49 protein-coding genes and 1 pseudogene (1 of these 50 running past the window's edge) are annotated in these 57,671 nt (G+C 73.0%); 8 read left to right on the forward strand and 42 right to left on the reverse strand.

The annotated features are described in order from the left end of the window. Positions 1-425: 425 nt before the first annotated feature. The 9 genes from AB0N76_RS12125 to AB0N76_RS12165 all read right to left on the reverse strand — a co-directional run bounded on the left by AB0N76_RS12125 (position 426) and on the right by AB0N76_RS12165 (position 10,889). Entirely contained in the window at positions 426-1,949 is a 1,524-nt protein-coding gene (locus AB0N76_RS12125) for a CoA-acylating methylmalonate-semialdehyde dehydrogenase (protein ID WP_363555949.1), read from the reverse strand. Positions 1,950-2,202: 253 nt separating this feature from the next. After that, positions 2,203-2,991, reverse strand: coding sequence for a hypothetical protein (locus AB0N76_RS12130; protein ID WP_363555951.1), 789 nt, complete (start codon positions 2,989-2,991; stop codon positions 2,203-2,205). A 137-nt stretch (positions 2,992-3,128) separates the two neighbouring features. Then, positions 3,129-3,560 (reverse strand): hypothetical protein, encoded by a 432-nt coding sequence (locus AB0N76_RS12135; protein WP_363555953.1) that lies wholly within the window; start codon positions 3,558-3,560, stop codon positions 3,129-3,131. Positions 3,561-3,708: 148 nt separating this feature from the next. Beyond that, positions 3,709-5,109 carry an FAD-binding oxidoreductase gene (locus tag AB0N76_RS12140; RefSeq protein WP_363555955.1) on the reverse strand — a complete coding sequence of 467 codons (1,401 nt, stop codon included), beginning with the start codon at positions 5,107-5,109 and terminating at the stop codon, positions 3,709-3,711. A 48-nt stretch (positions 5,110-5,157) separates the two neighbouring features. Continuing rightward, complete coding sequence (locus AB0N76_RS12145) at positions 5,158-5,961, reverse strand: ABC transporter permease (protein ID WP_363555957.1); 804 nt, start codon at positions 5,959-5,961, stop codon at positions 5,158-5,160. Beyond that, positions 5,961-6,890 carry an ABC transporter permease gene (locus AB0N76_RS12150; protein WP_363555959.1) on the reverse strand — a complete coding sequence of 310 codons (930 nt, stop codon included), beginning with the start codon at positions 6,888-6,890 and terminating at the stop codon, positions 5,961-5,963. Before AB0N76_RS12150 ends, AB0N76_RS12145 begins: the two co-directional genes overlap by 1 nt. Continuing rightward, positions 6,887-8,026, reverse strand: coding sequence for an ABC transporter ATP-binding protein (locus AB0N76_RS12155; protein WP_363555961.1), 1,140 nt, complete (start codon positions 8,024-8,026; stop codon positions 6,887-6,889). Before AB0N76_RS12155 ends, AB0N76_RS12150 begins: the two co-directional genes overlap by 4 nt. 43 nt (positions 8,027-8,069) lie before the next feature. Then, positions 8,070-9,323, reverse strand: a complete 1,254-nt coding sequence (locus tag AB0N76_RS12160) for a spermidine/putrescine ABC transporter substrate-binding protein (RefSeq protein ID WP_363555963.1) — start codon at positions 9,321-9,323, stop codon at positions 8,070-8,072. Between the two features lie 51 nt (positions 9,324-9,374). Beyond that, positions 9,375-10,889, reverse strand: coding sequence for a gamma-aminobutyraldehyde dehydrogenase (locus tag AB0N76_RS12165; RefSeq protein WP_363555965.1), 1,515 nt, complete (start codon positions 10,887-10,889; stop codon positions 9,375-9,377). Positions 10,890-11,133: 244 nt separating this feature from the next. On the opposite strand from AB0N76_RS12165, the gene AB0N76_RS12170 reads away from it, so the two are divergent. After that, complete coding sequence (locus tag AB0N76_RS12170) at positions 11,134-12,783, forward strand: PucR family transcriptional regulator (RefSeq protein ID WP_363555967.1); 1,650 nt, start codon at positions 11,134-11,136, stop codon at positions 12,781-12,783. Between the two features lie 72 nt (positions 12,784-12,855). Here the strand turns inward: AB0N76_RS12170 and AB0N76_RS12175 are convergent, their stop codons facing one another. After that, positions 12,856-14,214 carry an aspartate aminotransferase family protein gene (locus AB0N76_RS12175; RefSeq protein WP_363555969.1) on the reverse strand — a complete coding sequence of 453 codons (1,359 nt, stop codon included), beginning with the start codon at positions 14,212-14,214 and terminating at the stop codon, positions 12,856-12,858. Between the two features lie 251 nt (positions 14,215-14,465). Beyond that, a complete protein-coding gene (locus tag AB0N76_RS12180) occupies positions 14,466-15,941 on the reverse strand; it encodes a gamma-aminobutyraldehyde dehydrogenase (RefSeq protein ID WP_363555971.1) in 1,476 nt (491 codons plus the stop codon). A gap of 270 nt (positions 15,942-16,211) precedes the next feature. On the opposite strand from AB0N76_RS12180, the gene AB0N76_RS12185 reads away from it, so the two are divergent. The 4 genes from AB0N76_RS12185 (at position 16,212) to AB0N76_RS12200 (ending at position 20,289) form a co-directional block, all read left to right on the forward strand. Beyond that, a complete protein-coding gene (locus AB0N76_RS12185; protein ID WP_030306695.1) occupies positions 16,212-16,685 on the forward strand; it encodes an Lrp/AsnC family transcriptional regulator in 474 nt (157 codons plus the stop codon). Further along, on the forward strand, positions 16,682-18,076 hold the full coding sequence (locus AB0N76_RS12190; protein WP_363555973.1) for an aspartate aminotransferase family protein: 1,395 nt from the start codon (positions 16,682-16,684) through the stop codon (positions 18,074-18,076). Before AB0N76_RS12185 ends, AB0N76_RS12190 begins: the two co-directional genes overlap by 4 nt. 295 nt (positions 18,077-18,371) lie before the next feature. Next, complete coding sequence (locus tag AB0N76_RS12195) at positions 18,372-19,127, forward strand: ATP-binding cassette domain-containing protein (protein ID WP_363555975.1); 756 nt, start codon at positions 18,372-18,374, stop codon at positions 19,125-19,127. 10 nt (positions 19,128-19,137) lie between these two features. After that, the gene (locus AB0N76_RS12200; protein WP_363555977.1) at positions 19,138-20,289 is read left to right on the forward strand and encodes a hypothetical protein; all 1,152 of its coding nucleotides are present in this window, start codon (positions 19,138-19,140) and stop codon (positions 20,287-20,289) included. A 25-nt stretch (positions 20,290-20,314) separates the two neighbouring features. Here AB0N76_RS12200 and rlmN read toward each other — a convergent pair whose 3' ends face one another. The 6 genes from rlmN to rpsB form a co-directional block, all read right to left on the reverse strand. Beyond that, a complete protein-coding gene (gene rlmN / locus AB0N76_RS12205) occupies positions 20,315-21,415 on the reverse strand; it encodes a 23S rRNA (adenine(2503)-C(2))-methyltransferase RlmN (RefSeq protein WP_363555979.1) in 1,101 nt (366 codons plus the stop codon). A 77-nt stretch (positions 21,416-21,492) separates the two neighbouring features. After that, a complete protein-coding gene (locus AB0N76_RS12210) occupies positions 21,493-22,776 on the reverse strand; it encodes a phosphatidate cytidylyltransferase (protein ID WP_363555981.1) in 1,284 nt (427 codons plus the stop codon). A gap of 251 nt (positions 22,777-23,027) precedes the next feature. Next, positions 23,028-23,585 (reverse strand): ribosome recycling factor, encoded by a 558-nt coding sequence (gene frr, locus AB0N76_RS12215; RefSeq protein ID WP_363555983.1) that lies wholly within the window; start codon positions 23,583-23,585, stop codon positions 23,028-23,030. 118 nt (positions 23,586-23,703) lie between these two features. Further along, a complete protein-coding gene (gene pyrH / locus AB0N76_RS12220; protein ID WP_363555986.1) occupies positions 23,704-24,468 on the reverse strand; it encodes a UMP kinase in 765 nt (254 codons plus the stop codon). 259 nt (positions 24,469-24,727) lie between these two features. Beyond that, positions 24,728-25,567 carry a translation elongation factor Ts gene (gene tsf / locus AB0N76_RS12225; protein ID WP_363555988.1) on the reverse strand — a complete coding sequence of 280 codons (840 nt, stop codon included), beginning with the start codon at positions 25,565-25,567 and terminating at the stop codon, positions 24,728-24,730. Positions 25,568-25,696: 129 nt separating this feature from the next. Next, positions 25,697-26,566: a 30S ribosomal protein S2 gene (rpsB, locus tag AB0N76_RS12230; RefSeq protein WP_363555991.1), complete on the reverse strand. Its 870-nt coding sequence runs from the start codon at positions 26,564-26,566 to the stop codon at positions 25,697-25,699. Between the two features lie 516 nt (positions 26,567-27,082). Here rpsB and AB0N76_RS12235 point away from each other — a divergent pair. Then, entirely contained in the window at positions 27,083-27,781 is a 699-nt protein-coding gene (locus AB0N76_RS12235) for a M23 family metallopeptidase (protein ID WP_363555994.1), read from the forward strand. Positions 27,782-27,872: 91 nt separating this feature from the next. Here AB0N76_RS12235 and AB0N76_RS12240 read toward each other — a convergent pair whose 3' ends face one another. From AB0N76_RS12240 to proS, 18 genes and pseudogenes are all read right to left on the reverse strand, one after another. Then, the gene (locus AB0N76_RS12240; RefSeq protein WP_363556102.1) at positions 27,873-28,445 is read right to left on the reverse strand and encodes a helix-turn-helix domain-containing protein; all 573 of its coding nucleotides are present in this window, start codon (positions 28,443-28,445) and stop codon (positions 27,873-27,875) included. A gap of 170 nt (positions 28,446-28,615) precedes the next feature. Beyond that, positions 28,616-29,554, reverse strand: a complete 939-nt coding sequence (whiG, locus tag AB0N76_RS12245; protein WP_363555996.1) for an RNA polymerase sigma factor WhiG — start codon at positions 29,552-29,554, stop codon at positions 28,616-28,618. Between the two features lie 278 nt (positions 29,555-29,832). Further along, positions 29,833-30,954: a DNA-processing protein DprA gene (dprA, locus tag AB0N76_RS12250; RefSeq protein ID WP_363556104.1), complete on the reverse strand. Its 1,122-nt coding sequence runs from the start codon at positions 30,952-30,954 to the stop codon at positions 29,833-29,835. Positions 30,955-31,169: 215 nt separating this feature from the next. Then, positions 31,170-32,897, reverse strand: coding sequence for a YifB family Mg chelatase-like AAA ATPase (locus AB0N76_RS12255; protein ID WP_363555998.1), 1,728 nt, complete (start codon positions 32,895-32,897; stop codon positions 31,170-31,172). A gap of 1 nt (position 32,898) precedes the next feature. After that, positions 32,899-33,306: pseudogene (locus tag AB0N76_RS12260) on the reverse strand (YraN family protein); the annotation flags it as partial. 357 nt (positions 33,307-33,663) lie between these two features. After that, positions 33,664-33,990, reverse strand: coding sequence for a DUF2469 domain-containing protein (locus AB0N76_RS12265; protein ID WP_030306725.1), 327 nt, complete (start codon positions 33,988-33,990; stop codon positions 33,664-33,666). A gap of 55 nt (positions 33,991-34,045) precedes the next feature. Further along, entirely contained in the window at positions 34,046-34,519 is a 474-nt protein-coding gene (locus AB0N76_RS12270) for an NUDIX domain-containing protein (protein ID WP_363556000.1), read from the reverse strand. Between the two features lie 118 nt (positions 34,520-34,637). Continuing rightward, complete coding sequence (gene lepB, locus AB0N76_RS12275) at positions 34,638-35,390, reverse strand: signal peptidase I (protein WP_363556002.1); 753 nt, start codon at positions 35,388-35,390, stop codon at positions 34,638-34,640. A 150-nt stretch (positions 35,391-35,540) separates the two neighbouring features. Further along, entirely contained in the window at positions 35,541-36,554 is a 1,014-nt protein-coding gene (lepB, locus tag AB0N76_RS12280) for a signal peptidase I (RefSeq protein WP_363556004.1), read from the reverse strand. A gap of 248 nt (positions 36,555-36,802) precedes the next feature. Next, positions 36,803-37,822, reverse strand: coding sequence for a signal peptidase I (gene lepB, locus AB0N76_RS12285; protein WP_363556006.1), 1,020 nt, complete (start codon positions 37,820-37,822; stop codon positions 36,803-36,805). Continuing rightward, complete coding sequence (gene lepB / locus AB0N76_RS12290) at positions 37,806-38,744, reverse strand: signal peptidase I (protein WP_363556008.1); 939 nt, start codon at positions 38,742-38,744, stop codon at positions 37,806-37,808. The genes lepB (AB0N76_RS12285) and lepB (AB0N76_RS12290) overlap by 17 nt, the downstream gene beginning before the upstream one ends. A gap of 77 nt (positions 38,745-38,821) precedes the next feature. Then, positions 38,822-39,172 (reverse strand): 50S ribosomal protein L19, encoded by a 351-nt coding sequence (rplS, locus tag AB0N76_RS12295; RefSeq protein ID WP_030306736.1) that lies wholly within the window; start codon positions 39,170-39,172, stop codon positions 38,822-38,824. A 154-nt stretch (positions 39,173-39,326) separates the two neighbouring features. Further along, on the reverse strand, positions 39,327-40,145 hold the full coding sequence (gene trmD / locus AB0N76_RS12300; protein WP_363556106.1) for a tRNA (guanosine(37)-N1)-methyltransferase TrmD: 819 nt from the start codon (positions 40,143-40,145) through the stop codon (positions 39,327-39,329). A gap of 152 nt (positions 40,146-40,297) precedes the next feature. Further along, positions 40,298-40,867 carry a ribosome maturation factor RimM gene (rimM, locus tag AB0N76_RS12305; protein ID WP_363556010.1) on the reverse strand — a complete coding sequence of 190 codons (570 nt, stop codon included), beginning with the start codon at positions 40,865-40,867 and terminating at the stop codon, positions 40,298-40,300. Between the two features lie 150 nt (positions 40,868-41,017). After that, positions 41,018-41,257: an RNA-binding protein gene (locus tag AB0N76_RS12310; protein WP_030306741.1), complete on the reverse strand. Its 240-nt coding sequence runs from the start codon at positions 41,255-41,257 to the stop codon at positions 41,018-41,020. A 2-nt stretch (positions 41,258-41,259) separates the two neighbouring features. Further along, entirely contained in the window at positions 41,260-41,688 is a 429-nt protein-coding gene (gene rpsP, locus AB0N76_RS12315) for a 30S ribosomal protein S16 (RefSeq protein WP_363556012.1), read from the reverse strand. A gap of 444 nt (positions 41,689-42,132) precedes the next feature. Then, entirely contained in the window at positions 42,133-42,711 is a 579-nt protein-coding gene (locus AB0N76_RS12320; RefSeq protein ID WP_363556014.1) for a hypothetical protein, read from the reverse strand. A gap of 449 nt (positions 42,712-43,160) precedes the next feature. After that, the gene (proS, locus tag AB0N76_RS12325; RefSeq protein ID WP_363556016.1) at positions 43,161-44,573 is read right to left on the reverse strand and encodes a proline--tRNA ligase; all 1,413 of its coding nucleotides are present in this window, start codon (positions 44,571-44,573) and stop codon (positions 43,161-43,163) included. 265 nt (positions 44,574-44,838) lie between these two features. Between proS and AB0N76_RS12330 the strand changes: the two genes are divergently transcribed. Further along, a complete protein-coding gene (locus AB0N76_RS12330) occupies positions 44,839-45,693 on the forward strand; it encodes a methyltransferase domain-containing protein (protein ID WP_363556018.1) in 855 nt (284 codons plus the stop codon). Positions 45,694-45,884: 191 nt separating this feature from the next. Here the strand turns inward: AB0N76_RS12330 and ftsH are convergent, their stop codons facing one another. The 7 genes from ftsH to AB0N76_RS12365 form a co-directional block, all read right to left on the reverse strand. Further along, the gene (gene ftsH / locus AB0N76_RS12335) at positions 45,885-47,804 is read right to left on the reverse strand and encodes an ATP-dependent zinc metalloprotease FtsH (protein WP_363556020.1); all 1,920 of its coding nucleotides are present in this window, start codon (positions 47,802-47,804) and stop codon (positions 45,885-45,887) included. Between the two features lie 107 nt (positions 47,805-47,911). Then, positions 47,912-48,451 (reverse strand): GNAT family protein, encoded by a 540-nt coding sequence (locus AB0N76_RS12340; protein WP_363556022.1) that lies wholly within the window; start codon positions 48,449-48,451, stop codon positions 47,912-47,914. Between the two features lie 146 nt (positions 48,452-48,597). Beyond that, positions 48,598-50,163 (reverse strand): signal recognition particle protein, encoded by a 1,566-nt coding sequence (gene ffh, locus AB0N76_RS12345; protein WP_363556024.1) that lies wholly within the window; start codon positions 50,161-50,163, stop codon positions 48,598-48,600. Positions 50,164-50,318: 155 nt separating this feature from the next. Continuing rightward, positions 50,319-52,787 carry a [protein-PII] uridylyltransferase gene (locus tag AB0N76_RS12350; RefSeq protein ID WP_363556026.1) on the reverse strand — a complete coding sequence of 823 codons (2,469 nt, stop codon included), beginning with the start codon at positions 52,785-52,787 and terminating at the stop codon, positions 50,319-50,321. Between the two features lie 164 nt (positions 52,788-52,951). After that, positions 52,952-53,290, reverse strand: a complete 339-nt coding sequence (locus AB0N76_RS12355) for a P-II family nitrogen regulator (RefSeq protein WP_363556028.1) — start codon at positions 53,288-53,290, stop codon at positions 52,952-52,954. Next, positions 53,287-54,705, reverse strand: a complete 1,419-nt coding sequence (locus AB0N76_RS12360) for an ammonium transporter (RefSeq protein ID WP_363556030.1) — start codon at positions 54,703-54,705, stop codon at positions 53,287-53,289. Before AB0N76_RS12360 ends, AB0N76_RS12355 begins: the two co-directional genes overlap by 4 nt. Positions 54,706-55,009: 304 nt before the next feature. Next, complete coding sequence (locus tag AB0N76_RS12365) at positions 55,010-56,464, reverse strand: hypothetical protein (RefSeq protein WP_363556032.1); 1,455 nt, start codon at positions 56,462-56,464, stop codon at positions 55,010-55,012. Positions 56,465-57,046: 582 nt separating this feature from the next. On the opposite strand from AB0N76_RS12365, the gene AB0N76_RS12370 reads away from it, so the two are divergent. Next, positions 57,047-57,671: the 5' portion of a bifunctional DNA primase/polymerase gene (locus AB0N76_RS12370; RefSeq protein WP_363556034.1), read on the forward strand. It continues 56 nt past the right edge of the window; only the first 625 of its 681 coding nucleotides appear in the window; its start codon is at positions 57,047-57,049; its stop codon lies off the right edge, out of view.

Below are 57,671 nucleotides of genomic sequence, written 5' to 3' on the forward strand. Positions count from 1 at the left end.
GCGGCTTTCACACCGGCCCTCCGGGCGCTTCGTTCTTTCGTGTTCCCAGCTTATCAGATGTTTTCCGTGCCGTTCCCGGCGCTTCCTTCATCCAACTCGCTGGTGTCTTCTGCGGCTTGACGCCCCGTCCGACGTTCCAAACTCTAGCCGAACCCCGCTCCGAAAAGCGAATCCGGCCGCAATCCTGAAAAAGGGAATAGCAAATAAGCCCCGCACAGGGGACTAGATGATTTTCCAAGAAGAGGATTGGCCACTCCGGGACCGTCCGCGCAGATGCGTGTCCGGTGCTCCCAGCCGAGCGACTAGAGAACACTACGCCCATTCTGAGGCGAAGGCAAACGCCCCGGACAGGCCGTAGGCCGGCCCGCGGGTGCGCGGGCCGGCCTACGGAAGGGACCGAGGGAGCGGAGCAGGGGTCCGTCCGATCAGTTGTTGGTCGGGAAGCCCAGGTTGATGCCGCCGTGCGAGGGGTCCAGCCAGCGCTGGGTGACCGCCTTGCCCCGGGTGAAGAAGTGCACGCCGTCCCGGCCGTACGCGTGGGAGTCGCCGAACAGCGAGGACTTCCAGCCGCCGAAGGAGTAGTAGGCGACGGGGACCGGGATCGGCACGTTGATACCGATCATTCCGGCCTCGACCTCGTACTGGAAGCGCCGGGCGGCGCCGCCGTCGTTGGTGAAGATCGCGGTGCCGTTGCCGTACGGGTTGGCGTTGATGAGCTCCAGGCCCTCCTGGTAGGAGGCGACGCGCACCACCGCGAGGACCGGGCCGAAGATCTCGTCGTTGTAGACGGACATGCCGGGCTTCACGTGGTCGAACAGCGTGGGGCCGAGCCAGAAGCCCTCCGCGGTCGGCTCGCCGGTGTGGTCCTCGGAGGTGATCGGGTGCTTCCGGCCGTCGACGACGAGCTCGGCGCCGTCGGCGAGGCCGGACTCGACGTAGGAAGTCACCTTGTCCCGGTGCTGGCCGGTCACCAGCGGACCCATCTCGGACTCGGTCATGGCGCCGGGGCCGACGGTGAGGTCGGCCATCCGCTTCTTGACCTTCTCGACCAGCTCGTCACCGATCGGGTCGACCGCGACCAGCACGGAGACGGCCATGCAGCGCTCGCCGGCCGAGCCGAAGCCGGCGTTGACGGCGGCGTCGGCGGTCAGGTCGAGGTCGGCGTCGGGCAGGACCAGCATGTGGTTCTTGGCGCCGCCGAGGGCCTGGATGCGCTTGCCGTAGCGGGTGCCGGTCTCGTAGACGTACCGGGCGATCGGGGTGGAGCCGACGAAGCTGACCGACTTGATGTCGGGGTGCTCCAGCAGGCGGTCGACGGCGACCTTGTCACCGTGCACGACGTTGAAGACGCCGTCCGGCAGCCCGGCCTCCTTCCACAGCTCGGCGAGGAAGAGGCTGGCGGACGGGTCCTTCTCGGACGGCTTGAGGACCACGCTGTTGCCGGCCGCGATGGCGATCGGGAAGAACCACATCGGCACCATGGCCGGGAAGTTGAACGGCGAGATGATCGCGACCGGGCCGAGCGGCTGGCGGATCGAGTAGACGTCGATGCCGGTGGAGGCCTGCTCGGTGAAGCCGCCCATGAGCAGCTGCGGGATGCCGCAGGCGTACTCGACGACCTCGAGCCCGCGCCCGATCTCGCCGAGCGCGTCGGTGTGCACCTTGCCGTGCTCGGCGACGATGATCGACGCCAGCTCGTCCTTGCGGTTGTTGAGCAGCTCGCGGAAGGCGAAGAGCACCGCCGTGCGCTTGGCGACCGAGGCGTTCCGCCAGTCGCCGAAGGCCGAGACGGCCGCGGCCACGGCCTGGTCGACCTCTGTGGTCTCCGCGAAGTCGACCTGGCCCGTGATCCGGCCGGTCGCCGGGTCGAAGATGTCGCCGCGGCGGGGCGCGGCGCCGGCGGTGGCAACCGATCGGCCGCCGATCCAGTGGGTGATGTGCTTGCTCAAGGTCCGTCTGCCTCCGAAGTCCGGGCGGCCTGACGCCACCGGTCCCTGGTGTCGCGCCGCCCGCGCGTGGACGGGGCGGCGGTGTTCTCACGCTCACGGTCCAGTCTGCTGGCGGGTCCCGGCCGCCTCAACGAACAGGCTGACGGGGATCAAGGAGGCAGCCTTACAGGTCGTAGGGCGGATGCGCTGTCCAGACGCTTCTCCGGACGAATATCCGGACAATCACATGCCGGAACAGGACCTGGCGGGCCGGTCAGGCCTCCTCTCGGCCCTCCTGGTCCTCCAGGTCCTCCAGGTCCTCCAGGTACGGGTCGTGCAGACCGTCCGCCGCCTCCTGGGTCTCCAGCAGGTCCAGCCGGAGGTCCTGCGCCCAGGCCAGCGCCCACCGTTTGAGCTCCTCGACCTCCCCGGCGGGGAAGCCCCGGGCCCGGAACCGGCCGTCGGCGGCCTCGGCCAGGATCTCCAGCCGTTCGGCGAGCGCGGTGGGCTGGAACTCGGCGTCCAGCGCCACCGCCAGGGCCAGCAGCTCGCCCTCGCGGTAGCAGCCGGTGAGCGCGTGCACGTCGACGAGGTCGCGGGGCAGCGCGCGGTCGACGAGCAGCGCGGTGGCCAGGGCGGCGGCGTCCTCCAGCGCGACGGCGGTCACCGGCAGCGGGGATTCGGCGGTGCCGAGGTCGACGCGGACCGGGCGGTGGCCGAGCGGTTCCTTGCGCAGTTCGACGGTGTGCGTGCGGCCGCCCAGGGTGAGCCGGATCGAGAGCTGCTCCAGGCGGGGCGTGCCGGGCCGATCGGTGACCCCGCTGCCCGCCGCCCGGTAGGCGGCGGCCAGGTCGGCGGCGGCCAGCGGCAGGTCGGTGCCGCCGCCGGCGACCAGGGTGAGCCCGTCCTGGGCGCAGGCCCGGACGCCGTGGGCGCGCAGGGCGTGCCCGCCGGCGAGGGCGAGGCCGTGCCGGTCGCAGCCGGGCCGGGCCAGTTCGACGAGGCGCAGCTGGACCGGGTCCGGGCGGAGGGACGGGTCGAGGGCGTCCGGGACGGTGGTCACCCCTCCAGTCTGGCGCGCCCATCCCGTCCGGCGCGCCCCGCCGATCCGGCGCGCTCCTCCCGCCGCACGCCCCTCCCCCGCCCGCCCCGCGGGCCGGCTCCCGACCGGGCCCGGGCGTCCGGTGCCGGCGCCGGGGTTCACCAGTCGCCGAGCCCGGCGGCCGCCTCGTGCAGGGCGAGTTCGAGGACGACGGGGTCGTTGAGCCGTCCGGAGCCGTCGGGCGGGACGAGCCAGCGCACGCCCCGGCTGCGCCGGCCGGGGTGCGGGACGACGATCCAGGTGCCCTCCCCGGCGCAGCGCACGCCGGTGCCGATCCAGCGGGCGGCGGTGCCGACGGGGACCAGGAAGCCGATGTGGCCGTCCCCGAAGTCGGCGAGCACCGGCCCGCGGGCGGCGGGGCCGAGGAGGTCGACGGCCGGGCGGCCGAGCCGGCCGGGGACGGAGAGGACGTCCCAGTGCCGCCCGGCCGGGAGCAGCATCAGGCCGAGGCCGGTGCGTTCCCACTGGTCGCGGAAGGCCTCCGGGTCGGGTGCCGCCTGGGCGAGCCAGTCCAGTCCGGTGGTGTCCATGTGCTGTCCCCGTTCCTGCGCGTCGGTGCCTGCGGTGGCGCGGCGGGACACGCTGGGACCCGCCGTCACCAACGAGAGGCGGACGGCGGGTCCCTCTTACACGGGTTCACCCGGATAGCGGGAACGGGGCACCATCCCGGTGCCGGGGTCAGCTGTCGAAGCCGAGCCCCAGCCGGTCGAGGGTGCGCAGCCAGAGGTTGCGCCGGCCGCCGGTGCGGTCGGCGTGTTCGAGCGAGCGGGTGGTGATCCCGATGCCGGCCCAGCGGACCGGTTCGGGCGGGAACGGCAGCGGCTTGCTGCGGACCATCTCCAGTTCGGTGCGTTCGGTGCGCTCCCCCGCGAGCAGGTCGAGCATCACCTGGGCGCCGAAGCGGGTGGCGCCGACGCCGAGGCCGGTGTACCCGGCGGCGTAGGCGACCCGGCCGTCGTAGGCGGTGTCGAAGAAGGCGGAGAACCGGCTGCAGGTGTCGATCGCGCCGCCCCAGGCGTTGGTGAAGCGGACGTCGGCCAGCTGCGGGAAGCAGTGGGCGAAGTTCCGGGCGAGCGTCCGGAAGGTCTGCGGCCGCTGGTCGTAGGAGCGGCGGACGTGTCCGCCGAAGTGGTAGACGGCGTCGTAGCCGCCCCAGAGGATCCGGTTGTCGGCGGTGAGCCGGAAGTAGTGGAACTTGTTGGCGCTGTCGCTGAGGCCCTGTCGGCCGCGCCAGCCGATGGCGGCGAGCTGGTCGGCGGTGAGCGGTTCGGTCATCAGCGCGTAGTCGTAGACCGGGACGACGTACGGGCGGACCCGGCGCAGCAGGGAGGGGAAGGCGTTGGTGCCGAGCGCGACCCGGCCGGCCCGGATCCGGCCGTGCGGGGTGCGGACGGTCAGGCCGGTGCCGTCCCGGCCGAGGTCGAGCGCGGGGGTGTGTTCGTGGACGCGGACGCCGAGGGCGAGGCAGGCGGCCTTGAGGCCCCAGGCGAGCTTGGCGGGGTGGACCATGGCCACGCCGTCCTTGTCCAGGAGGCCGCCGAGGAAGGTCGGCGAGTCGACCTGGGCGCGGACCGCGTCGGCGTCGAGCACGGTGAGGCCGGAGTCGAGGCCGTGGGCGGCGACGGCTTCGGCGAGTTCGTGGAGCTCGTCAAGCTGGTGGGGCTGGGTGGCGACGTCGATCTCGCCGGTCCGTTCCCATTCGGCGTCGATGCCGTAGCGCTGGAGGGTGGCCTCGATGCCGTCGAGGTTGGCGGCACCGAGGCGTTCCAGCCGGTCGAGTTCGACGGGCCAGCGCTGCAGGCCGTTGCCGAAGCCGTGGGTGAGGCTGGCGGCGCAGAATCCGCCGTTGCGTCCGGACGCGGCCCAGCCGACTTCCTGTCCCTCGACCAGGACGACGTCGAGGGCGGGGTCGCGTTCCTTGGCGAGGAGGGCGGTCCAGAGGCCGGAGTAGCCGCCGCCGACGACCAGCAGGTCGCAGGTGGTGGGGCCGGTCAGCGCGGGCTGGGCGGCGGGCCGGCCGGGGTCCTCCAGCCAGTAGGGGGTGGGCCGGGCGTCAGCGAGCGCGCGGGCGGAGTCCATGCATTATCAGCCACTTTCTGCACATAGAACGGTACGAAGAAGCTTCCGTCAGGCGACTGCCTTGCGGCGGTTGCCGAGCCACTGGCCGACCACGGTGAGCGCGACGGCGGCGATGAACATCGCGGTGCCTATGACGTTCACCTGGACCGGGATGCCGCGCTGGGAGGCGCCCCAGACGAACATCGGGAAGGTGACGGTGGTCGGCCCGGAGTTGAACTGGGTGATGATGAAGTCGTCGAAGGAGAGCGCGAAGCTGAGCAGCGCGCCGGCCGCGATGCCGGGCGCGGCGAGCGGCAGGGTGACCCGCAGGAAGGTCTGGACGGGGGTCGCGTAGAGGTCCTGGGCGGCCTGTTCGAGCCGGGGGTCCATGCTCATCACGCGGGCCTTGACCGCCGTCACGACGAAGCTGAGGCAGAACATGATGTGCGCGATGAGGATGGTGGTGAACCCGAACGGGATGCGCATGTTGAGGAAGAGCGTGCCGAGCGAGGCGGCCATCACCACCTCGGGCATCGCCATCGGCAGGAAGATCATCGCGCTGGTGGCGCCCTTGCCGCGGAAGCGGTAGCGGGCCAGCGCGAAGGCGACCATGGTGCCGAGGACGGTGGCGCCGACGGTGGCGGCGACCGCGATCTGCAGGCTGAGCGAGAGCGACTGGCACATCTCGGCGACGCCGCAGGGGTCGGTCCAGGCGTCGGTGGAGAACTCGTTCCACGCGTAGTTGAACTTGCCGGCCGGCTTGTTGAACGAGAAGGCGAGCACGACCAGGTTGGGGAGCACCAGGTAGGCGAGGGCCAGCAGGCCGGCCAGCACCACCAGGTTGCGGCGGATCCAGGCGGTAATCCGGGACATCAGACGAGTTCCTCCGTCCCGGCCTTGCGCATGTAGACCGTCACGATGCCCAGGATCAGGGCCATCAGGATGAAGCTCAACGCGGCCGCGGTGGGGTAGTCGAGCACGTTCAGGAACTGCTTCTGGATGCCGTTGCCGACCATCTGCTCGCTCGGCGAGCCCAGCAGCTGGGCGTTGATGTAGTCGCCGGAGGCCGGGATGAAGGTGAGCAGGGTGCCGGCGACCACCCCGGGCAGCGAGATCGGGAAGGTCACCTTGCGGAAGGTGGTGAACGGGCGGGCGTAGAGGTCGCCGGCGGCCTCGTGCAGCCGGGGGTCGATCCGCTCCAGCGAGGTGTAGAGCGGCAGGATCATGAACGGCAGGAAGTTGTAGGTGAGGCCGCAGACCACGGCGAGCGGGGTGGCGAGCACCCGGTCGCCCTCGGTGAGGCCGAGCGCGCTGGTGACGTCCAGGACGTGCAGGGCGTCGAGCGCGCCGACCACCGGGCCGCCGTCCGAGAGGATGGTCTTCCAGGCCAGGGTGCGGATCAGGAAGCTGGTGAAGAACGGCGCGATCACCAGGATCAGGATGACGTTGCGCCAGCGCCGGCTCGCCTTGAAGGCGATGGTGTACGCCAGCGGGTAGCCGATGACCAGGCAGAGCACGGTCGCGGTGGCGGCGTAGCCGAAGGACCGGACGAAGTGCCACTTGTACTCGGTGAGGGCGTCCCAGTAGGTGGCGACGTGCCAGGTGACCCGGAAGCCGTCCTCCAGCGAGCCGGTCTGCAGCGAGGTGGAGGCCTGGTAGACCATCGGCACCGCGAAGAAGACGACCAGCCAGGCGATGCCGGGCAGCAGCAGCCAGTACGGGGTGAGTCTGCGCCGGGGCCGGGGCGCCGCCCCGGTGGCGGGGGCGGCCTGCGGCGGGGCCGCCGGGGTGGTGGTGGTCATGCGGCGGCCTCCCCGGTGCCCGCGTCGATCGCCTGGGTGGCGTCCAGGGCGAAGGAGTGGGCCGGGTTCCAGTGCAGGACGACGGGGGCGCCGGGGACGATCCGGTCGTCGCGCTCCATGTTCTGCTCGAAGACGGTGACCTCCTGGCCGCCGTCGGTGCGCACCAGGTACTGGGTGGAGACGCCGATGAAGCTGGAGTCGAGGACGGTGCCGGCGAGCCGGTTGCGGCCCTCGGCGACCTCGGCGGAGCCGTGCGCGATGGTGATCTTCTCCGGCCGGACACCGAGGTGGACCCGGCCGGCGGCGGTGGCGCAGCGGGCGCGGGGGACGGTGAGCCGGGCGCCGCCGGCGGTGAGCAGCAGGTCCGCGCCGGCGTTGCCGGTGACCTCGGCGGGCAGCAGGTTGGACTGGCCGAGGAAGTTGGCCACGAAGGTGGTGGCGGGGTTCTCGTAGAGCTCGGCGGGGGCGCCGAGCTGTTCGACCCGTCCGCCGTTCATCACCGCGATGGTGTCGGCCATCGTCATGGCCTCCTCCTGGTCGTGGGTGACGTGCACGAAGGTGATGCCGACCTCGGTCTGGATCCGCTTGAGCTCCAGCTGCATCTGGCGGCGGAGCTTGAGGTCGAGGGCGCCGAGCGGCTCGTCGAGGAGCAGCACCTGCGGGTGGTTGATGAGGGCGCGGGCGACGGCGACGCGCTGCTGCTGCCCGCCGGAGAGCTGGTGCGGCTTGCGCCGGGCGTACTGGCCGAGTTCGACCAGTTCCAGCATCTCCTCGACCGGCTTCCGGACGTCCTTGCGGCCGCGCCGGCGCAGGCCGAAGGCGACGTTCTCGAAGATGTCGAGGTGCGGGAAGAGCGCGTAGCTCTGGAAGACGGTGTTGACCGGGCGCTTGTACGGGGGCAGCCGGGTGACGTCCTGGCCGCCGATCAGCACGGTGCCGGTGGTGGGCTCCTCCAGTCCGGCGATCATGCGCAGGGTGGTGGTCTTGCCGCAGCCGGAGGCGCCGAGCAGGGCGAAGAAGGAGCCTTGGGGGACGGTCAGGTCGAGCGGGTGGACGGCGGTGAAGGAGCCGTAGGTCTTGCCGATGCCGGTGAGGCGGACGTCGCCGCCGGCCGGGGTGCGCAGCTGGTCTGTCATGGGGGGTCTCTCTGCTTCTCGCTGGTGCGCGGCCGTCGGGGGGTCAGGCGCCGATGAGCTTGGAGAACTTCTCCTCGAAGGAGCTCTCCTCGGCCTCGGTGAGGCTGCGGAAGGCGCGCGCCTTGGCCGTCATCTCGGGGGTGGGGACGACCAGCGGGTTGGCCGCGGTGTCGGGGGCGAGGGCGGCGAGTTCCTCCGCCATGCCGGCGACCGCGGAGACGTAGCCGATGCCGGCGACCAGCTGCGCCGCGATCTTCGGCTGGTAGTAGAAGTCGATCAGCTTCTCGGCGTTGGCCTTGTGCTGGGCCTTGGCCGGGACCAGCAGGTTGTCGGTGGAGACGACGTAGCCCTTCTCCGGGACGGCGAACTCGATGTCCGGGTTGTCGGCGCGCAGCTGGATGAGGTCGCCGCCCCAGGCGACGCAGGCGGCGATGTCGCCGGAGGAGAGCTCCTGGCCGTAGTCGTTGCCGGTGAAGCGGCGGATCTGCTTGTTGTCGACGGCCTTCTGCAGCCGGGCGATGGCGGCGTCGTAGTCGTCGGCGGTGAACTTCGCCGGGTCCTTGCCCTGGTCGAGCAGGGTGATGCCGACGCTGTCGCGCATCTCGGAGAGGAAGGTGACCCGGCCCTTGAGCTCGGGGTCGTCGAGCAGCTGGGAGACGCTGGTGACCGCCTTCCCCTTGGTGGCCTTCCTGTTGTAGGCGATGACGGTCTGGATGCCGGCCCAGGGGTAGGAGTAGAGCCGGCCCGGGTCCCAGTCGGGGGCGCGGAAGCGGGAGTCGACGGTGGTGATGGCGGTGGTGACGTTGGCCGGGGTGAGCTTCTGCGCCCAGCCGAGCCGGATCAGCCGGGCGGCCATCCAGTCGGTGAGCACGACGAGGTCGCGGCCGGTGTCCTGGCCGGCCGCGAGCTGCGGCTTGACCTTGCCGAAGAACTCGACGTTGTCGTTGACGTCCTCGGTGTAGCGGACCTTGATGCCGGTGGCGGCGGTGAAGGCGTCGAGGGTGCCGTGCTTCTCCTTGTCGTTCTCGTCGGTGTCGATGTAGAGCGGCCAGTTGGAGAAGTTCACCTCCTTCTCGCTGTCCGAGAGGTCCTTGGCGGCGTTGGCGGTGGAGTCACCGGTGCCGGTGGTCCGGGCCGGCGGGATGCCGCAGGCGGCCAGGGTGCCGGCGCCGGCGGTGAGCGCGGCGGCGCGCAGCACGTTGCGCCGGCTCAGCGCGGCCCGGCCGCTGGTCAGGCTGCGTTCCCAGGCCTTGCGGACCGGTTCCGGCAGGCCGTCGGTGAGCTCGTTGAACGCCATGGAAGGGGCTCCTGGGGTGCGGGAGGGGGTGTGGGGGTCACCCCGGCGGGGTTATCTGTCTCCGAAGACGGTGCGGTGCCAGTCCTTGCGGGCCACCGCGGTGGTGTCGAACATGACGTGCTTGACCTGGGTGTACTCGTCGAGCGAGTACTGGGACATGTCCTTGCCGTAGCCGGAGGCCTTGTAGCCGCCGTGCGGCATCTCGCTGATGATCGGGATGTGGTCGTTGACCCAGACGCAGCCGGCCGCGAGTTCGCGGGTGGCGCGCAGCGAGCGGTGCACGTTGCCGGTCCAGGCGGAGGCGGCCAGGCCGTAGGGGGTGTCATTGGCCAGTCGCAGGCCCTCGTCGTCGGTGTCGAAGGGCAGCACGACGAGGACGGGGCCGAAGATCTCGCCCTGGACGACCTCGCTGTCCTGGGCGGCGCCGGTGATCAGGGTGGGCGGGTGGTAGGCGCCGCGGGTGAGGTCGGTGCCGTCGTGGCCGCGGGTGGCGGGGGTGCCGCCGGTGACGACGGTGGCGCCGGCGGCGCGGGCGCGGTCGACGAAGCCGGCCACCCGGTCGCGGTGGGTGAAGGAGACCAGCGGGCCGAGGTCGGTGGCCGGGTTCAGCGGGTCGCCGATCCGGACGGTCCGGTACAGCTCGGCGACCCCGGCGACGAAGGCGTCGTAGAGCGGGCGCTGGACGTAGGCGCGGGTGGCGGCGGTGCAGTCCTGGCCGCCGTTGATCAGCGAGGCGGCGACCGCGCCGTGCACGGCGGTGTCCAGGTCGGCGTCGTCGAAGACCACGAACGGGGCCTTGCCGCCGAGTTCCAGGTGGGTGCGCTTGACGGTGGCGGTGGCGAGTTCGGCGACCCGCCGGCCGACCGGGGTGGAGCCGGTGAAGGAGACCATGGCGACGCCGGGGTGGGCGACCAGGTGTTCGCCGGCGGTGCGGCCGGCGCCGGTGACCACGTTGACGACGCCGTCCGGGATCCCGGCCAGGGTGCAGGCGCGGGCGAACATCAGCGAGGTGAGCGGGGTGAGCTCGGCGGGCTTGAGGACGATGGTGTTGCCCGCGGCGATCGCCGGGAGGACCTTCCAGGCGGCCATCTGCAGCGGGTAGTTCCACGGGGAGATCGAGCCGACCACGCCGATCGGCTCGCGCCGCACGTAGGAGGTGTGGTCGCCGGAGTACTCGCCGGCCGCCCGGCCCTCCAGGTGGCGGGCGGCGCCGGCGAAGAAGGCGGTGTTGTCGATCGTGCCGGGGACGTCGAACTCGGTGGAGAGCTTGATCGGCTTGCCGGTCTGCGCGGTCTCCACCCGGGCGAGGTCGGCGGCGGCGTCGGTGAGGACGGCGGCCAGCCGGGTGAGCGCCTCGGAGCGGGCGCCGGGGGTGGCGCCGGCCCACTCCGGCAGGGCGGCGCGGGCGGCGGCGACGGCCTCGTCGACCTGGTCGGTGCCGGCGAGGGTGATCCGTTCGAGTGTGCTGCCGTCGGCCGGGTTGACGACCTGGAAGGGCTCGCCGCGGCCCGGGCCCTGGCGGCCGCCGATGTACTGCGCGCCGGCGGCGAAGTCGGTCAGGTCCATCTGCTTCCTCCAAGTGCCCGGTGGATTCGTCCGCCCGGCGACGTCCTTGATCATCCCCGGTGGTGCCGCGAGCGCGACAGGCGAGGGGGGTCCGCTGACCATGCCCAATCAGGTCAGGGCGTGACAAGGGTCACTGCGACAACCTCGCCGCGAAGCGCCTTACAGAGTGCAAAGACCCCAGTAGGGCAACAGGTCGTCGCCGGGATGGATGATTCACCTGACACTCTGAACCTGGAGGCACCCGATGCTCCCCACCGTCGCCCGTGTCCTGGACCTGGAGGTGATGCGGCGCGGCCTGCCCCAGGTGATCGCCGGAGCCGCCCACCTGGAACGCCCGGTCCGCTGGGTGCACGTCAGCGAACTGCCCGACGTCGCCGGCATGCTGCAGGGCGGCGAGCTGGTGCTGACCACCGGCATCGCGCTGCCCGAGGACCGCGAGGGGCTGGCCCGGTACGTCCGCGAGCTGGCCGAGGTCGGCGTGGCCGGGCTGGTCATCGAGTACGGCCGGCGCTACTTCGACACCCTGCCGCGCGCCCTGGTGCACGCCGCCGAGCAGCGCGGGCTGCCGCTGATCGCGCTCCGCCGCGAACTGCGCTTCGTCGCCGTCACCGAGGCCGTGCACGCCCTGGTGGTCAACGCCCAGCTGGAGCAGTTGCGCACCTCGGAGGCGATCCACCAGGTCTTCAACGAGCTGGTGGTGGAGGGCGCCGAACCGGCCGAGGTGGTCCGCCAGGTGGCCCGGCTGGCGGGCGCCCCGGTCGTCCTGGAGAACCTGGCCCACCAGGTGCTGACCCACGATCCGGCCGGCCGGCCCGAGCACGAGCTGCTGGAGGACTGGGAGCGCCGCTCGCGCGGGGTCCGCCCGCCCGGCCGCACCGGCCACGACCCGCGCAGCGGCTGGCTGGTCACCACGGTCGGCGCCCGCGGCCAGGACTGGGGGCGGCTGGTGCTGGTCCAGGAGCCGGGGCCGCCGCCGGAGGGCGGCCCGCACCCGTTCACCATGCTGCTGGAGCGCGGCGCCTCGGCCCTGGCGCTCAACCGGCTGGTGGTCCGCGACCGGGAGAGCCTGGAGCGGCAGACCCACCGCACCCTGCTCGCCGGCATCCTCACCCACGCCCTGACCGTCTCCGAGGTGGCGCTGCGCGCGCAGGCGCTCGGCGTGCCGCTGGAGGGCCGGCGGCTGGTCGGCGTGGTGCTGCGGCAGCGCCGCGGCCCGATCCCGGCCGCGCTGGAGGCGCAGGCCCGGCTGCGGGACTTCACCGAGCTGGCGGCCAGCGCGGTCCGCGCCTGCCGGCTGTCCGCGCTGGTCGGCGCGCTGGACGACGAGGGCGTCGGGGTGCTGATCGCGCTCGGCCCGCAGCAGGAGGAGCACGCCGCGCTGGACGCCTTCGCGGCGGCGCTGCGCCGGCTGACCGCCGAGGCCGCCCGGGACGCCGCGGCCCCCTCGCCGGTGGTCGCGGTCGGCTCCTCGGTCGGCTCGGTCCGGGACGCGCGGCGGACCCTGCTGGAGGCCACCCAGGTCGCCGACGCCGCGCTGCACGACGCCCCCGGCGGCCGGGCCGCGTCCTACTACCGGCTGCCGGACGTGCGGCTGCGCGGCCTGCTGCACCTGCTGCGGGACGACACCCGGCTGCAGACCTACGTCGAACGCGAGCTGGGGCCGCTGCTCGCCTACGACGCCGAGCACAACGCGCAGCTGGTCCAGATGCTGCGGATCTACCTGGAGCAGGGCCGCAACAAGTCGGCGGCGGCGGACGCCGCGCACCTGTCCCGGCCCTCGTTCTACGACCGGCTGCACAAGGTGGAGCGGATCCTCGGCGTCGACCTGGACCAGGTGGAGTCCTGCCTCTCGCTGCACGTGGCGCTGCTCGCGCTGGACGCCGTCCGGCGCTGACCGGCCCCGGCGGCGGCACGGACGACGGCGGGCCCCGGGCGCTCACCGGAGCACCCGGGGCCCGCCGGTCCGTCAGACGGTGTGCGCGTCGGTGAGGGTCAGCACCTCGTCGAGCACCGCGAGGCCCGTCTTGGCCTCCTCCGCGGTCACCGTGCACGGCGGCACGACGTGGAAGCGGTTCATGTTGACGAACGGCCAGAGCCCGCGCCGCTTGCAGGCGGCGGCCAGCTCGGCCATCGGCGCGTTGGCGGCGCCCGCCGCGTTGTACGGCACCAGCGGCTCGCGGGTGGCGCGGTCCTTGACCAGGTCGAGCGCCCAGAAGACGCCGAGGCCGCGGACCTCGCCGACGGACGGGTGCCGCTCGGCCAGCTCGCGCAGGCCGGGGCCGAGCACGGTCTCGCCGATGTGCCGCGCGTTCTCGACGATGCCCTCCTCCGCCATGGTGGTGAGGGTGGCGACGGCGGAGGCGCAGGCCAGCGGGTGGCCGGAGTAGGTGAGCCCGCCGGGGAACGGCCGCTCGGCGAAGGTGGCGGCGATCTCCGCGCTGATCGCCACGCCGCCGAGCGGGACGTAGCCCGAGTTGACGCCCTTGGCGAAGGTCAGCAGGTCGGGGGTGACGCCCCAGTGGTCGGCGGCGAACCAGGCGCCGGTGCGGCCGAACCCGGCCATCACCTCGTCGAGGATGAAGACGATGCCGTGGCGGTCGCAGATCTCCCGGACGCCGGCCAGGTAGCCGGGCGGCGGGACCAGGATGCCGGCGGTGCCGACCACCGTCTCCAGGATGATCGCCGCGACGGTGTCCGGGCCCTCGAAGGCGATCACCTGCTCCAGGTGAGCCAGCGCGCGCTCGCACTCCTGCGCCTCGTTCTCGGCGTGGAAGTTGGAGCGGTAGGGGTAGGGGCCCCAGAAGTGCACCACGCCGGAGACGCCGGTCTCGTTCGCCCAGCGGCGCGGGTCGCCGGTGAGGGCGATCGCGTTGGCGGTGGCGCCGTGGTACGAGCGGTAGGTGGAGAGCACCTTCTGCCGGCCGGTGTGCAGCCGGGCCAGCCGGATGGCGTTCTCGTTGGCCTCGGCGCCGCCGTTGGTGAAGAAGATCTTGTCGAGGTCGCCCGGGGTGCGCTCGGCGACCAGCCGGGCGGCCTCGCTGCGCGACTCGACCGCGAAGCCGGGCGCGATGGTGCAGAGCTTCGCCGCCTGCTCCTGGATCGCCGCGACCACCTTCGGGTGCTGGTGCCCGATGTTGGTGTTGACCAGCTGGGAGGAGAAGTCGAGGTAGCGGTTGCCGTCGTAGTCCCAGAAGTACGAGCCCTCGGCGCCGGCCACCGCGAGGGGGTCGATCAGCGCCTGGGCGGACCACGAGTGGAAGACGTGCGCGCGGTCGGCTGCCTTGACGGCCTGGCCGGCGGCTGAGTCAGCGGTGGGGATGCTCATGCGGCAAGGCTAGGGAGTCCCCGCGCCGTTTTGGAGGTCCATCCTGTCAGGCGGTCGGGCCATCCGCCGACAGGGTGCAAGGACGAAGGGCCCGGGTCACCAGGACCCGGGCCCACCATCAGATCAAACAGAAATCATCAGATCGCGGTCATACAGCGCCGACGGTCATGACCCGCTAGATCGCGGTCATACAGCGCCGACGGTCATGACCCGCTAGATCGCGGTAATACAGCGCCGACGGTCATGACCCGCTAGATCGCGGTCATGACGTGCTTCACCCGGGTGTAGTCCTCGAAGCCGTAGGCGGAGAGGTCCTTGCCGTAGCCGGACTTCTTGAAGCCGCCGTGCGGCATCTCGGCGACCAGCGGGATGTGGGTGTTGATCCAGACGCAGCCGAAGTCCAGGCGGCGCGACATCCGCATGGCGCGGGCGTGGTCCTTGGTCCACACCGAGGAGGCCAGCGCGAACTCCACGCCGTTGGCGTAGTCGACGGCCTGGTCCTCGTCGGAGAACTTCTGCACGGTGATGACCGGGCCGAAGACCTCGTTCTGGATGATCTCGTCGTCCTGGTTCAGGCCCGAGACGACGGTCGGGGCGTAGAAGAAGCCCTTGTCGCCGACCCGGTGGCCACCGGCCTCGACCTTGGCGTGCTCCGGCAGGCGCTCGACGAAGCCGGCGACCTGCTTCAGCTGGTTGGCGTTGTTCAGCGGGCCGTACAGCACGTCCTCGTCGTCCACGCCGCCGGTCTTGGTCTCGGCCGCGGCCTTGGCCAGCGCCTCGACGAAGGCGTCGTGGATCGACTCGTGCACCAGCACGCGGGTGGCGGCGGTGCAGTCCTGGCCGGCGTTGAAGAAGCCCGCCACCGAGATGCCCTCGACCGCCTCGGCGATGTCGGCGTCCTCGAAGACCACGACCGGGGCCTTGCCGCCCAGCTCCAGGTGGACGCGCTTGACGTCCTTGGAGGCGGACTCGGCGACCTGGATGCCGGCCCGGACCGAGCCGGTGATGGAGGCCATCGCCGGGGTGCGGTGCTCGACCATCAGCTTGCCGGTCTCGCGGTCACCGCAGATGACGTTGAAGACGCCGGCCGGCAGCTCCAGCTCGGCCAGGATGCCGCCGATGATCTCGGCCAGCAGCACGGTGGAGGCCGGGGTGGTGTCGGAGGGCTTCAGCACGACGGTGTTGCCCGCGGCGATGGCCGGGGCGAACTTCCAGACGGCCATCATCATCGGGTAGTTCCACGGCGCGACCTGGGCGCAGACGCCGACCGGCTCGCGGCGGACGATCGAGGTCATGCCGTCCATGTACTCACCGGCGGCCTTGCCCTCCAGCAGGCGGGCGGCACCGGCGAAGAACCGGATCTGGTCGACCATCGGGCCGATCTCCTCGGAGAGGGTCAGCCCGCGCGGCTTGCCGGTGTTGCGACACTCGGCGTCGACCAGCTCGTCGGCACGGGCCTCGACCGCGTCGGCGATCTTCAGCAGCAGCTTCTGCCGGGTGCTCGGGGTGGCGTCCCGCCAGATCGGGAAGGCGGCCGCGGCGCTGGCCATGGCGGCGTCCACGTCGGAGGCACCGGACAGCGGGGACGTCGCGTAGACCTCGCCGGTGGTGGGGTCGACGATGTCGAGCGTACGGCCGTCCGCCGCGTCGACGAACTCACCGTTGATGTAGTTGCGCAGCGTGCGAAGGTCGCTCACGGGTCTCTCCTCGGTCTCGGCCTGCGGCATTGCAGAATCCGGCGCCATGGTACGTCGACCGGACCGGCCGACGTAGAGCGCCGAGTGGCCGGGCAGGTAGTGCCGCGGTCCACTGGTTTGGGGGAACGCGCGCGGCGCTGCGGGGCCGCGCGGGTACCGGGCCAGGGTAACCGTTCGGCTGCCGTGATCGACAGGTCTTCGGCGCACGCACGATGAAATCCGCACCCGATTTCCAAGATCACGACGAAATCAGCAGTTTCCGAGCTTGCGAACAGGGGAACGATCGGGCACAGTGGCGGCGTGGCCAACCGCGACCGGAACGCCAGCGTTCCCCTCGACGCCGCCTCCAAGGCGATCATCGAGCAGCTCCAGGAGGACGGGCGCCGCCCGTACGCCGCCATCGGCAAGGCCGTCGGCCTGTCCGAGGCGGCGGTGCGGCAGCGCGTCCAGAAGCTGCTCGACCAGGGCGTGATGCAGATCGTCGCCGTCACGGACCCGCTCACCGTCGGCTTCACCCGCCAGGCGATGGTCGGGATCCGGGTCGAGGGTGACATCGAGCCCGTCGCCGACGCGCTGGCCGCCCTCGACGAGGTCGACTACGTCGTCTGCACCGCAGGCTCGTTCGACCTCCTGGCCGAACTGGTCTGCGAGGACGACGAGCACCTGCTCGAAATGATCAACAAGCGCATCCGCGCGCTTCCCGGCGTGCGGAGCACCGAGAGCTTCGTTTACCTGAAGCTCCGGAAACAGACCTACACCTGGGGCACCCGATGACAGCCGACCCGGCGCAGAAGGACCTTTCCAAGACCGCCTACGACCACCTGTGGATGCACTTCACCCGCATGTCGTCGTACGAGAACTCCCCCGTGCCGACGATCGTCAAGGGCGAGGGCACCTACATCTGGGACGACAAGGGCCGGAAGTACATCGACGGCCTCGCCGGCCTGTTCGTCGTGCAGGCCGGTCACGGCCGCACCGAGCTCGCCGAGGTGGCCGCCAAGCAGGCCAAGGAACTCGCGTTCTTCCCGATCTGGAGCTACGCGCACCCCAAGGCCGTCGAGCTGGCCGAGCGCCTGGCCAACTACGCCCCGGGCGACCTCAACAAGGTCTTCTTCTCCACCGGCGGCGGCGAGGCCGTCGAGACCGCCTGGAAGCTGGCCAAGCAGTACTTCAAGCTGATCGGCAAGCCGACCAAGTACAAGGTCATCTCGCGCGCCGTCGCCTACCACGGCACCCCCCAGGGCGCGCTGTCCATCACCGGCCTGCCGGGCCTGAAGGCCCCGTTCGAGCCGCTGGTGCCGGGCACCCACAAGGCCCCGAACACCAACATCTACCGCGCCCCGGCCTTCCTCGAGGGCCCGGACGGCACCGTCGACCCCGAGGCCTACGGCCGCTGGTGCGCCGACGAGATCGAGGTCGCCATCCTCAACGAGGGTGCCGACACCGTCGCCGCCGTCTTCGTGGAGCCGGTGCAGAACGCCGGTGGCTGCTTCCCGCCGCCGCCCGGCTACTTCCAGCGCCTGCGCGAGATCTGCGACCGCCACGACGTGCTGCTGGTCTCGGACGAGGTCATCTGCGCCTTCGGCCGCCTCGGCACCATGTTCGGCGCCGACAAGTTCGGCTACGTGCCGGACATGATCACCTGCGCCAAGGGCATGACCTCGGGCTACTCCCCGATCGGCGCCACGATCATCTCGGACCGCATCGCCGAGCCGTTCTACAAGGGTGACAACACCTTCCTGCACGGCTACACCTTCGCCGGCCACCCGGTCTCCTCGGCCGTGGCACTGGCCAACCTCGACATCTTCGAGCGCGAGGGCCTCAACCAGAAGGTCCTCGACAACGAGGCCGCCTTCCTGGGCACCCTGAACAAGCTGCGCGACCTGCCGATCGTCGGCGACGTCCGCGGCAACGGGTACTTCTACGGCATCGAGCTCGTCAAGGACAAGGTCACCAAGGAGTCCTTCAACGACGACGAGGTCGAGCGCGTGCTCTACGGCTTCCTGTCGAAGGCGCTCTTCGACAACGGCCTGTACTGCCGCGCCGACGACCGTGGCGACCCGGTCATCCAGCTGGCCCCGCCGCTGATCTCCGACCAGTCGACCTTCGACGAGATCGAGCAGATCCTGCGGACCAGCCTCACCGACGCGTGGGCGAAGCTCTGACCACAGGCTTTCCTTCCCCACCCTCCGCCGCAGGGCGGCCCCGCGGGAAGCGGGACCGCCCTGCGGCGTACCCGGACCCGGTCGGGAGCCGGACTCGTTCCCGACCCGATCCCGGCCGGTTCCCGGATCCGATCCCGACCCGATCGCGGCCGGTTTCCGGATCCGTTTCGCGATCAAACACGCCTGATTGCGGGCGATTTGCCCAAGATGGACCAGTGTGCCGCAACCGTGCCCAGGCCCGATCGTTCTAATCTGACGACTGTCATATCCCTGCGGCCACCCAGGATGGAACCTCATGTCAGCGGCCCCTCCTGACAACGACGTGCTGTGGGCCCGGGAGATCGTCAAGTCCCATCACGGCACCCCCGCACTGCGCGGCGTCTCCCTCGGTGTCCGGGAGGGCGAGGTGCTCGCCGTCACCGGCCCGCGCGGCTCCGGCAAGAGCACCCTGCTCGGCTGCCTCTCCGCGCTGCTCCCGGTCGACGAGGGCGAGGTCTGGTTCAACAGCGCCCCCGTGCACACCCTCGGCCGCGCCGGACGGGAACGGCTGCGCCGCGACCGCTTCGGCTTCGTCGGCTCCGAACCGCACCTGGTGCCCGAACTCACCGCCCGGGAGAACGTCGCCCTGCCGCTGCTGCTCGCCGGCGCCGGCGGCAAGGCCGCCTACACCGCCGCCGACGAGTGGCTGGAACGCCTCGACGTCGGCGACCTCGGCAGGCTCCGGCCGGACCGGCTGGTGCAGAGCCAGCGCCAGCGGATCGCCGTCGCCCGGGCCCTCGCCCCGCTGCCGCCGGTCGTCTTCGCCGACGACCCGACCGCCCCGCTGCACCGCGAGACCGCCGACCAGGTCCTGCGGATACTGACCAGCGCGGCCCGCTCCCACCAGCTCACCCTCGTGCTGGCCACCCACGACCCCGAGCTCGTCCGGTACGCGGACCGCGCCGTCGCCCTCGTCGACGGACGGCTGACCGGCCCCGTCACGCCCGTGCCGCGCGGCACCACCGCCCCGGGAACGGCCGCGGCCCCCGCCGTCCCGGCCGCCGGCCGCTGAAAGAGTCGACGTGTTCTATCTCCGCCTGGCCCGGGGCTACCGGGTCCTCGACCTCGGCCGCTGGCTGCTGACCGCCCTGGCCGGCGCGGTCGTCGCCGCGTTCCTGCTGCGCGCGCTCGGCCGGGCGATGAGCGACCCGCTCGGCGGCACCGCCGCCCCGGTCCGGCTGCTCTGGTGCCTGCCGCCGCTGGCCGCGGTCGGCTGGTTCGCCGCGGTCGCCGCCCGCGCCGTCCCGGCCCGGCGGGCCGAGCGGATCACCGGCCTCACCACCGCCGGCGCCGGAGCCGGCCGGATCCGCGCGCTGATCGCCGGCGAGATCGCGCTCGCCTGCGGCGTCGGGGCCACCCTGACCCTGCTGCTCTTCCTGCTCCTGCGCAACGACATCGCCGGGCCCGCGCTCGCCGACGAACTCGGCATGGGCGTGGCCCTCCCGGCCGCCGCCCCGGTCACCCTGCTCGTACTCGTCCCGCTCACCGCCGGACTCGCCGCGGCCGGCGCCGTCCCGCACACCGAGACCCTGCCCGGCCGCCCCGGGCCCGAGCCCACCGGCTTCGGCCCGTGGCGGCTCGCGCTGCCGATCGGCCTCACGGTCAGCGGCCTCGCCCTGGAACTGATCGCGCTGCGCCCGGGCGCCGCCGCCGACGGCCGCCCGATCCGGCTGCCCGCCGGACTCGGCAGCACCAGCACCGCCGCGCTCGGCGGCTGGATCGCCTGCGCGCTCGGCCTCGCGCTGCTCACCGGCCCGCTGCTCGGCTGGGCCGGTCGGCTGCTCGCCCTCGGCCGGCCCACCCCGCTGCGGCTGCTGGCCGGCCGCGGCCTGACCGCGCAGGCCCGCCGGCTCGGGCCGCCGCTGGCCGTGCTGACCCTGGCGCTCGCGATGGTGCTCACCACCGTCCGCTACTGGCTCGGCGCGCCCGGCAGCGCCGACCTGCTGCCCGCGATCGAGGCCGGCCTGGTGCTGGGCTGCGCGGCGGCCGCGGTGGTGATCCGGCTGGCGGAGCTTCGCACCGCCCGCCGGGGCGTCGCCGAGGCGCTGCTGCGGCTCGGCACGGCGCCCCGGCTGCTGTTCGGCGCGGTGGTGCTGCGCACCCTGATGACCGGGACCGTCCTGCTGGTCACCGGCGGGGCCACCGCGGCACTGGCCGCGGCCGGGCTGCGCTGACCCCGCCGGTGAAGCGCGCGGTGGCTCAGCCCGCCGCGGCGAGCTGACCGCAGGCGCCGTCGATCTCCTGGCCGCGGGTGTCGCGGACGGTGGTCGGCACGCCGTGCGACTGGAGCCGGCGGACGAACTCGCGCTCGTCCTCGGGGCGGGACGCCGTCCACTTGGAACCCGGGGTCGGGTTCAGCGGGATCAGGTTCACGTGCACCCGCTTGCCCTTGATCAGCCGGCCGAGCAGGTCCGCCCGCCACGCCTGGTCGTTGATGTCCTTGATCAGCGCGTACTCGATGGAGATCCGGCGACCGGACTTCTCGGCGTAGTTCCACGCCGCGTCCAGCACCTCGGCGACCTTCCAGCGGGTGTTGACCGGCACCAGCTCGTCGCGCAGCTCGTCGTCCGGCGCGTGCAGCGAGAGCGCCAGCCGGCAGCTCAGGCCCTCGTCGGCGAGCCGGTTCATGGCCGGGACCAGGCCGACGGTGGAGACCGTGATGCCGCGCTGGGAGAGGCCGAAGCCGTCCGGCGCCGGGTCGGTCAGCCGGCGGATCGAGGCCAGCACCCGGTTGTAGTTGGCCAGCGGCTCGCCCATGCCCATGAAGACCACGTTGGAGAGCCGGGCCTCGCCGCCGGGGATCTCGCCGGCCTTGAGCGCGCGCATCCCGGCGGCGATCTGCTCGACGATCTCGGCGGTGGACAGGTTGCGGGTCAGTCCGGCCTGGCCGGTGGCGCAGAACGGGCAGTTCATGCCGCAACCGGCCTGCGAGCTGATGCACATGGTGACCCGGTCCGGGTAGCGCATCAGCACCGACTCGACGAGCGTGCCGTCGAACAGCTTCCAGAGCGTCTTGCGGGTGGTGTCGTCGTCGCAGGAGACGTGCCGGACCACCGACATCAGCTCGGGCAGCAGGCTCTCGGTGAGCTTCTCCCGGCTGGCGGCGGGGATGTCCGTCCAGCTCGCCGGGTCGTTCGACATCCGGCCGAAGTAGTGGTTCGAGAGCTGCTTGGCGCGGAACGGCTGCTCGCCCAGCTCGGCGACGGCCTCCTTGCGCTCGGCGGGGCTCAGGTCGGCGAGGTGTCGCGGGGGCTTGGCGCCACGCGGCGCGACAAAGGTGAGTTCTCCGGGCTTAGGCATGGTTGTTCCAGTGTCGCAGACCGCGGAGGGCCCCGGACGCCGAGCGTCCGGGGCCCTCCTCACACGGGTGCGGTGACTCAGCTGCCGACGAAGGCCGCCAGCAGCAGCCAGACCACCGGGGCGGTCGGCAGCAGGGAGTCCAGCCGGTCCATGATCCCGCCGTGGCCGGGCAGCAGCGTGCCCATGTCCTTGATGCCGAGGTCGCGCTTGATCATCGACTCGCCCAGGTCGCCCAGGGTCGCGGTGACCGCCGCGCAGCCGCCCAGGATCAGGCCCTGCCACCAGCTGCCGCCGTCGATGACGAACTCCATCAGCAGCGCACCGGCCAGCATCGACAGGCCGATGCCGCCGGCCAGGCCCTCGCGGGTCTTGCCCGGGCTGATCGTCGGCGCCAGCTTGGTGCGGCCGAACTTGTAGCCCACCGCGTAGGCCCCGGTGTCACTGCAGACGGTGACGATCAGGAACAGCACGATCCGCTGCGGGCCGTCGTCGGCCGCCAGCATCATCGCGACGAAGGTGGCCAGGAACGGCACGTAGAAGGCGGTGAAGATGCCCGCCGTTATGTCCCGCAGGTAGTTCTCCGGCGGCTCGGCCATCCGCCAGACCATCACCGCCAGCCCGGTCAGCGCGAGCGAGGCCGCGGCCCACTGGATCCCCGAGAAGTAGCCGGTGGCGACCATCGCGATGCCGCCCGCGACCAGCGGGATCAGCGGTGCCTTGATCTCCTTGCGCTCGGCCAGCCGGCTGGTGAGCTCCCAGACGCCGACCGACACCGCCGCGATCACCACGACCAGGAACAGTGCCTTGACGACGAACAGCGAGGCCACGATCACCGCGCCGAGGCCGACGCCCACGCCTATCGCGGCCTGGAGGTTGCGGCCGCCGCGCTGCTTGCGCTGCGGCGGCTGAGGCTGCGGGTCGGCCTGGGCCACGGGTGTCTCCTGCCCTGGGTGGGACGACGGCACGGGGTGGGGCTGCCCCGGACCCGGCTGACCCGGCTGGCCGGGCCGGGCCGGCGCGGCCGGGAAGCCCTGCGCTGCCGGGAAGCCTTGCGCGCCCGGCGCACCGGGGTGGCCGGGCGCCGCCGGACCGCCCGGTGCGCCCGGTGCGCCCGGGTACGCCGAGGCGTCCGGGTATCCCGGGGTGCCCGGGTACGGGCCACCGGCGGGGGCGGGCGGGCCGTCGTCGGTGATCGCGCGCAGCACGACCGTCTCCGACGAACCCGGCTCGGCCGCCCCGGGCTGCTCGTCGCGGAACAGCGGGCCGCTCAGCCGGCCGGCCTCCCGGGCCGGTCCCCCGGCGGGGTCGGACCCCGGCGGGGGCGCCGGCTGCGGGCCCGGGTCGGCCGGTACGGGAGGCATGACCTGAGTCTCCTCCGCGTCGGCGCCCCAGTACACCGGAGGCTGCTGCGAGTGACCCGTTCGGTGGCCGGGGTCACCCGCGCCGTACTGCCCGTGCGGCTGCGCGGGCTGTCCCGGTTGGCCCGGCTGACCCGGGCCGCCGTGGGCCTGCGCGGGCGCGTTCGGTGCCTGCGCAGGCTGGTACGGGCGGTACGGCTGGTACTGCTGGTCGGATGGGCCCCAGTAGCCAGGGGCGTCAGGGGCGTCGTTCATCAGACTTCGAGCAGCTCGGCTTCCTTGTGCTTCAGCAGCTCGTCGACCTGCGCCACGTACTTGGCCGTGGTGTCGTCGAGCTCCTTCTCCCCACGACGACCGTCGTCCTCGCCGACCTCGCCGTCCTTGACCAGCTTGTCGATGGCGTCCTTGGCCTTGCGGCGCACGGCGCGGATCGAGACCTTGGCGTCCTCGCCCTTGGTCCGGGCGATCTTGATGAACTCCCGGCGGCGCTCCTCGGTGAGCTCCGGCAGCACCACCCGGATGATGGAACCGTCGTTGGACGGGTTGACGCCCAGGTCGGAGTCGCGGATCGCCTGCTCGATCGCCTTCAGCGCGGTCTTGTCGAACGGCGAGACGACCGCCATCCGCGGCTCCGGCACGGAGAAGGAGGCCAGCTGGTTGATCGGCGTCACGGCGCCGTAGTACTCGGCCACGATCTTGGCGAACATCGCCGGGTGGGCACGGCCGGTACGGATGGCGGCGAGGTCGTCCTTGGCGACGGCGACGGCCTTCTCCATCTTCTCCTCGGCCTCGAGGAGGGTCTCTTCGATCACTGTGTACTCCCTGTCCGGTTCATCTGCGGTTGTCCCGACCGGGAGCGGCGCCGCGGCCGGGCGCGTCGATCGCACTGATCGCACCCGGTCGACGCCGTCCCGTACGGCTGATTGCTGCTCAGGCCCGGACAGAATCCTGGCTGATGAGTGTGCCGATCTTCTCACTCTTCACCGCACGCGCGATATTGCCCTCGGCCAGCAGCTCGAAGACCAGCATCGGCAGGTTGTTGTCCTTGCACAGCGTGATCGCGGTGAGGTCGGCGACCTTGAGGTCGCGCGCGATGACCTCGGAGTACTCCAGCGCGTCGAACTTGACCGCGTCCGGGTTGGTCCGGGGGTCGGAGTCGTAGACGCCGTCCACGCCGTTCTTGCCCATCAGCAGCACGTCGGCGTGGATCTCCAGGGCACGCTGGACGGCCGTGGTGTCGGTGGAGAAGTAGGGCATGCCCATACCCGCGCCGAAGATCACCACGCGGCCCTTCTCCAGGTGCCGGACGGCGCGCAGCGGCAGGTACGGCTCGGCGACCTGGCCCATCGTGATGGCGGTCTGGACCCGGGTCTCGATGCCCTCCTTGACCAGGAAGTCCTGGAGCGCGAGGCAGTTCATGACGGTGCCGAGCATGCCCATGTAGTCGGAGCGGGCCCGGTCCATGCCGCGGACCTGGAGCTCGGCGCCGCGGAAGAAGTTCCCGCCGCCGATGACCACGGCGACCTCGGTACCGGCGCGGACGACGGTGGCGATCTCGCGGGCGATCGCGTGCACGACGTCCGGATCGACGCCGAGCCCGCCACCACCGGCGAAGGCCTCACCGGACAGCTTCAGCATCACCCGGCGGCGCGAGCCGGCCCGGGGGTCCTGCGCGGTCTCCTGCGTCTCCTGCATGGACTTCTCCTCTACACCTACTGGTTCACAGGCGTGGACGTGCGGATCCCCGGCCTGCGCGTACACGCGAGGAGGCCACTGCCGCGGGAACCGGTTCGGTGTCCTGCACGGCAATGGCCTCCTCGTCGTTCATGCTGCCGACGCGGCTCGCCCATGGACGGATGGCGCTGGGTGAGCCCGTACGGCGCGTCCCTTCCGCCCTGGTCAGCGGGCGGGGGCGGTTCCCAGCCTACGGCCGGGAACCCGGGTGGAACGTGGCTCAGGCGCCGACGCGGAAGCGGGCGAAGCGCTTGAGGGCGACGCCGTTCTCCTCGAGGACCTTGGCGACGGTCTTCTTGTTGTCCTTCGCGAAGGCCTGCTCCAGGACGGAGTGCTCCTTCACGAAGCCGGTGACGCGACCCTCGACGATCTTCGGCAGGGCGGCCTCCGGCTTGCCCTCCTCGCGAGCGGTGGCCTCGGCGACGCGGCGCTCGTTCTCGATGTCCTCGGCCGGGATGTCCTCGCGGGACAGGTACTTCGGCGCGAAGGCGGCGATGTGCTGCGCGACGTCCTTGGCGACCTCGGCGTTCTCCTTGTCCAGCTCGACCAGGACGCCGACGGCCGGCGGCAGGTCGGGGCTGGTCTTGTGGAGGTAGACCGCGACGAAGCCGTCACCGTCGAACTGGGCGAAGCGACGGAAGACGATCTTCTCGCCCAGGGTCGCGTTGGCCTCGTCGACGAACTGCTGGACGGTCTTGCCGGCCTCGATCTCGGAGGCGAGCGCGGCGTCCAGGTCGGCCGGGGCCGACTTGGCGACGTGGGTGGCGATCGCGTCGGCGACCTTGACGAAGTTGTCACCCTTGGCGACGAAGTCGGTCTCGCAGTTCAGCTCGACCAGGACGCCGGACTTCTTGTCCTCGGCGATCAGGGCGGCGACGGCGCCGTTGGAGGCGTCACGGCCCTCGCGCTTGGCGACGCCCTTCTGGCCCTTGATGCGAAGGAGCTCGACGGCCTTCTCGACGTTGCCCTCGGCCTCGTCCAGAGCCTTCTTGCAGTCCATCATGCCGGCGCCGGTGAGCTCACGGAGCTTCTTGACGTCCGCGGCGGTGAAGTTCGCCATGGTGTGAATCTCTTCTCGCGTCTCGCGTGTCTGCGTGGGGTTGCGCCCGGACCGCTGCTGCGGCCCGGGCACGGGAGAGAGGGGCACCGACCGGTGTCGTACCGGCGGGTGCCCCTCACCCTTGGTACGTCAGGCCTGCTCGGCCGGCGCCTCGGCAGCGGGGGCCTCGGCGGCCGGGGCCTCGGCAGCGGGAGCCTCGGCGGCGGGGGCCTCGTCAGCCTTCTTCTCGCCCTCCAGGAGGTCCTTCTCCCAGTCGGCGAGCGGCTGGTCGGCGCCCGGCTCGGCCTTGACATCGCCCTTGGCGACACCGGCGCGGGCCTTGAGGCCCTCGGCGACGGCGTCGGCGATCACACGGGTCAGCAGGGTGACGGAGCGGATCGCGTCGTCGTTGCCCGGGATCTTGTAGTCGACCTCGTCGGGGTCGCAGTTGGTGTCGAGGATGGCGACGACCGGGATGTTGAGCTTCCGGGCCTCGCCGACCGCGATGTGCTCCTTCTTGGTGTCCACGATCCAGACGGCGCTGGGAACGCGCTGCATGTCGCGGATACCGCCGAGGGTCTTCTCCAGCTTGTCGTGCTCGCGCTGGAGGACCAGGAGCTCCTTCTTGGTGAGACCGGAGCCGGCCACGTCCGAGAAGTCGAGCTCGCCCAGCTCCTTGAGGCGCTGCAGGCGCTTGTAGACGGTCGAGAAGTTGGTCAGCATGCCGCCGAGCCAGCGCTGGTTCACGTAGGGCATGCCCACGCGGGTGGCCTGCTCGGCGATGGCCTCCTGGGCCTGCTTCTTCGTGCCGACGAAGAGGACGCTGCCGCCGTGGGCAACGGTCTCCTTGATGAACTCGAAGGCGCGGTCGATGTAGTTCAGCGACTGCAGGAGGTCGATGATGTAGATGCCGTTGCGCTCGGTGATGATGAAGCGCTTCATCTTCGGGTTCCAGCGACGGGTCTGGTGACCGAAGTGGACGCCGCTCTCCAGCAGCTCCCGCATCGTGACGACGGCCATAGCCGTTCTCCTCAGGTGTTACGCCCGGCTCCGGCGCAAACGCGTCACGGGTGGCGCGGTGGCGCTCCCCGCTCGGCGCGTGCGAACGGCCGGGTCAGGCTCGGTTTTGTCCGTGGCGGCCAGGTGACAGCCACGCCTGACGCCCCGAACGTGCCGAGCCGCTTGCGCCCGGTCGGTCCGAAGACCTGCCGGGCCCGGCGGACCGAGCGGCACTCGCACCTGGCGGAGGTGGCGGCTGGGCCGCTTCCGACCACCGGTGGCGGGGCGTGCGAAGTCGACCCGGCGGACCGGGTCGCGTGTGAAGTGTACGGGAAGCGCCGAGCGCCGGGCGACTCGACGGAAGCCGGGCCACCGGGGACGGGCCAGGTCCCGGGGGCCCGGGCGGGCCTGTTGGGCCTCCGTGAACCCGGTGGCGTACGCCCGTTCGGGGGATGGTCACCGTCCACAGGCGCCGGTTGTCCACAGGAATCGGAACCGCGGTGGCCGGGACGGGGCGCCCCGGGGAACCTCGCCCGCATGACTGCCACCGCGCGCGTTCGCACCCCTTCCGCCGCACCCGCGCTGCCGCCGCCGGGGCCCGGCCCGGAGCACGGCCGACGGGTGCTGCTGCTCGTGCTGCTGGTGCTGACCGCGCTGCTGCCGACCGCCGCCCCCGGCCCGGCGGGGCACGCGGCCGGGCGGGCGGCGCTTCGGGCGGATGGTCGGGCTGCTGGTCGGGCGGTTGTTCGGTCGGACGTGTCGAGCGGCGGCGCGGTCGGGCGGGTGTGGCCGGTGGACGGGCCGGGTGGACGGCCGGGGGCCGTGGTCGGCCGCTTCGACGCGCCGGCGACGCCCTGGGCCGCCGGGCACCGGGGCGTCGACCTCGCGGCCACGCCCGGTGCGGAGGTCCGGGCCGCGGCTGCCGGGGTGGTGACCTTCGCCGGACCGGTGGCCGGGCGGCCGGTGGTCACCGTCACCCACCCGGTGACGGGCACTCCCCCGGCTCCCCCGCTGCGGACCACCTACCTACCGGTGGACGGCGCCCTCCCGGTCGGCACCGCGGTGGCCGCCGGCCAGGTGATCGGGCGGCTCACCACCGGCGCCGGCCACTGCGCGGACGGCCCCTGCCTGCACTGGGGACTGCTGCGCGGCCGGCGCTACCTCGACCCGCCCGCCCTGCTCGGCCTCGGCACGGCCCGACTGCTGCCGCTCGGCCCCCGCCCGGCACAGCCCTGAAGTCCGCGCCGTCCCGGTCGGTGTCGGCCCCGGTCGGTGTCGGCCCCGTTGTCCGGGGCGGCGCCGGAAGCGCTCCCGGAAGCGCGTCCGCTCAGCTCGGGCCCAGGCCGTACAGCGCGAGGGCGACGGCGGCGTCCGCGATCACCTCGGGGCTCTCGGCCCGACCGCCCGCGGCGCGCTGCTCCGCCTGCCGGACGGCCGCCTCGACGATCCCCTGGAGCAGGGTCGCGGCCAGCCGCGGCTGCTCGTGCCCGAGGTCCTCCAGCGCCTGGACCACCAGCCCGACCAGCGTCCCGTGCGCCGCCCGGATGCGTTCGCGGGCCGCGTCGTCCAGCTCCAGCGCGGAGATCGCGACGACCGCCCGGTGCCGCGGGTCGGCGGCCAGCGCCAGTTGCCCCCGGACGTACGCCTCGATCCGGTCGGCCGCGGTGTCCCGGCTCGCCATCCCGGCCTCGATCTCGGCGGCCCAGAGCGGGAAGTCGACCTCGCAGAGCGCCTCCACCACCGCCCCGCGGGAGCGGAAGTACTCGTACACCGAGGAACGCGCGAGCCCCGTGCGCGCGGCGAGCGCGGGGAAGGTCAAGGCCTCCATGCCTCCCTCGGTGAGGAGGCTGCGGGCAGCGTCGAGGAGGGCTGCCCGCTGCAGCTGGCGGTGCTCGGCCACACTGGCCGCTCGGATCTTCGGCACGCCCCCACTGTACGGAGCCCTACACCCCGCCGGTACGGTGCCGCGCGTCCCCGGGGGATGCGGAGGAGGACGCAGCGGGGCAGAGGGCGCGAACCCGGCGTGCACGGCGCGCCCGACCCGCCGCCCGCCCCCGCCGGGGCTCCGCACTAGCGGATGTCCGACAGCTTGGCGCGCAGCTGGAGCACCGACTTGGTGTGGATCTGGCTGACCCGGCTCTCCGTCACGCCGAGCACCTGGCCGATCTCGGCGAGCGTCAGGCCCTCGTAGTAGTAGAGCGTCACCACCGTCTTCTCCCGTTCGGGGAGGGTGTTCACCGCCTGTGCCAGCAGCCGGCGCAGCTCGCGGTCCTCGGCCACCTCGACCGGGTTGTCGGCGCCGTGGTCCTCCAGGGTGTCCATCAGGCTCAGCCGGTCGCCGCCCTCGCCGACCGGGTGCAGCAGCTCGTCGAGCGCCACCACGTTGGCGAGCGACAGCTGGCTGAAGATGGCGTGCAGGTCCTCGATGGCGATGCCCATCTCGGCCGCCACCTCGGGCTCGTTCGGCGTCCGCCGCAGCCGGGCCTCCAGCGTCGCGTACGTCCGCTCGACCGCCTTCGCCTTCTGCCGCACCGAGCGCGGGATCCAGTCCAGCGCCCGCAGCTCGTCGATGATCGCGCCGCGGATCCGGCTGATCGCGTAGGTCTCGAACTTGATGGCGCGGTCGATGTCGAACTTCTCGATCGCATCGATCAGCCCGAAGACCCCGGAGGAGACGAAGTCGGCCTGCTCGACGTTGGACGGCAGGCCGACCCCGACCCGGCCCGCCACGTACTTGACGAGTGGTGAGTAGTGCAGGATCAGCTGCTCCCGCAGCCGCTGGTCGGCCGTCTCCTTGTAGGCGCGCCAGAGTTCTTCGAGCGCCGTGCGCTCCCGACCGCCCGCCTCCCGGCGGGGACCCGGCGCCTCGGCCGGCGCGGGGGCGGCCGAGGCGGCGGAAGCGCCGGGCGCGTCCGGCCGGTCGTCGTGCGCCCCGGTGTGTGCCGGGCGGCCGCCCTGCCGTGCCAGGGCCCCCATCCCACCCGCGGCCTTGGGCGGGAACTCGGTCACGGGGCGCCGCTCGGTCCGCGGCCCTCCCGAGGACCGGGCGCCACCGGTCACTCTGTGTCCGGGAATGTGTGTGGGCATACGTTGGTCTGCGCCGTTCTGCCGAGTCATGTGCTGATAGGGAAGGCATGGCGAGCGTAGCGTGACCGACTCGCTGCGTAGTGCTACCGCCACTCGGTCGTCCCTCGATCCGGTGGCGTTCGTGTCGCCGCGGCCCCGCCGCCGCCACCGGGAACCGGAGGTGGACGAACCGGACGCCCGCACCGCCTCCTACCGGCCCGTCACCTCCTCCGCACCAGGCGCCAGTGGGCGCCGTGCCGCTCGATGTAGCCGAGCGAGCCCAGCTCGTACAGTCGCTGGAGCACCTCGTCCGGCGGGAGCCCGGACTGCCGGGCCAGCCGCTCCACCGGCGCGCCGTCCGGCGTCGCGGGCACCGCCTCCAGGACCCGGGCCGCGGCCGGCTCCAGCAGGTCCCTGGGCAGGACCGGGCCGGTCCGCTCCGGCGCCAGGTCCTCGCCGATCGCGCCGATCAGCTCGGCGACCTCGGCCGCGTCGGTCACCAGGGTGGCGGCGCCGCTGCGGATCAGGGCGTGCACCCCGGCGGAGAGTTCCGAGGTCACCGGACCGGCGACGCCCATGGTGTGCCGGTTGAGGTCGCGGGCGCGCCTGGCCGTACTGAGCGCGCCGCTGCGCAGCGCCGCCTCGACCACCACGGTGCCCCGGGTCAGCGCCGCGATCACCCGGTTGCGCAGCACGAACCGGAACCGGGTCGGGTGCTCCCCCGGCGGGAGTTCGCTGAGCAGCAGGCCCTGCTCGGCGATCCGGCGGATCAGGTCGGTGTTGCCCCGCGGGTAGGCCACGTCCACCCCGCAGGCGAGCACCCCCACGGTCGGTCCGCCGACCGCCAGCGCGCCCCGGTGGGCGGCCGCGTCGATCCCGTACGCACCGCCGGAGACGACCACCCAGCCGCGTTCGGCCAGTTGGGCGGAGAGCTCCCCGGCGACGTGCGCGCCGTAGGCGGTGCACGCCCGGGCGCCGACCACCGCGACCGAGCGCAGGGCGAGCAGGCGCAGCGAGCTCGCGCCGACCACCCAGAGGCCGGTGGGCCGGCCGTCGCCGAGGTCGTCCAGCTGACTCGGCCACTCGGTGTCGCCCGGAATGATGAAGCGTCCACCGACCGAGCGCACCCGTTCCAGGTCGGCCACCGGGTCGAGACCGACCAGCCGGGCCTGGTAGCCGGCCAACCGGGCGGCGTCCGGACCCGGTCCGTCCGGTACGGTGCCGTCCCGGATCGCCCGCACGACGTCCAGGGCGTCGAGGCGGGTCAGCCAGCGGCCGAGGACGGCGTCCCCGGGTTCGCCCATTCGGCTCAGCGCCGCCCGGGCGAGGCGCTCGGGCTCGATGGCGGGCCGGTCCCCGGGTCGGGCGCCGGGCCGGGCGCCGGGCCGGGCGGCGGGCCCGGGGTCGGGGTCGGCTTGCGGCCCGTGCCGGGGTTCGGGCTGAGGGCCGTGCCGGGGTCCGGGCTGGGGCCCGTGCTGGGGCCCGTGCTGGGGTTCGGGCTGGGGTTCGGGCTCCGGGAGGGCGGGCGGGTCCTGCCGAAGGTCGTCGACGCTGTGGTTCACGTGCTGCTCTCCTCCTGCCCCGGGTGGGGATCGGGTGTCCGGCGGCCCGCCCGGGGACGGCCCGGTCTGCGTTCGCCCCGCTCGTCGGCCTCCACCGGGGCGGGGGCCGGACGGACGGCGAACCGCTCCGTCATCGGCAGCCCCTGCTCGACACCGGTGCGCAGGACGAGGGCCGTCCGGACGTCGCGCTGTTCGGGGCGGTCCCGGCCGGCGAGATCGGCGACCGTCCAGGCGACCCGGAGCACCCGGTCCAGGCCGCGGGCGGTCAGCAGGCCCCGCTCCAACTGCCGCGCGGCGTCGGTCAGGGCGCCGGGCCCGAGCTGCCAGCGGGTACGGAGCTCGTGGCCGGGGACCTCGGCGTTGGTCCGCCACGGAGTGCCGGCGAGCCGGGCCGCCGCGCGCTCGCGCGCCGCCCGCACGCGCGCGGCGACGATCTCGGTGGTCTCCGCCGTGCTGTCACGCTGCATCAGCTCGGCCCTGGTGACGGGGGCGACCTGGACCTGGAGGTCGACCCGGTCGAGCAGCGGCCCGGAGAGCCGGCCCTGGTACCGGCTGACCATGGCGGGGGTGCACTCGCACCCCTCCCCCCGCCGCGAGTGGCGCCCGCACGGGCAGGGGTTGGCGGCGAGGCAGAGCAGGAACCGGGCCGGCAACCTGAGCGACCCCGCCGAACGGGCGATCACCACCTCACCCGATTCGAGCGGTTGGCGCAGCGCGTCCAGCACCCGGACGGGGAACTCCGGAGCCTCGTCGAGGAAGAGGACGCCCCGGTGGGCCAGCGAGACCGCGCCCGGTCTCGGCAGGCCGCTGCCGCCGCCGACGATGGCGGGCATGGTCGTCGAGTGGTGCGGGGAGCAGTAGGGCGCGCAGTCGATCAGCGGCCGGCCCGCCGGGAGCAGCCCCGCCACCGAGTGGACCGCGGTGACCTCCAGCGCCTCCTTCTGGGTGAGCGGCGGGAGCAGCGACGGCAGCCGTTCGGCGAGCATCGTCTTGCCCGCGCCCGGCGGTCCCTTGAGGTAGAGGTGGTGGCCTCCGGCGGCGGCGATCTCCAGGGCCCGCCGGGCCTCGTACTGCCCGGCGACGTCGGCGAGGTCCATCCGGGCGGCGGCCTCGTCGGGCAGCCCGCGCACCCCCGCGCTGGGGAGCATGAGGCCCGCCATCAGCGGGTCGGGGCGACCGCCGAGCCGCTCGGCGGGCTCCTCCGGTTCGGGAGCCCCGGTGAGCACGGCCACCAGTTGGCGCAGGCTCCGCACGCCGACGACGGTGACCCCGGGGACGAGCGAGGCCTCGGCGGCGGTCTGCTCGGCGACCACGACCCGCTCGTAGCCCGCGTCGGCGGCGGCCAGCACCGACGGGAGCACCCCGCGCACCGGGCGCACCCGCCCGTCCAGCCCGAGTTCGCCGATGATCAGCAGGTCCGCGATCGCGGACGGGTCGAGCCGCTCGGCGGCGGCCAGCACGGCGCAGGCCACGGCGAGGTCGAAGCCGCTGCCGCTCTTGGGCACCGACGCCGGGCTCAGGCCGACGGTCAGCTTCCGCTGCGGCCAGGCCTCGCCGCTGTTCACGACGGCCGCGCGCACCCGGTCGCGGGCCTCGGAGAGCGCCTTGTCGGGCAGGCCGACCAGGGTGAACGCCGCCACCCCGGGCTCCAGATCGGCCTGGACCTCGACGATCACCCCGTCGACGCCGACCAGGGCCACGGAACACGTCCGGGCGAAGGCCATCTCAGACCACCCCCCGCAGGTGGTCGACCGAGGCGGCGCCGCGGGAGCGGTTGATGACGGCGACCAGGTCGATCCGGATGCCGCCGGGCGGCACGGGCGCCCACGGCGGGTCGGTGGGCCCGGGCTGGTACCCGGGGCCGGCCAGCCGGGCGAAGTGGTCGGGCCAGCGCTCGCTCAGCCAGCGCTCGGCCAGGCGCCGCAGCCGGTCCGCCTTGGTCCGGTCGATGGCCTCGGTGGGCTGCTGGAACCCCCGCTCGGAGCGGGTCTTCACCTCGCAGACGGCCACCGTGTCGCCGTCGAGGGCGACGATGTCCAGCTCGCCCTCGACGCACCGCCAGTTGCGGTCGAGGATCCGCAAGCCGTCCTCGGTGAGCCGGCGGGCGGCGACCCGCTCGCCGTAGCGGCCGAGGCCGGTGTTGGTCGGCCGCCCCGGGCCGGGCGGGGCGGGAACGGCCGACGGGGCGGGAACGGCCGGCGGGGGCGACGACCCGCCCGCCGGGGCCCGCGCCGCCCGCCGGCGCGGCTGCCCGTCCTGCCGGGCCTTCGCCGGCTGCTTGCGCGTACCGCGCTTGCTGTCCTGCACCTTGGTGTCCTGCACGGTGACCACCTCCGCCGGGGAGGTTGCCGTGCGGCCCGGGAGCGGACCAGCGGGATGTCATTCGCTGTGGATAACTCGGGCCTGTGGATAACTCCTGTCACCCACAGGGGTGAGATTCCCGGAATACCCGAAATTCCCCTGGACATCCGGGGACCGGGCGGTCCAACGTCAGTTCCCGAAGCCGGGCTCGTCCGAAGGCAGCTCCAGGTCGCTCTTCGCGAGTTCCTCGATGTTCACGTCCTTGAAGGTCAGCACCCGGACCTTGCGGACGAACCGGGCCGGCCGGTACATGTCCCAGACCCACGCATCCGCCATCGAAACCTCGAAGAAGACCTCACCCTGCACCGAGTGCACCTGCAGCTCGTAGTCATTGGTGAGGTAGAACCGTCGCTCGGTCTCGATCACGTACTTGAACAGGCCGACGACGTCCCGGTACTCCCGGTAGAGCTTGAGCTCCATCTCGGTCTCGTACTTCTCGAGATCTTCGGCACTCATCCAGGCGTCCCCTCAACTTGTCACGTCCACCCATTGTGGACCACCGCACTCACCCTCAGAGCCGTACCGGATCGACCGGCGGCCCCTCGGTCAAAAGCCGATCCAGAAAGTCCACCAGTCCGACCGGATAGACCGTCTCGGCGGTGGCCCGCAATTCCTCGACCGTCCACCAGCGTGCCGCGAGCAGTTCGGCGTGTTCGTCCGCGCCCATGCCCGAGTGGTCGACCGCCGTGTCCGCCGTGCGGGCCAGGTGGAACCACTGTTCCTGTTCGTAGCGCCGCCCCCGATAGGAGAACGAAGCCGTGCCGTACGCCACCACCGGTCCCAGCTCCACGCCCCGCAAGCCGGTCTCCTCGGCGAGCTCCCGCTCGGCGGCCTCCCGGGTGTCCTCCCCGGGCTCCAGCCCGCCGCCGGGGGTGAACCACCAGGTGACGCCCGGTGCCGCCGGGTCGGAGCCGTGGAAGAGCAGCAGCCGGTCCTGGCCGTCGAGCAGCAGGATCCGCGAGGCCCTGCGCCGCTGTACCGCCATGACGAGCCTCCACGCTCCCTTCGTCCGCCCCGGTCGTTCCCCCGATCCTGCCACCCGGCAGGGTCGTCCGGGGCGAGGTTGGGCAGAGCGGTGGCGTCGTGAACGGTGGCGGCCGCGGTCAGGCCGGGCGGCGGCGCCGACGCGCCAGACCCGCCACCCCGCTCACCGCCGTGGTCACGAGGATCGTCGCCGTGCCTACAACGGTCGCGTAGAACGCGGGCTCCAGCGGTCCCGGGCCCGCCGGCCGGGCCACGCCGCCGACCGCGTCGAAGGCCGAGGTGCCCGCCAGCAGGCCGGTCCGGCCGGGCGGCAGCACGGTGGCCTCGACCCGGGCCTCCACCTCGGTGGCCGGGACGGTCCCGCCGTCGGCCTCCAGGTGGACGCGGGAGTCGAGCGACCCCAGCCGGTTGTCACCGAGCAGGAACAGGCGACCGGCCGGGACCTCCACGCTGAACGAGCCGCCCTGCGCGCCCTGCGCCGCGAGGTACGACTCGTCGACCGGCTTGCCGTTCACGGTCAGCCGCTGGTCGCCCGCCCCGACCGCGACGGTGTCGCCGCCGACCGCGACCACGCGCTTGACCATGAGCTGGCCGCCCCAGGCCTGGTCGCGGAAGATCACCACGTCACCCCGGCCGACGTCCGCGCCGTCGGCCTTCCGGGCCAGGACGGTGTCCCCGACCTGGAGGGTGGGCGCCATCGAGGCGGTGGGGATGTCGTACGGCCGGTAGTTCACGGCGATCACCACGAAGCCGCCGACCAGCAGGACCAGACCGAGGGCGAGCAGCACCCCCTGCAGCACGGCCGCGGGCCCGCGCCGGGGCCGGGCGGCGGCCGACGGACCGTCGGCGGTCCGTTCCACGACACTGCTCATCGACACCGTCCAACCCTGACCGACCCGGAAACGCGCACCGTGGCGTGCCGGGGCCAGGGGGGCGGAAAACCCGGCGGGCCGTGGCACGTCCGAGCAGATTACTCGTCGGTACCACGGCCCGCGCAAGACCCGAGGGCCACCCGTTCCGGGTCAGGACCGGTTGTCGCGGTCCCCCCGGCTCCGCAGCCGGCGGACCAGCGGGAGCAGGGCGACGGCGCCCACGGCACCGGCCGCGGCCGGCACCACCGGCGTGGCCGCGGCCAGCCCCTTCTGGTCGAAGGTGCCCGGGACCGGCAGCGTCGACCAGCGGTTGATCGGCCAGGCCACCACGAAGGCGCGCCCGATCACCTCGTCGACCGGGACGGTGCCTCCACCCGGCTGGTCCATGTGGAACCGCGAGTCCAGCGAGTCCGCGCGGTGGTCGCCCATCACCCAGATGCTGCCCTCCGGGACGTGCACCGGGGCGAACGGCTTGGTACCGCAGGGGGTGTTGCCGGGGAAGACGTACGGCTCGTCGAGTGCGACCCCGTTGACCTTCACCGGGCCCTCGCCCTCGCACTCGACGGTGTCGCCGCCGACCGCGATGACCCGCTTGATGAGGTCCTTCTCGTTGTCGGAGGGCATCAGGCCGACGAAGCTCAGCACGTCCTGGACGCCCCGGACGAAGGAGTTGCTGCTCTCCTTGGTGGGCTCGTCGGCCAGCCAGCCGCCCGGGTCGTGGAACACCACGACCTCGCCGCGCTCCGGCTCGGCGCCGAACCAGGGGGTGAGCTTGTCCACCAGCACCCGGTCCCCGACCTGCAGCGTGTTCTGCATCGACTCCGACGGAATGGAGAACGCCTGGACGAAGAACGTCTTGATCACGAGCGCCAGGACCAGGGCGATCCCGATGAGGATCGGCAGCTCCTTCCAGAACGAACGCGGCTTGCGCTCGTTCCGGTCCGGCCGGTCCTCGGTCCCGTCCGCCGGCCCCGAGTCGTCCTGGGCGGCCCCGAAGGCCCCGGAGGCGTCACCCGTGCCGTCGCCGTGCTCGTCTGCGGACTGGGCCGCCGCGTCCTCGGCCGAGACCGAAGGCGCCGCGGATTCCGCGGACCGGGCCGCCCGGCCGCCGGAGCCCTCGGGCTCTCCGGCGCCTGAGCGGGCGCCGATCACCAAATCCCCCACAACGTCTCCTCCCTGCTGTGCGGACGCCCGTGCGCCCGCGTTCACAGTGCCGCACAGCGGGCACCACGCTCCACCACCGGCCGCGATCGCCAGGACCTCCCCGGTACGGGGTCCGCCTGACACCGGCACAGCCTTCGGGCGCGCCCCGTCCCCACGGACCGGCCGCACCCAGCACTTCTCTATCACTCCCGGGCATCCGGCTCGCGGTCCCACACGCGCGCTCCGACCACCCACCGCCCCGCCGGGGCCTACGACCGGACCCGCCCCACCCTGCGGCCGACGAGCGGAAGGATGCCCAACACACCCATAACGAGCGGCGGTTCCTGAGGAACCGGGCGCGCACCCGCGAAGTCCGGCCCGGTTCCGGGGGCCCGCGAGACCCGGGCCACCGAGGAGAGTGAAACCGGCACATCAAGTTGATGGACCCGGCCCAGCGGCCAGCCGATCATGAACGCCCGTCCGACCACGCCGCTCAGCGGGATCGTGCCCTGCCCCGGATTGCCCATGTGGAACCGGGAGTCGGCGGACACGTCCCGGTGGTCACCCATCACCCAGAGCCGGTCCGGCGGCACCTTCACCTTGAACGGCTGCCGGGACGGCGGGTTGCCCGGCGCGAGGTAGGGCTCGTCCAGCGGCTTGCCGTTGAGGCTCACCCGACCCTGCTCGTCGCAGCACTCCACGGTGTCGCCGCCGACCCCGATCACGCGCTTGATCAGGTCCTGCTCGTTGTCGGACGGCAGCAGACCGACGAAGGTCAGGACCTGCTTGGCCCCGTGCAGGACCGGGCCGTCCGTCAACGGCCCGTGCTCGTTCTCCAGCCAACCGCCCGGATCCTTGAACACCACCACCTCGCCGCGCTCCGGCTCGGCGCCGAACCAGGGGGTGAGCTTGTCCACCAGCACCCGGTCCCCGACCTGGATGGTCTCCTCCATCGAGCCGGAGGGGATCACGAACACCTGCACCAGGAAGGTCTTCATCACCAGCGCGACGACCAGCGCCACCACGACGATCAGCGGGATCTCGAGCACCCGGGAGCGCCTGCGGCGGCGGGCCGCCCGGCGGGCGGTACGGCGGCGCTCGGCACGGCCCCGGACCGGCGGGGCGCCCGTCCCGCCGTCCTCCGCGCCGATCTCGGCGGGCGCGGACGGCACGGGCTGCGCGGACGGCACGGAGCCCCCGGACGGCGCGGAGATCACGGGCGCCGCAGCGGTCGCGGAGCCGTCGGCGGCGGGGCGGTCGGCGAGCCGTCCCCTACCCCTGGTCCCCATGGCCACCCGTCCCCCCTGTCGCGGCGAAGGCCGCCGGCCGGTCCAGGCCGCTCCAGCGGCCGACCGGGTAGACCACCCACGCGGCCCGCCCGATCACCTTGGACTCGGGGACGAACCCGCCGCCGGGCTCGCCGAGGTGGTCGCGGGAGTCTCGGGAGGCGCTGCGGTGGTCGCCCATCACCCAGAGCTTGCCGGCCGGCACCACGATGTCGAAGGCGACCTCGGACGGCTCGTCCCCCGGGGCCAGATAGCCGGACTCGTCGACCGGGACGCCGTTGACGGTGATCGGGTGGCCCGGTCCGACGCTGGTGACCCGGTCGCCACCGACGCCGATGACCCGCTTCACATAGACCGAGTCGCCCGCCGGGACCAGCCCGAGGTCGCGGCCGAGGGAGCGCAGCGAGGACCGGAATCCGTCCGGCTCGAACGGCTTGCGCAGGAAGGAGCCCGTGCCGTCGAACACCACCACGTCACCGCGCTGGGGGTGACCGCCGAAGGCGTAGGACAGCTTGTTCGCGATCAGGCGGTCGCCCGGGCGAAGGCTGTTCTCCATGGACCCGGACGGCACCGAGAAGGGGCGTGCCACGAAGGCGTTCACCAGGAGCAGCGTGAGCAGGCAGATGCCGACGAGCAGCAGCAGGTCCCGCGAGCGCGAGCGCGGCCGTCCACCCTCCGGCTCCGGGGCCTCCTCCGGCTCCGAAGCGCCCTCCGCCGGTTCGGAGATCCCCGACGGTTCCGGGGTCCCCGACGGCTCCGGGGTCCCCTCCGACTCCCGGCCATCCCCCGCGGTCTCCCCGCCGGAGGCGTCCCGGGAGGCGTCCCCGGAGGTGTCCCCGGAAACGACCGCGGACCGCGTCGGCGAGCCCGCACCGGTGGGTGCGGGACGGCCGTCGCGGTCCGCGGGTGGTTCGTGCGTGCTCATCGGGCGCTGAGCTTACCGTGCGGCAGCCCGGCCCCCCAGAGCGATCCGATCCCCCGGCGATGCCGGGGGCCGGTGGATCAGCGGTCGCGCTTCTCCTTGATCTTCGCGGCCTTGCCGCGGAGGTCACGCAGGTAGTACAGCTTGGCGCGGCGAACCGCACCGCGGGTCACGACCTCGATCTTCTCGACGACCGGGGTGTGCACCGGGAAGGTGCGCTCGACACCGACGTTGAAGCTGACCTTGCGAACGGTGAAGGTCTCACCGATGCCGGCGCCGTGGCGGCGGATGACGACGCCCTGGAAGACCTGGACACGGGAGCGGTTGCCCTCGATGACCCGGACGTGCACCTTCAGGGTGTCACCGGCGCGGAAGGCCGGAATGTCGCTACGCAGCGAAGCCGCGTCGACAGCAGCGAGCTTGTTGCTCATGTTGCTCTCCATCGCGGGCGCCACGGGCCGCCCACGGAAGTTCGTGAGAATGGGGATTGCCGCGGGCCGCATCGGCTTCTGGCGATCCCCCCGTGGCGAGGGCGCCGAACCACGTGACCCCTACGGGAGGAGTCCAGCGACAGACAGCAGCGGCCTATTCTTCCACACCATCGGCCGCGGACCGAAATCGGCCGAGCCCCTCGTCCCAGGCCAGGCCGAGCACGCTGAGCGCCGCGCGGTCCTTCTTGTCGAAGTCCGCGTGCCGCCAGCGGCCGACCAGGTCCGGCCGGTTGGCCAGGGTGCGGGCGAAGGCCTGCTCGCGCCGCCAGCGGGCGATCCGGCCGTGGTTGCCGCTCAGCAGCACGTCCGGCACCACGCGGCCGCGCCACTCGGCGGGCTTGGTGTAGACCGGGCCCTCCAGCAGGTCGGCCATCGCGCCGGGCGCGAAGGAGTCGTCCCGGTGGGACTCGGCGTTGCCGAGCACCCCCGGCAGCAGCCGGGCGATCGCCTCGACCATGACCAGCACCGCGACCTCGCCGCCGGCCAGCACGTAGTCGCCGATCGACGCCTCGACCACCGGCATCCGGGTGGCCGCTTCCTCGATCACCCGGCGGTCGATGCCCTCGTACCGGGCCGGGGTGAAGGCCAGCCACGGGCGGCCGGCCAGCTCCTGCGCGAGCTCCTGGGTGAACGGGCGGCCGCTGGGGGTGGGCACGACCAGGGTCGGCACCTCCCCCGCCGGGCCCCGGCCGATCACCGTGTCCAGGGCCTCGCCCCACGGCTCGGGCTTCATCACCATGCCGGGGCCGCCACCGTACGGGCTGTCGTCCACGGTCCGGTGCACGTCGTGCGTCCAGTCGCGCAGGTCGTGGACGTGCACGTCGAGCTGGCCGCGGGCGCGGGCCTTGCCGACCAGCGAGATGTTCAGCGGCTCCAGGTACTCGGGGAAGATCGAGACGACGTCGATCCGCATCCCGCTCTGCACCGCCCCACCCGTCGCGGCGGAGTCACGCGTCGTGGCGGAGTCACCCGTCGCGGCGGACTCACCCGTTTCGGTGTGCTCGCCCGCTTCGGTGAGCTCGCCCGGCTCCTGCGCGGCCGGGTCCCGCATCGGCTCCTGGGAGGTCACTCGGCCTCCTCCGCCGACTCGTCGTCCGCCGACTCGTCGCGGAGCACCTCGGCCTGCTCCGGGTCGATCAGACCGGGCGGCGGGTCGATCACGGCGCGCTGGTTCTCCAGGTCGATGGTCGGCACGATCCGGGTCACGAACGGGACCAGCACCTCGGTGCCGTCCGGCTTCTTCACGGTGAGCAGGTCCTGGTAGGGCAGGTGGAGCACCTCGGTGAGCTCGCCGACCGGGGTGCCGTCGAGCAGCACCACGTCCAGGCCGATCAGCTGGTGGTCGTAGTACTCCTCCGGGTCGTCCGGACGCTCCTCCGGGTCGACCTCGGCGATCAGGATGGTGCCGCGCAGCGCCTCGGCGGCGTTGCGGTCCTTGACGCCGGCGAACCGCAGCAGCAGCCGCCCGCTGTGCACCTTGCCGGACTCGACGGTCAGCGGGCCGACCGAGGCCGGGTCGGTGAGCAGGACGGCACCGGGGCCGAGCCGGAGCTCGGGCTCGTCGGTGCGGACCTCGACGCTGACGTCCCCCCTGATGCCGTGGGCGCGGCCGATCTTGCCGACGACGAGCTGCACGGTGATCGTTCTCCTGGATGGGTCTGGATGTGTGCTGTGGAGCGGGCCCTCGCCCGTGGGGCGGCCCTCGCCGGGTGAACGGCGAAGGCCGGCCGGGACGACATGCGTCCCGACCGGCCTCAAGCCCTGACGGCTGAACGAGCAGCAGCGTCAGCGAATGCTGTCCACGTCGACCAGGTCGACCCGGACGTTGCGACCGCCGAGGGCACCGACCACGGTGCGCAGTGCGCGCGCCGTGCGGCCGCCCCGGCCGATCACCTTGCCGAGGTCATCGGGGTGCACACGCACCTCGATGGTGTTGCCCCGACGCAGGTTGCGCGAACGCACCTGCACCTCGTCGGGGTGCTCGACGATGCCCTTCACCAGGTGGTCGAGGGCGTCCTCGATCACGCTCAGGCCTCGACGGCGGCGTCGGCCTCGGCCTCGGCCTTGTCCGACTTCTTGGCCTTCGGGGTGATGGCGACACCGGTGGTGGCGTCCTCGAAGCCGGCGACGGCCTTCGCGAACAGGTGCGAGAAGTCCTCGACCTTGGGCTCGGCGACCTTCAGCGGCGCCGGGGCCGGCAGGCCCTTGAACTTCTGCCAGTCGCCGGTCAGCTTCAGGATGGCGAGGACCGGCTCGGTCGGCTGGGCGCCGACGGACAGCCAGTACTGGGCGCGGTCGCTGTCGACCTCGATCTTCGAGGGGTTGTAGGTCGGCTGGTAGATGCCGATCTCCTCGATCGCGCGACCGTCACGCTTGGTGCGGGCGTCGGCGACGACGATGCGGTAGTGCGGGGAGCGAATCTTGCCGAGACGCTTCAGCTTGATCTTGACTGCCACGGGAGTGGATTCTCCTGGTGTTGACGTGGGTGAGCAGCCCTGCCATCGCGTGGGGTTGCGGAGGCGGGCCGTTCAAGGGACACGCCAGCCGTAGGAGAGAGGGGTCCTGCTCGGCTGCCGAGTACTCAGCTGTCCATTCTGCCATACCGGCGCAGACCGCCTCGCACCAGCTCCTCCGGGCGACCCCCCGACCCGGCCCCGGCACGGCCCCTGGCGCGACCCTGGCACGGGCCCCAGCACACCCCCCGGCACGCCCCCGGAAACAGGTCGACCGGGAGCCCCCGCTCCCGGTCAGCCCAACTCGTGCACCTCCACGGTGCGCACATCACTGGCGGATCAGCCGGTCGATCCGATCACTCCGGCCGGGCACGCCGCCCGCACGGCCTCCGGCCGGTCCCCCGGGTTCCCCGAGCCGCCCTGCGACGACTCCCCCGGGGTACGCGATCAAGCGATCTTGAACGGCTGCTGGCAGGCGCCGCAGACGATGGACGCCTGGGCGAGCACCGACGGAACGACCCGGACGTTGCGCCCGCAGCCGCAGACCGCCTTGACCCGGACGCCGCCCCCGGAGGAGCCGTGCCGGGCGGCCGGGCCGCGGAACGTGCGCGTGGCACCCTCGCCGGCCACCGCCTCCTGGTGCGCGCCGAGGGCGCGGTCCAGGCGTTCGATGGTCTCGGAGTACCGCTCCCGGGTCTCCTTGAGCATGGTCACCTGGGAGAAGCCGCTGCTGGCGTGCGGCTCGACCGGGTGCGCCAGGCCCAGCTCGGAGGCCAGGAGGAGGAAACGCCGGTTGTGGTAGCGGCCGGCCCGCGAGGTGTCCCGGATGTCCCGGGCCGCGGCCAGACCATGGGCAGCCTCGTGGAGGAGCCGCTCGAAACCGAGCCGGGTGCCACAGGCCGAGGAGGACTCGCCGATCAGCGCCTCGGGCGAGGCGAGGTCGGGGAGGTCCTGGTGATGGGCCTGGATGTCACTCCAGGCGGCGGCCAGTTCGGCCGCGAGAACGAGGGGCTGTGTCGTGCTCACGCTAGACCAACGATGGAGTAGGAGCCGATGTTCCGCGTGTTCCCGTTCCCCGGGAATTCCCAGGAAACTCTCAGGAATGTACGAGCGCGCGCGAAATGCGCGTTCCGGATCTGACGCAAGACCAACCCCCTGCAGGTTTGGGCCCGCCGACCACGACGGACCTCGTCAATTCCGTCCGGGGGACGGGCTGTCGCCCCCAGGACGTACGGCCCGGGGTCCTGCCGAGTTGACAGGGCCACGGGCCGTACACCGTACCGCTATTCCGTTAATACCGGCAGTTGACCGACCAGTAGCGATGCCGACATGTGAGACATGCGCGGAACAACGCCGGTCATCGGACGCTCGGAATTCACGTCAGACATGTCGACAACCATCAGAACGTGTCAGGAGCTATCGCTTTACGACAGGACCCGACAGGGCCCGTCAGGTCCGCCGACCCCGACGATCCGTCAGTAGGCACGCGCGACGAGCGCGACGTTGCCCTCCTGGTCGTCCGTCTGCGGCACCGAACCGTCGGCGGCCACGATGCAGCGCACCGAGACGCTCTGCTCGGCCAGCTTGGCCTCGCCCTCCGGGCCCAGCTCGGCCCAGGAGATCCGGCCCCAGCCGGTGGCGGCGGCCTCGACGGCCTCGTCGATGGTCTTCACGTCGACCGTGCGGGCCTCGCGGCGCTCGCGCGACTCGCGCAGCAGCTGGGCCTGGTCCTCCTCGAGGACGCCCGGCAGGAGCTCCGCCAGGGAGTCGATCGAGACCGGCTCCTTGCCGCCGGGGATCCGGCGGGCCAGCATCGCGGTGCCGTTCTCCAGGTCGCGCGGGCCGACCTCGATCCGCACCGGAACGCCCTTGAGCTCCCAGTCGACCGCGCGGCGGCCGAACGGGGTGTCGGTGCGGTCGTCGACGACCACGCGGATGCCGGCGGCCTCCAGGCGGGCGCCGATCTCACGGACCTTGGCGATCACCGCGTCGTCGCCCTTGATGGCGAGGACGACGGCCTGGACGGCGGCCAGCCGCGGCGGGACGCGCAGGCCGTTGTCGTCGCCGTGGGACATGATCAGGCCGCCGACCATGCGGGTCGAGACGCCCCAGGAGGTCTGCCAGACGTGCTCGCGCTCGGCGCCCTGCAGCTGGTAGGTGGTGTTGAACGCCTTGGCGAAGTTCTGGCCCAGCTCGTGGCTGGTGCCCATCTGCAGCGCCTTCCCGTCGCGCATCATGCCCTCCAGGGTGAGGGTGTTGATGGCGCCGGCGAAGCGCTCCTTGGCGGTCTTGCGGCCGAGCACGACGTCGATGCCGAGCACGTTGGTCATGAAGTCGCCGTAGACCTGGGTGTGGATCATCGAGGCGTAGTCGCGGGCGTCCTCGTAGGTGGCGTGGGCCGTGTGGCCCTCCTGCCAGAGGAACTCGGTGGTGCGCAGGAAGACGCGCGGGCGCAGCTCCCAGCGGACCACGTTGGCCCACTGGTTGATCAGCAGCGGCAGGTCGCGGTGGCTCTGCACCCACTTCGAGAAGTACTCGTTGATGATCGTCTCGGAGGTGGGCCGGACGACGACCGGCTCCTCCAGCTGCTTGCCGCCGCCGTGCGTGACCACCGCGAGCTCGGGGGCGAAGCCCTCGACGTGCTCCGCCTCCTTGGTCAGGTAGGACTGCGGGATGAACATCGGGAAGTAGGCGTTCTGGGCACCGGCCTTCTTGATCCGGGCGTCCATCTCCTGCTGCATCCGCTCCCACAGGCCGTAGCCGTACGGTCGGATGACCATGGTGCCGCGCACCGGACCGTTGTCGGCCAGCTCGGCCTTGTTGATGAGGTCCTGGTACCAGCGCGGGAAGTCGTCCGCCTGGGGGGTGAGAACGGGTGCCTTAGCCATGGGGCGAATGGTACGGGGAGCGGGCCCCCGACTTCGAATCCGTTCGCCGTCCGGCCACTCCGGGGCGCACGCCCCCGACACGCGCGCACCACCCCGCACCCCTCTGGACGCCGCGCCCGAGCCGCTGTTCGCTGGAGTGGGGCGGGACTTTGGGGGAGCCGTAGCAGCACACCGAAGGACCGGATGGGAGGCCGCGATGGCTTCAGCTCGGATGACCGGCACGACCGGCACGACCGTACGACCACCAGACGCACCGGTGGGACGGGTGGATCGCACGGAGCAGGCGGGGCAGGCGGGGCGCACGGCGCCGGCCGGGCACCCGGAACGGGCGGGGCGCACCGCGCGGGCCTGGCCCGCGGAGCGGGCCGGACAGGCCGCCGCCCGGGCCCGGGACTGGGCGGAGATCCAGGAACGGATGCTGGTGCCGCTCTACGAGGCCGTCCACGACCGGCTGGAGGTCGGCCCGGCGACCAGCGTGCTGGGCCTGGGCTGCCGGTCCGGCCTGGCCTTGCTGCTGGCGGCCGGCCGGGGCGCGCAGGTCGCCGGGCTGGAGCCGGAGGGCGAGCTGCGCGAGCTGGCCCGGGGGCGCCGGCTGCGGGTCGGGGCCGGCCACCGTCCGGCGGCACCCCTCGCCCGCTCGGCCTATTCGCTGGTCACGGTTTTCGAGGGGTTGCCGGGGGCCGCCGACCCGCGCCGGACGGTGGCCGAGGCGGCCCGGCTGACGCTGCCCGGCGGGCACGTGGTGGTGGCCGCCTGGGGGCCGCGGGAGCGCTGCGAGAGCGCCGCCGTGCTGGACGTGGCCCGCCGGATGGCGCGGCGCAGCACGGCCCGCGACCCGTTCGAGCTGAGCCCGCCCGGCGCGCTGGAGGACCTGCTCGCCGGGACCGGCCTGCGCCCGGCGGGCGGCGGCCGGGTCGGCTGCCCGTTCGCCTACCCGGACCTGGACAGCGCGGTGCGCGGGCTGCTCTCCACCGGTCTGTACGACGCGGCGGCGGAGTTCTCCGGGCCGCCGCTGGTGGCGAAGGAGCTGGAGGAGGCGCTGCAGCCGTACCTGCGGCCGGACGGCACGGTGCGGATGGCGAACGTCTTCCGCTATCTGATCGCCGAACGCCCGCGCTGATCGGGTCCGGCCCCGGCCCGGCCGGAAGACGCCACGGCGCGGCCACGGCGCGGGGCGTGCGCCGATCGAGCGCACGCCCCGCTCTCCCGCTCCCCGTCCCCGGGCCGAGCGCCCCTGCCCCCAGCCGGACGCCCCGGCCGAGCGCCCCGGCCGCCGACTCCAGCTCCGAGTCCCGGCCCAGCGCCCCCCGCTCAGGCCTGGTCGAGCGACTTCCGGGGCACCCCGGCCGCCCGGTAGGCCTCCTCCTCGTCCAGCGTCTCCGCCTCCAGCAGCGCCGCCGCCAGCGCGTCCAGCCGGGCCCGCTGCTCGGTCAGCAGCCGGACCGCCTCGTCGTAGCACTCGGCGACGATCCGGCGGGCCTCCTCGTCCACCGCGTCCAGCGTGGTCGGCGCGGCGGAGAGCCCGTACGCACCCTGCGGGTCGGACGGGACGGCGGTGAGCCGGCCGACCCGCTCGCTCATGCCCCACCGGCCGGCCATGCCGCGGGCGATGTTGGTGACCTGCTCCAGGTCGCTCTCCGCCCCGGTGGTGATGACCCCGTAGACCACCTGCTCGGCGGCCATCCCGCCGAGCGCGCCGATGATCCGGCCGCGCAGGTAGGGCTCGGTGTAGGAGTACCGGTCGGCGTCCGGGGTGGAGAGGGTGACGCCGAGGGCGCGGCCGCGCGGCACGATGGTGATCTTGCGGACCGGGTCCGCGCCCGGCTGGAGCATGCCGAGCAGGGCGTGCCCGCTCTCGTGGTACGCCGTCCGCTCCCGTTCCTCCTGCGGCATCACCAGCGGCCGGACGGCGCCCAGCTGGACCTTCTCCAGCGCGTCGGAGAGGTCGCGCTCGTTGACCGCGTCCTGGCGCCGCTTGACCGCCAGCAGGGCGGCCTCGTTGACCAGGTTGGCCAGTTCGGCGCCGGTCATGCCGGGGGTGACCTTGGCGAGCTGGTGGAGGTCGGTGTCCCCGGCCAGCGGGACGCTCCGGGTGTGGATGCGCAGGATGGCGGCGCGGCCGTCGCGGTCCGGCGGGCTGACGGTGATCCGCCGGTCGAACCGGCCGGGGCGCAGCAGGGCCGGGTCGAGCACGTCGGCCCGGTTGGTGGCGGCGATGACGATGACGCCCTCGGAGCCGGTGAAGCCGTCCATCTCGGTGAGGATCTGGTTGAGCGTCTGCTCGCGCTCGTCGTGGCCGCCCATGCCGCCGCCGCTGCCGCGCTGGCGGCCGATGGTGTCGATCTCGTCGATGAAGATGATCGCCGGGGCGACCTTGCGGGCCTCGGCGAACAGTTCGCGGACCCGGCTGGCGCCGACGCCGACGATCATCTCGATGAACTCGGAGGCGGAGGCGGAGAAGAACGGCACGTCCGCCTCGCCCGCGACGGCCCGGGCGAGCAGGGTCTTGCCGGTGCCGGGCGGGCCGCTGAGCAGTACGCCGCGCGGCATCTTGGCGCCGAGCCGGCGGTACTGCTGCGGGTTCTTCAGGAAGTCGACCACCTCGGTCAGTTCCGCCTCGACCTCGTCGATGCCGGCCACGTCGGCGAAGGTGGTGCGCTTGCCGGCGTCGGCGCTGACCGGCTTGGGCGGGGCCTTGCGGCCGAGCGCGCCGCCGCCGAGGCCGCCGGCCATCCGGCGGGCGAGCAGCACCCAGACCAGGATCAGCAGCAGCATCGGGGCCAGCGAGATGAGCAGGTTGGCGAGGAAGCTGCGCTGCTGGACGACGGGTTCGGCGGTGACCTCGACGCCCTGCTGCTGGAGGGTGGTCCAGAGGTTGTCGCCGGCGAAGACCGGCCGCTGGGTGTCGAACTCGGTGTAGCTGCCCTTGCCGCCGTCCGGTTTGGGCTCGGCGTTCTTGAGGGTGCCCTCGATCGAGTCGCCCTTGGAGTAGATCTTGGTGATGTTGCCCTTGTTCAGCTGGTTGTTGAACTCGGTGTAGGAGATCGTGGTGGCGCCGCCGGGGCCGAAGAAGGACAGCAGCAGGTCGCTGATCAGGAACACCACCAGGGCGGTGAGGACGAGACCCATCCAGCCGCCGGGCATCTTGCGGCGCGGGGGCGGCGGGGGTGGGGCGCCCTCGGAGCGCCACGGCTGGTCGGGGGTCTGGCGCGGCGGCACGGGATCAGTCACCCATCGGACAATACGGACATCCGCTCGGGTCCTTCAACCGCAACGCCGCCCCACCCGGCCACCCAGGTCACACCGCGGCCCGCTCGTCGCTCCCCGCCGGCCCCGGTCTAGCCCCGGTCGTCCGCGGCGGCCGAGCCGGGCCACTCCTCGGCGGTCAGCGCGAACCGCTCGTGGTCCCGCCAGGCCCCCTGCATGAACAGCATCCGCGGCGCGAACCCCTCGTGCCGGAAGCCCAGCCGCTTGGCCAGCGCGACCGACCGCGAGTTGTCCGGCTGGACGTTGATCTCCACCCGGTGCAGGCCGAGCCCGCCCGCCGTCTGCGGGGCGAAGCACCGGTCCAGCACCAGCCGCAGGCCCTCGGTCATCCGGCCGGTGCCGGCGAACGGCAGGTAGGAGTCGTAGCCGAACGCGCCGTTGCAGAACCGGCCCATCACGATGTTGGCCACGTTCACCTTGCCGACCAGCCCGCCGGTCTCCAGGTCGAAGATCAGGAAGGTCCGCAGGCCCGGCCCCTGCCGCTCCAGCAGGTCCGGCAGGGCGTCCGGCTCGACCGGGTTCCACCGTCCGATGTGCTCGGCGGACCGCCGCACCGCCGCGGCGTAGGCCACCTCGTCCCCCGCCCGCGGGGGCCTGATCATCACTCGCATCGGACCATCATCGGGCATGCGAACGGCCCGTCGCCCGGTGTTGCCGGACGAACGGGCCGTTCACGCGGACCGCTCCGGGACCCGCGAACGGGACCCGGCGACGGGCCCCGGCAGCGGGCCCCGGTCACGGGTCCTGCGGCGGGTTCCTACAGCAGGTCCTTGAATTCCTTGGGCAGCTCGAAGTCGGCCGGGCCCTTGCCCGCGCCGAGGCCGAACGCGCCACCCTCGGCGGGCGCCTGGCCGGCGCCGGGGCCGAGCGCGCGGCGCTCGGCGGCCGCGGCCTCCTCCTGCGCCCGCTTCAGCGGGTTGCCGCTCTTGCGCTTGCCCTTGGCGACCGGGGCCTTCTTAGCGCTCTTCTTGCCGCCGCCACCCATGCCCGGGATGCCCGGCATGCCGGGGATGCCCTTGCCGGAGGCCATCGCGGACATCATCTTGCGGGCCTCGAAGAACCGCTCGACCAGGTTGTTGACCTCGCCGACCTGGACGCCCGAACCCTTGGCGATGCGGGCGCGGCGCGAGCCGTTGATGATCTTCGGGTCGGTCCGCTCGGCCGGGGTCATCGACTTGATGATGGCGCCGACCCGGTCGACGTCCTTGTCGTCGATGTTGTTGATCTGCTCGCGGATCTGGCCCATGCCGGGCAGCATGCCGAGCAGCTTGGAGATCGAGCCCATCTTCCGGACCTGCTCCAGCTGGGCCAGGAAGTCGTCGAGGGTGAAGTCCTTGCCGCCGCCCTGCAGCTTGGAGGCGATCTTCTCGGCCTCGGCCTGCGAGAAGGTCTGCTCGGCCTTCTCGATCAGCGAGAGGACGTCACCCATGCCCAGGATGCGCGAGGCCATCCGGTCCGGGTGGAAGGCGTCGAAGTCGTCGACCTTCTCGCCGTTGGAGGCGAACATGATCTGCCGGCCGGTGACGTGCGCGACCGAGAGCGCGGCACCGCCGCGGGCGTCGCCGTCGAGCTTGGACAGCACCACACCGGTGAAGTCGACGCCGTCGAGGAAGGCCTGCGCGGTGGTGACCGCGTCCTGGCCGATCATCGCGTCGACGACGAACAGGACCTCGTCCGGCTCGACCGCGGCGCGGATGTCGGCGGCCTGCTGCATCAGCTCGGCGTCGATGCCGAGGCGACCGGCGGTGTCGACGATGACGATGTCGTACTGCTTCTGCTTGGCGTACTCGATCGAGTCCCGGGCCACCTGGACCGGGTCGCCGACGCCGTTGCCCGGCTGCGGGCCGTAGAACGCGACACCGGCGCGGTCGGCGACGACCTGCAGCTGGTTGACGGCGTTCGGGCGCTGGAGGTCGCAGGCGACCAGCAGCGGGGTGTGCTTCTGCTTCTTCAGCCAGTGGCCGAGCTTGCCCGCGAGGGTGGTCTTACCGGCACCCTGGAGACCGGCGAGCATGATCACCGTCGGGCCGTTCTTGGCGAACCGGACCCGGCGGGTCTCGCCACCGAGGATGGCGATGAGCTCCTCGTTGACGATCTTGATGATCTGCTGCGCCGGGTTCAGCGCGCCGGAGACCTCGACGCCGAGCGCCCGCTCCTTGACCTGCTTGATGAAGGCCCGGACGACCGGCAGCGCGACGTCCGCCTCCAGCAGCGCGATGCGGATCTCGCGGGCGGTGGCGTCGATGTCCGCCTCACTGAGGCGGCCCTTGCCCCGGAGGTTCTTGAACGTCGCTGCGAGGCGATCGGAAAGGGTGTCGAACACGTCGTCGCGGGTCCTCTACGGCATCGGTATCGGTACGGTCGTCGCCCCCAAGGGTATCCGGCCGCCCCGGGAGCGGTCTCCACCCCGGTCGACGGGGGCCGTGACGGGGGCCGTGACCGCGGCCGCGACCGCGCCGGGAGGGCCGGGAGACCCGGTCAGCACAGCGCCGCCCGGACCGCCGCCGCCACCTCCCCGGCCCGCTGCGCGGTCAGCGGCCGGCCCGCCGGATCGGTCAGGTAGAAGGCGTCGACGGCGTCCGCGCCGAGCGTGGAGACGTGCGCGGTCCGCACCCGCACCCCGGCCCCGTCCAGCGCCCGGCCGATCCGGTGCAGCAGCCCGGGGGCGTCGTGCGCGCGCACCTCCAGGACGGTCGCGCTCGCCGAGGCCACCGGCGGCGCCACCGCGACCACCGGCGGCGGGGTCGGGATGCCGCGCCGCCGCGGGGCCGCCGCGTCCCGCTCGGCCAGCCGGCGCGCGACGTCCAGGGTGCCGTCCAGCGCCCGGCGCAGGTCGGCCCGGAGCCGGGCCGCCTCCGGCAGCTCGCCGAACTCGGCGGCCACCGTCCAGGACAGCAGCAGCACCGGTCCGGCGCCGATCGGGTCCAGCTCGCGCAGCCCCGCCGAGCGGACCGTCAGCCGGTGCAGCGCGAGCACCCCGGCGACGGTGCCGAGCAGCCCGGGCCGGTCCGGGACGGCCAGCAGCAGCCGCACCCCCATCGGCTCGGTGCCGGACGCGTCCACCTCGGCCTGGGCCAGCAGCGAGAGCGCCGGCCCACCGGTCCGGGCCGCCTCCACGGCGAGCCGCTCCTGCTCGGCGGTCGGCTCGGCCTCCGCCGGCTGCGAGTACCCCCGGCCGAAGGCCGGAGACGGATCGGCCCCGGTCAGCCGGGCGGCGGCCCGCGCGGCCAGGCCGTCCACCAGCGAGGCCCGCCAGCGGCTCCACGCGGCCGGGCCGGTGGCCAGCGCGTCGGCCTCGGTCAGCGCGTGCAGCAGCTCCAGCCGGGACGGCGTGGCGACCACCTTGGTGACCGCCTCCACGGTGGCCGGGTCGTCCGGGTCCCGCCGGGTCGCGGTGTCCACCAGGGTCAGGTGGTGGCGGACCAGCACCGCGAGGGTCTCCACCGACTCCGGGTCGAAGCCCATCCGGGCGGCCACGTCGCGGACGATCACCTCGCCCGCCTCGCTGTGGTCGCCGGGCCAGCCCTTGCCGATGTCGTGCAGCAGCGCGGCGACCAGCAGCAGGTCGGGCCGGGCCACCCGGCGGGTCATCGCGGCGGCCCGCACCGCCGTCTCCACCAGGTGCCGGTCCACCGTCCAGCGGTGCACCGCGTTGCGCTGCGGCCGGCAGCGGACCCGCTCCCAGTCCGGCAGCAGCCGGGTGATCAGCCCCTCCGCCTCCAGCGCCTCCCAGACCGGCAGACAGGCCTCGCCCGCGCCGAGCAGGGTGACCAGCTGCTCGCGCGCCTCGTCCGGCCAGGGCACCGGCAGCGGGCGGCACTCGGCGGCCAGCCGGCGCACCGTCGCGTACGAGACGGTCAGCCCGTTCTGCGCGGCGGCGGCCGCGGCGCGCAGCGGCAGCACCGGGTCGGCGGCCGGCCGGGCGCCCTGCGCGAGCACCGCCTCGCCGTCCTGCTCGACCACGCCCTCGGCCAGCGGACGGCGCTCCACCGCGCCCCGGGCCACCGCGCCCGCGCCCCGCCCGGCGCCGCCGAACGGGCCCGCGAACGGGAAGCCGCGCCGGTGCGGACGCCGGCCCCGGACCGAGCGGGCGGCCAGCACCCGGTCCACCGCCCGCCAGGTGACGTCGGAGGCGTAGCCGACGGTCCGGGCCGCCTCGTAGACCTGGCGCAGCAGGGTGTCCGCGTCCAGCACGCCGAGCCGCTCGGCGACCTGGTCCTGGTCCTGCAGGCTGAGCCGCTCGGTGGCCCGGCCGGTGACCAGGTGCAGGGCGTCGCGGACGTCGGCCAGTCGGAGCGCGGCGGCGTCCAGGCCGTCCCGGGGGGCGTCGGCCAGCCAGGTCGCGGCGATCGCGTTGAGGGTGACCACGTCCCGCAGTCCGCCGCGGGCCTCCTTGAGGTCGGGCTCCAGCAGGAAGGACAGCTCGCCGTGCCGCTCGGCCCGCTCCCGGCCGAGCTCGCGCAGCTCGGGCAGCCGCCGCGGGGCGCTCGCCCGCCAGTCGGCGAGGACGGCGGAGCGCAGCGCTGCGGTGAGCGCCGGGTCGCCGGCCACGTGCCGGGCGTCCAGCAGGCCGAGCTGCGCCTTGAGGTCGGCGGCGGCGACCGACCGGGCCTCGGCCGGGGTGCGGACGGAGTGGTCGAGCGAGACGCCGGCGTCCCAGAGCGGGTACCAGAGGCGCTCGGGCAGCGCGGGGTCGAGCGGGCCCTCGTGCAGCAGCAGCACGTCGAGGTCGCTGCGCGGGGAGAGTTCGCCGCGCCCGTAGCCGCCGACCGCGACCAGGGCGACGCCGGCCGGGGCGCCGGCCCCGGCGAGCAGGGCGGCCAGCCAGTCGTCGGTGCGCGCGGACAGTTCGGTGCGGCGGGCCCGGCCGCCGGGGCCGGGGGCGGCCAGCAGCCGGGCCCGGGCGGCGGCGGGGCCGTCGAGGGAGTCGTCGGTGTCGGTGGCCATACGGAGTCCCCGTCCGTGATCGTGCGGGTCGTGCGGGTCATGCGGGTCGCGCCGGTGGTACGGGTCGCGCGGGTCGTGCCGGTGGTGCCCGTCGCGCCGGTGGTGCCGGTACGCCGTCGGCGGACCCGCGGACCGTGGGGTGGTCGCGGGCCCGCCGGAGGGGCCTAGAGGGCGTCGGGACCGCGTTCGCCGGTCCGGACCCGGACGGCGGTGTCGACCGGGATCGCCCACACCTTGCCGTCGCCGATCTTGCCGGTGCGGGCCGCCGTGACCAGCACCTCGATCAACTGCTCGGCGTCCTCGTCCTCGACCAGGACCTCGACTCTGACCTTGGGCACCAGGTCCACGGTGTACTCCGCGCCCCGGTAGACCTCGGTGTGGCCGCGCTGCCGGCCGTAGCCGCTGGCCTCGGAGACGGTCAGCCCGTGCACGCCGAAGGCCTGCAGGGCGGCCTTCACCTCGTCCAGGCGGTAGGGCTTGATCACGGCGGTGACGAGCTTCATCGGGCGTCCACCTCGGTCTTCTCGGTGCTCTTCGGGGCCGCGGCGGGTGCGGCGGGTGCGGCGACGGGTGCGGCGACGGCAGTGGCGGGGGCGGCGGCCGGGGTGACCGGGACGGCGGCGGGAGCGGGAGCGGAGGCGGCGACCGTGCTCCGGCCCAGGCCCGCGCCCAGGGCGCTGAAGTCGTACGCGGACTCGGCGTGCTCGGCCTGGTCGATGCCGGCCACCTCGACCTCCTCGGCGACCCGGAACCCGATGGTCTTGTCGATCGCCTTGGCCAGCACCCAGGAGAGCACGAAGGAATAGGCGCCGACGACCGCCACGCCCATCGCCTGCTTGCCCAGCTGCTCCAGGCCGCCGCCGTAGAACAGGCCCTTGGCGGTCTGGCCGACGGTCCCGGTGGCGAACAGGCCGACCAGCAGCGAGCCGATCGCCCCGCCCACCGCGTGCACACCGACCACGTCGAGCGAGTCGTCGAAGCCGAAGCGGTACTTGAGGCTGATCGCGGCCGCGCAGGCGGCGCCGGCGATCAGGCCGATCGCCACCGCGCCGAGCGGGGAGACCGAGCCGCAGGCCGGGGTGATGGCGACCAGGCCGGCCACCGCGCCGGAGGCGGCGCCCAGCGTGGTGAACGCGCCGTGCCGCAGCTTCTCGTAGACCAGCCAGCCGACCAGCGCGGCCGCCGTGGCGACCTGGGTGTTGACCAGGGCCATCGCCGCGACGCCGTTGGCGGCCAGCGCCGAACCGGCGTTGAAGCCGAACCAGCCGAACCAGAGCAGCCCGGAGCCGAGCATCACCAGCGGCAGCGAGTGCGGGCGCATCGGGTCCTTCTTGAAGCCGATCCGCTTGCCGAGCACCAGGCAGAGCGCCAGGCCCGCGACACCGGCGTTGATGTGGACGGCGGTCCCGCCGGCGAAGTCGATCACGCCGTTGCGGTCGCCGAGCCAGCCGCCGTTGCCGCCGTCGAAGAAGAACACCCAGTGCGCGACCGGGAAGTAGACGACGGTCACCCAGAGCGCCACGAACAGGCCCCAGGCGGCGAACCGCGCCCGGTCCGCGATCGCCCCGCTGATCAGCGCCGGGGTGATGATCGCGAACATCAGCTGGAAGGCGGAGAACGCGGTCACCGGGATGGTCCCGGCGAGGTCGGTGACGCCGATGCCGCGCATCCCGAGGAAGTCCAGGTTGCCGATCAGACCGGCGCCCGCGTCGGGGCCGAAGCTCAGCGAGTACCCGTAGAGGACCCAGAGGACGCTGACGATGCCGAGCGAGAGGAAGCTCATCGCCAGCATGTTGAGCGTGCTCTTGGCCCGGACCATGCCCCCGTAGAAGAAGGCCAGCCCCGGGGTCATCACCATGACCAGGGCCGCACTGATGAGTACGAACGCGGTGTCGCCCGCGCTGAAGCCGTCCGGCATCGGCGTCTCCTCTGAGTGGGAGCCGATCCGCACCCGGGGTTCCTGTCCCGTGCACCCGGGGGGTCGGCGTTGAAGAGGAGCGTGCCGAAGGCTGGTTTCGGCCGATGCGGCCGGTTGTTTCGCGGCCGTGACGAGGGCGACGGCCGGGTTACGCCCGCGTGAACCACGGCCACGTCGCGGCGCCGGAGGGGTTACCGTACGGCCGCGCCGCACGGGGCGTGCCGGAAACGGCACCGACCGTGCCGGCGGCGGCCGGCACGGTCGGCGAGTCCGGAGCGGGTCGAGTCCGGAAGGGACGAGGGGCTCAGACCACCGAGACGTACTCGGGGATGTCCTGCACCACCCGCTCCTTGAGCCGGTTGACCGCGTCCACGCCCTGGAAGCGGGCCGAGGCCGCCTCGGTGGTCTTGCGGACCCGGGAGTTGAGCCGCTCCGAGCGGACCTTGGTGGCGATGTCCACCGCCTGCTCGGCGAAGACCGCCGCCTGCTCCGGCTCCCGCTGCAGCAGGTGCACGCTGGCCATGCCGATCAGGTTGAAGGCGTAGGAGCGGACGTGGTCGCCGTCCTGCCGGAACAGGTCGACGGCCCGCTCCATCACCGGGGCGGACATCGAGGCGTACAGCTCCGCGTTGTCCGAGTGGTAGGCGAGGTCGCGGAAGGAGTGCGCGTTCTCCGCGTTCAGCTCGGCCGGCGAGAAGAACTTCAGCCAGTCCGGGTCGCCGTCGCCCTCGCGGATGTCGGTGAAGGTGTCCTCGGCCAGCCGGACCGCCCGGGCGCAGCGGTTCACCTCGCCGATGGTGGCGTACGCGCGCGCCTCCATCGCGAACAGCAGCGACTGCTGGCGCGGGGTGGCGGTGTCACGGCTGCCGTACTGGGCCAGGTGGATCAGCTCCAGCGCGTCCTCGCCGCGGTTGAGGTGGATCATCTGGCGGCTCATGTCGGTCAGGATCAGCGCGCCGAACGGGCGGTCCCCGGCCTCCTTGGCGGCGTGCAGCGCCAGCACGTAGTACTTCTGCGCGCTGGGGTGCATGCCGACGTCGTAGGACATCCAGCCGGCCAGGTGGGCCAGCTCGGCGGTGAGCCGGAACAGCCGCCGGGTGGTCTGCTCGGGGTAGGTCTCCTGGAGCAGGTCGGTGACCTCGTGCAGCTGGCCGACCACGGCCTTGCGGCGCAGCCCGCCGCCATTCTGCGCGTCCCACTGCCGGAACATGACGGTGGTCTGCTCCAGCAGTTCCAGCTCGGGCTCGGAGAGCCGGCCGGTGAACGGCTCGCCGCCGTTGGCCGCGGTCAGGATCGGGGTGGGCGTCCCGGTCGGGCCGGGGGTGAGCCAGCGCTGCATCGGCTCGATCAGCGCGGCGCCGGCGGTCAGGGCGAGCGAGGTGCCCAGGAAGCCGCGCCGGTTGAGCATGAGGTCGCTGCGCGAGTAGTCGCTGATCAGCTGGACGGTCTGCGGGGCGCTCCACGGCAGGTCGACGCCGCCGCCGACGGTGGAGACCGGGATGGCGGCGCGCAGGCCGAGGTCCTCGATGGAGACGACCGAGCCGAACCGCTCCGAGAACAGCTCCGACATGATCTTCGGGATCGGCTCGCGCGGCTGCTCGCCGTCGAGCCAGCGGCGCACCCGCGAGGTGTCGGTGGACACGTGGTGGGCGCCGATCTGGCGGGCCCGGCGGTTGACCTGACGCGCCAACTCGCCCTTGGACCAGCCGCTGCGGGCGAACCACGTGGTCAGCTTCTCGTTGGGTTGCTTCTCTGCCATGGGAACGTCCCCATCCCGCCCGGCCCTTGCGGGGCCCCGATCGTGACCGCCCGACGGTTGCGGGCTCTTGCCAGACGTGCCGTGTCGAACCGCGGCGCTGCCGTCGCGGACGAACCGTCGGCTCCCCAACTCCCGGCTCCCCAGGGCCCGGAGCGGACTCCCCGACGAGGTCCGTGTGCTGAAAGTAACGCCCCGCCTACCGCCCCGGGGAGCGGCCCTGGCGAAACGCCACCTTTCGCCACCCCCAGGAGTGAACCGAACCAAGTCGGCGCACGGTTCACTGGGAAGTCCCGACGGTCCGGGCATATGCGGGCCGCCAAGTCCCCAGCGACACCCGGCTCTTCACGGCAAGGCGCCGCCGCCACAAGCGAGTTTGCCGCTCGCACCGATCGACGCCCGTCCCGCGCACCCGACGATCCGGCATCGGCACCGGCCACCACAAGGCGGCGCCCGAGGCGCACCAGCGCAACTGGCGCGCGCCGCGCGCTGCGCGCCGCCACCGCACAACGCACCACGCAACGGACAATCAACACAAAGTCACCGTGCCGTAACCATCGGCAACGAGAACCTGTTGGGGGAGGCATGGACAACCTGTTCGGCGAACTTCGACTGGGGGGCCTGCGGCTGGCACCGCTGGGCGCGCGCCGCCGCACCCGCGCCACCGCGAGCCAGGCGGCCGCGGAGTACACCGGCCGGTGGGGCTGGGCCGTCGTGGTCGGCGAGCCCGCCCGCGCCACCACCGCCCCGGACCGCTGCCACTGCGCCACCCCGCGCTGCGCCGCCCCCGGACTGCACCCCGTCCCCGGCGGCACGCCGGCCGCCCGCCCCGGCCCGGACGTCTCGGTGCTGTTCCCCACCGGCCGCGCCTTCGACGTCCTGGACGTCCCCGAGGCGGCCGGCCTGCAGGCGCTGGTCCGGCTGGAGCGGATGGGCACCCAGGTCGGCCCGGTGCTGGCCGCCCCCACCGGCCGGTTGCAGTTCCTGGTCGCGCCCGGCACCGCCCGCCGGCTGCCGGACCTGCTCTACCGGATGGGCTGGGACGACGCCGCGCTCGACCTCACCTGCCACGGCGAGGGCAGCTTCGTCGCCGCGCCGCCCACCGTGCTGGCCGGCCTCGGCCCGGTCCGCTGGCTGCGCCGGCCCACCCGGGACAACGCCGGCTGCCCGCCCGAGGCCCGGCTGCTGCTCGGCACCCTCGCCTACGCCT

Source organism: Kitasatospora sp. NPDC093806, from assembly GCF_040683335.1.
GTDB lineage: Bacteria > Actinomycetota > Actinomycetes > Streptomycetales > Streptomycetaceae > Kitasatospora.

Excerpts from the sequence above, each read along its gene's own strand:
- AB0N76_RS12135 (WP_363555953.1), bottom strand. The coding sequence starts at position 3,560 with ATGGACACCACCGGACTGGACTGGCTCGCCCAGGCGGCACCCGACCCG.
- AB0N76_RS12140 (WP_363555955.1), bottom strand. The coding sequence starts at position 5,109 with ATGGACTCCGCCCGCGCGCTCGCTGACGCCCGGCCCACCCCCTACTGG.
- AB0N76_RS12145 (WP_363555957.1), bottom strand. The coding sequence starts at position 5,961 with ATGTCCCGGATTACCGCCTGGATCCGCCGCAACCTGGTGGTGCTGGCC.
- AB0N76_RS12150 (WP_363555959.1), bottom strand. The coding sequence starts at position 6,890 with ATGACCACCACCACCCCGGCGGCCCCGCCGCAGGCCGCCCCCGCCACC.
- AB0N76_RS12155 (WP_363555961.1), bottom strand. The coding sequence starts at position 8,026 with ATGACAGACCAGCTGCGCACCCCGGCCGGCGGCGACGTCCGCCTCACC.
- AB0N76_RS12160 (WP_363555963.1), bottom strand. The coding sequence starts at position 9,323 with ATGGCGTTCAACGAGCTCACCGACGGCCTGCCGGAACCGGTCCGCAAG.
- AB0N76_RS12165 (WP_363555965.1), bottom strand. The coding sequence starts at position 10,889 with ATGGACCTGACCGACTTCGCCGCCGGCGCGCAGTACATCGGCGGCCGC.
- AB0N76_RS12170 (WP_363555967.1), top strand. The coding sequence starts at position 11,134 with ATGCTCCCCACCGTCGCCCGTGTCCTGGACCTGGAGGTGATGCGGCGC.
- AB0N76_RS12175 (WP_363555969.1), bottom strand. The coding sequence starts at position 14,214 with ATGAGCATCCCCACCGCTGACTCAGCCGCCGGCCAGGCCGTCAAGGCA.
- AB0N76_RS12180 (WP_363555971.1), bottom strand. The coding sequence starts at position 15,941 with ATGCCGCAGGCCGAGACCGAGGAGAGACCCGTGAGCGACCTTCGCACG.
- AB0N76_RS12190 (WP_363555973.1), top strand. The coding sequence starts at position 16,682 with ATGACAGCCGACCCGGCGCAGAAGGACCTTTCCAAGACCGCCTACGAC.
- AB0N76_RS12195 (WP_363555975.1), top strand. The coding sequence starts at position 18,372 with ATGTCAGCGGCCCCTCCTGACAACGACGTGCTGTGGGCCCGGGAGATC.
- rlmN (WP_363555979.1), bottom strand. The coding sequence starts at position 21,415 with ATGCCTAAGCCCGGAGAACTCACCTTTGTCGCGCCGCGTGGCGCCAAG.
- AB0N76_RS12210 (WP_363555981.1), bottom strand. The coding sequence starts at position 22,776 with ATGCCTCCCGTACCGGCCGACCCGGGCCCGCAGCCGGCGCCCCCGCCG.
- pyrH (WP_363555986.1), bottom strand. The coding sequence starts at position 24,468 with ATGCAGGAGACGCAGGAGACCGCGCAGGACCCCCGGGCCGGCTCGCGC.
- tsf (WP_363555988.1), bottom strand. The coding sequence starts at position 25,567 with ATGGCGAACTTCACCGCCGCGGACGTCAAGAAGCTCCGTGAGCTCACC.
- rpsB (WP_363555991.1), bottom strand. The coding sequence starts at position 26,566 with ATGGCCGTCGTCACGATGCGGGAGCTGCTGGAGAGCGGCGTCCACTTC.
- AB0N76_RS12235 (WP_363555994.1), top strand. The coding sequence starts at position 27,083 with ATGACTGCCACCGCGCGCGTTCGCACCCCTTCCGCCGCACCCGCGCTG.
- AB0N76_RS12255 (WP_363555998.1), bottom strand. The coding sequence starts at position 32,897 with ATGGCCTTCGCCCGGACGTGTTCCGTGGCCCTGGTCGGCGTCGACGGG.
- AB0N76_RS12265 (WP_030306725.1), bottom strand. The coding sequence starts at position 33,990 with ATGAGTGCCGAAGATCTCGAGAAGTACGAGACCGAGATGGAGCTCAAG.
- AB0N76_RS12270 (WP_363556000.1), bottom strand. The coding sequence starts at position 34,519 with ATGGCGGTACAGCGGCGCAGGGCCTCGCGGATCCTGCTGCTCGACGGC.
- lepB (WP_363556002.1), bottom strand. The coding sequence starts at position 35,390 with ATGAGCAGTGTCGTGGAACGGACCGCCGACGGTCCGTCGGCCGCCGCC.
- lepB (WP_363556006.1), bottom strand. The coding sequence starts at position 37,822 with ATGGGGACCAGGGGTAGGGGACGGCTCGCCGACCGCCCCGCCGCCGAC.
- lepB (WP_363556008.1), bottom strand. The coding sequence starts at position 38,744 with ATGAGCACGCACGAACCACCCGCGGACCGCGACGGCCGTCCCGCACCC.
- rplS (WP_030306736.1), bottom strand. The coding sequence starts at position 39,172 with ATGAGCAACAAGCTCGCTGCTGTCGACGCGGCTTCGCTGCGTAGCGAC.
- trmD (WP_363556106.1), bottom strand. The coding sequence starts at position 40,145 with ATGCGGATCGACGTCGTCTCGATCTTCCCCGAGTACCTGGAGCCGCTG.
- proS (WP_363556016.1), bottom strand. The coding sequence starts at position 44,573 with ATGGCTAAGGCACCCGTTCTCACCCCCCAGGCGGACGACTTCCCGCGC.
- AB0N76_RS12340 (WP_363556022.1), bottom strand. The coding sequence starts at position 48,451 with ATGCGAGTGATGATCAGGCCCCCGCGGGCGGGGGACGAGGTGGCCTAC.
- AB0N76_RS12350 (WP_363556026.1), bottom strand. The coding sequence starts at position 52,787 with ATGGCCACCGACACCGACGACTCCCTCGACGGCCCCGCCGCCGCCCGG.
- AB0N76_RS12355 (WP_363556028.1), bottom strand. The coding sequence starts at position 53,290 with ATGAAGCTCGTCACCGCCGTGATCAAGCCCTACCGCCTGGACGAGGTG.
- AB0N76_RS12360 (WP_363556030.1), bottom strand. The coding sequence starts at position 54,705 with ATGCCGGACGGCTTCAGCGCGGGCGACACCGCGTTCGTACTCATCAGT.
- AB0N76_RS12365 (WP_363556032.1), bottom strand. The coding sequence starts at position 56,464 with ATGGCAGAGAAGCAACCCAACGAGAAGCTGACCACGTGGTTCGCCCGC.